The organism is Lysobacter enzymogenes (assembly GCF_017355525.1).
Classification (GTDB): Bacteria; Pseudomonadota; Gammaproteobacteria; order Xanthomonadales; family Xanthomonadaceae; genus Lysobacter; species Lysobacter enzymogenes_C.
The window spans coordinates 5,872,951-5,930,621 of record NZ_CP067395.1; the positions used below are offsets into that span (position 1 = coordinate 5,872,951).

Genomic DNA, 57,671 nt, shown 5'->3' on the forward strand with positions numbered 1-57,671 from the left:
GGGCGATGGCGACCGCGAACAGCAGCAGGAAGGCCTGATCGATCGCGCCGCTGCCGCCGCCGCTCGCGCTTTGGGCGAAGCCCTGGTCGATCATGGTCTTGAACGCGACCGGCAGGGTCAGGGTGACCGCGCTGGAGGCGGCCAGCGCGAACAGCCAGGCGACGAACAGGCCGCGGTACTTGTGCACGAACGGCCACAGGATGCGCAGGGCGCCGATCGGGGCCTTGTCGCGGTTGGGAGCGGCCTGGGAGCCGGCGCTGGCGTCGGTCATCGGGTCTTCATGCTTGGAAAGGCGGCGCTTAGAAAGGCGGCGCGGGGGAGGGCGGTGCGCCGGGTTCGTCCAGGCGTACGCGGTTACGAGTGGCGTCGCGCAACTGCGCTTTCAAGGCGGGCAGCTGCGCGGCCGGCAGGCGGATGCGCACCCGCGCGCCGGCGGCGTCGAAACGTTCGTCGGCCTTTTCCGCGCCGAAGGCGTTGAGTGTCGCATGGACCGCGCCGGTGTCGGCGAACGGATACGCCAGTTCCAGCTCGGCGTAGGTCACCAGTTCGCGCCGCGGCGCGCGCCGCAGGCACTCGGCCGCTGCGCCTCCGTAGGCGCGCACCAGGCCGCCGGCGCCGAGCTTGATGCCGCCGTACCAGCGCGTGACCACGACCACGACCTGATCGCAGCCCTGGCCGTCGATCGCCGCGAGGATCGGCCGGCCGGCGGTGCCGGAGGGCTCGCCGTCGTCGCTGGAGCGGTACTGCGCGCCGATCCGGTAGGCCCAGCAGTTGTGGGTCGCGGCGGGATCGGCGACTTCGGCCAGGAACGCCAGCGCCGCGTCCGGCGAGGCCGCGGGCGCGGCCAGGGCCAGGAAGCGGCTGTGCTTGACCTCGAGCGTGTGCTGGGCGCGTTCGCTCAGCGTGGCCGGGTTCATCGCCGGGCCCCGCGGACGCGCGCGGCGAGGGCGTTCGTGCGCGCGTGCGTGGCGGCAGCGCAGGGCCGCCGCGCGCTCATTCGAGCAACGGCCGCAGATCCTTGGGGATGCGGGCGTGCGGGTAGGCGCGGCGGAACTTGCGCAGGTCCTGGCGGGCCAGGTCGAGTTCGCCGTCGTCGCGGTATTGGCGGATCCGTTCCAGCCATTGCTCGGCCGGCAGGGCGTCGTCGTTCTGGGTCGCGCCGCGGATGCGCGAACCGGTGACCTGGACGCTTTCCAGCCGGACCTCGGCCGCGTTCTGCTGCGGCACCGGCGCGGCCGGCGGCGGCGCGGCGTCCTGGCGGACCTCGGCGGCCAGGCCGGAGGCCTTGGCGGCTTCGCCCGGCGGCGCCGCGGCCGGGCGCCGTTCGAGCTGGCGCGCGCCGTCGTAGAGGCCGGCGTTGCGGGACTTGGCGGCCGCCGGTTGCGGTTGCTGCGTGCGGCGCTCGGCGGCATCGGCCGGCGCCGCGCCGCTGTAGCCCAGCGACCCTGCCGCATCGGCTGCCGCGGCGGGCGGCGGCGGAGGCGGAGGCGGTGCGGGCGGGGCCGACGCGGGCGCGGGCGCGGGTGCGGCGTACGGCGCAGGCATCGGTTCGAGGATCGGTTCGACCGGCGGCGCCTCGTGCTTGGCCGCTTTCAATTCGCGTTCGGCGATGCGGGCCCGCGCCGGCGCGGCATCGGCGGCGCGGGCTGCGGCCGCCCGGTCGGCGCGCTCGTACAGCGGCTCGGACGGCAGGGGTTTGGCCAGTTCTTGCGGTGCGGGCGCCTGCGCGGCGTCGGCGGCGGCCGCGGCCCGGTTGGCCGACGCCGCCATCGGCGCGTCGGGCAGTTCGGGCGCCGAAACCGCGCCGCCGGACGGCGCTGCGCTGTCGGCGGCCGCAGCCGCATCGGCGGCGACCTCGGCCGACGGCATCGCGGCCACGGCCGGCGCCGCCTGATCTTCGCTGAGCGCTGGCGCGGCCTTGTCGAGCGGCCGCAACTGCCAGGCCACGCCGACGGCGAGGGTCACCGAAGCGGCCACGCCGATCCAGGCGGGCCAGCGGGATTTGCGCGGCCGCGCGCGCGCGCCCGTCGTCTGCGGCGCGGCGGCGCGCGGCGCTGCGGCCTGCGGTGCCGCCGCCTTGGCCGCAGCGGCTTGCGGCGCAGCGTCCGCCGCCGCCAGCGTCGCTGCGGCGGCCTGCGGCGCGTCCTCGGCCGTCGCCGCGCGCGCCATCGCCAGGATGCGCGCGTCCAGCGCCGGCGACGGACCGTCGTGCGGGCCCAGCCGCAGCAGGCGCTCGGCCAGGTCGCGTTCTTCCGGCGACAAGGGATCGGGGGCGTCGGGACGGCGGTTCATTCGGTCAACCTCGCGCGCAGCTTGTCCATCGCGTACCGCAGCCTGGACTTCACCGTTTCCCGACCCACCCCCGTAATGGCGCCGATCTCCTCCAGACTCAACTCCTGCTCCAGGCGCAGCAGCACCACCTCGCGCTGTTCCTCGGGCAATTCCTCGATCGCGCGCTGCAAGCGGCGGCGCTGTTCGAAGTCGGACAGTTCGCGTTCCGGCGTGGTCGGGTCGGGCACGCGCGCGGCGCGCTCGTCGCCGTCTTCCGGCGTCGCCGGGCGGTGCTTGAGCCCGCGCCAGTAATCGTTCAGCCGGTTGTGCGCGATCCGGAACAGCCAGGTGTTGAACTGCGCATCGGGTTTCCAGCCCTGGCGCGCGCCGATCACGCGCTGCCACACGTCCTGGAAGAATTCGTCGGCCAGGGCCGAATCGCGCAGCTGACGCAGCAGGAAGCGGTACAGCGGGCCGCGGTGGCGCGCGTACAGGACCTCGAACGCGCCGGCGTCGCCGGCCGCCCAGGCCAGCATCAACACGTCGTCGTTCGCGTCCGCACCGGAGTTCATCGGCGGCAGGTTACGGGCAGACGGCTCCGACGGGAAGCGCTTGCCGGTCGCAGCCGGGTCGTATAGCGGAATTTGCAGCGCCAGGATCATGACAGGAACAACGGCCCAGGCCGGCCGACGGGGTTCCGCGGCCCGGCGCGGAACGCCGAACCTCGACCCGCGGCGGGGTTTGCGGCGTCCCGCGGGCGGAACGCTCGCGTTATCCTTCAGGCTTGCTCGAAAACGGGCGGTTCAGGACAGGCGGTCCGGTGCAGGGCGATCCGGTGCGGAATGAAGCGATGCGGGCGGCCGCGGCCGAGGCTGCGCCGGACGGCGCGTGGCCGGGGCAAGCGCTGGCCGCCGCGTTGCTGGAGGCGCTGCCGTCGGGCACCCAGATCGCGGTGAGCTGGCGCACCGCGCAGGGCCGGGTCGCCGAATCCTTCACCCCGGGCGCCGACGGCGCGCTGCGCGCCAGCGCGCTGGACCGGCTGGAATGCGATCCGCCGGCGATCGGCGCCTCCGACGAACGCTACGCCGACCGCATCGAAGCGGCGTGGTGGCTGGAAGACCGCAGCCGCGCCAGCCTGGTCGCGCAGATGCCGCGCGCGCTGCCGGCGCCGCTGCGCGCGGCGTGGCTGGCGATGGCGCGGCGGGTGGTCGCCGCCGAACTGGCCGCGTTGCGCGCGCACGCCCGCGCCGAGGCGCTGGAGAAATCCGAGCGTCTGCAGCAGGCGCTGTTCGGCATCGCCGACCTGGCCGGCTCGGGCCTGGAGATGAACGACCTGCTCAGCCGCATCCACGGCGTGGTGTGCGGGCTGATGTACGCCGAGAATTTCTACATCGTGCTGTACGACGATCTCGCCGACACGATGCGCTTCCTGTATTTCGCCGACCGCAACGACCCGTACGTGGCCAACCCGCTGCAGGCGATCCGCGGCGAAGACATGCCGACCAGCCTGACCCTGGCCCTGCTGCGCCACGGCGAGCCGCTGCAAGGCAGCTCGGCGCAGCTGCGCGAACGCCTCAACGTCCCCAACGACGACTGCCACGGCCCCGACAGCGCCGACTGGCTCGGCGTGCCGATGCGCCGCGACGAGCGCGTATGCGGCGCGGTGGTGGTGCAGAACTACGACAGCGCCGACAGCTACGGCGAAGAGGACCGCGCGCTGCTGGCGTTCGTGGCCCAGCACATCCTGACCGCGCTGGACCGCTTCCGCGCGCGCGAGGAACTCGAGCGCCGGGTCGCCGAACGCACCTACGCGCTGCAACTGAGCAACCGCGACCTGCAGGCCGAGATCATCGAGCGCCAGCGCGCCGAACGGCTGCAACGCGCGCTGTTCCGCATCGCCGAGCTGACCATCACCTCCGACACGCTGGAGCGCTTCTACTCGCAGGTCCACGACGTGGTCAGCGAGCTGCTGTACGCGCGCAACTTCTACATCGCGCTGCTGTCCGACGACGGCGAACGCCTGCAGTTCCCGTATTCGATCGACGAACGCGACATGATCCGCGAGACCCGCCAGCTCGCCGGCGGCCTGACCGAATACGTGATCCGCCAGGGCCGGCCGCTGCTGGCCGACCGCCACCGCATCGCCGAGCTCAACAGCCGCGGCGAGGTCCGCAGCCACGGCTCGGCCGCGCACTGCTGGCTCGGCGTGCCGCTGTACCGCGACGACGCGGTGGTCGGGGTGATCGCGATCCAGAGCTATTCGCGCGCGATCAGCTTCAACGCGCGCGACCAGGAACTGCTGACCTTCGTCGCCCACCACATCAGCATCGGCCTGGCGCGCAAGCAGGCCCAGGACCGGCTGCTGAGCGCGCACGGCGAACTCGAACAGCGCGTGGCCAGCCGCACCCGCGAGCTGGCCCACACCAACGCCGAACTGGTCGCGCAGATCGGCGAGCGCGAGAACGCCGAGCGCAAGCTGACCCACCTGGCCCTGCACGACCCGCTGACCGAGCTGCCGAACCGCAGCCAGCTGCTGGAACGGCTCGACCACGCCATCGCCCGCGCGCGCCGCGAACAGCGCCCGTTCGCGGTGCTGTTCCTCGACCTGGACCGGTTCAAGCTGGTCAACGACAGCGTCGGCCACGCCGCCGGCGACGAGTTGCTGGTGGAAAGCAGCCGCCGCATCGTCGGCGCGGTGCGCGGCGACGACATGGTCGCGCGCCTGGGCGGCGACGAGTTCGCGATCCTGGTCGAGCACATCGACGGCCTCAACGTGGCCGAGGAACTCGCCCAGCGCGTGCTGCGCGCGCTCGGCGAGCCGTGCTGGGTGGCCGGGCGCGAGGTGTTCCCGTCCGCCAGCGTCGGCATCGCCCTGTGGCATCCGCGCTACCGCAGCGGCATCGAGCTGCTGCGCGACGCCGATGCGGCGATGTACCGGGCCAAGGCCGCCGGGCGCGGCCGCTTCGCGGTGTTCGACGAGGAAATGCGCGAGCAGGCGCTGCGCATCCTCGACCTGGAAGCGGACCTGCGCCGGGCGATCAACTCCGACGCCTTCATCGCCTATTACCAGCCGATCGTGCGCCTCGACGACGGCGTCGCGATCGGCCACGAAGCGCTGCTGCGCTGGCGCCACGAGAAGCGCGGGCTGCTGCTGCCGCGCGAGTTCATCGGCCTGGGCGAAGACAGCGGCCTGATCGAGGAAGCCGACTGGATCCTGTACGGCCGGGTCGTGCAGGAACTGGCGCGCGGCGGCGAGGGCTACATCTCGGTCAACGTCTCGCCCAAGCATTTCCGCGCCGGCGACTTCGCCGACCGCCTGCTGCGCATGCTCGAACGCGCCGGCGCCGACCCGCGCCGGCTGCGCATCGAAATCACCGAAGTGGCCCTGCTCGACGACGTGCCGCGCGCGCTGCGGATGCTGCGGACCTTGCGCAATCACGGGGTATTGGCGCAGCTGGACGATTTCGGCACGGGGTTTTCGGCGTTGTCGTACCTGCATCGGTTCCCGATCGAGTGTTTGAAGATCGATCAGAGTTTCGTCGCGGGGTTGGTCGGCGAATCGCGCCCCGAGAGCGTGGCCGTGGTGCGCGCGATCCAGGCCCTGGCCGGGACGCTGGGCATCCACACCATCGGCGAAGGCGTGGAAACCCAGGCGCAGCGTTCGGTGTTGCGCGAACTGGGCTGCGTCTACGGCCAGGGCTATCTGTTCGGCCGGCCGGCGGAGCGCCTGCACGACGTGCGATCGGCGGTCGGCGAATAAGGTTCGTACCAAAAAACGCCGCCGGTGCCGGCTGCGACGGGCCTGACTGCGTCGCAGAACGGTACCGACGGCGCTCGCAACGCCTGTACGCGGGAGTTACTGGCTCACCGCCACCTTCTCGGCCGGCTTGAGCTCGCCGATCTGCGCCTTGGCGCGTTCGACCAGCCGCACGAACTCCGCGCGCTGGCCCCAGGGATCGGCCAGCTTGACCCCGCGCGCCGCGCCGAGGATCTGCTCCCAGCCCCAGCCGTCGTACTGGCTGCCGCCGCGCAGCGCGTCGGCGAACGCGGCCACCGCGCTCGCCATGCGCAGCGAATCGCTGGCGGCGGCGCGTTCGCTCGAACGCAGGATCGGGGTTTCGATCAGCTGGCTGCGGTCTTCGCCCGGACGCTTGTAGCGCAGCTTGAGGTTGGCCATCTCGCCGCCGCCGGCCGCGGCCGGCGCGGCCTGGGCGTAGCGCAGCGGCGGCAGGCGGGTGGCCTTGGAGCCGACCGGGGTGATCTCGTACAAGGCAGTCACCTCATGGCCGGCGCCGATGTCGCCGGCGTCGACCTTGTCGTTGGCGAAGTCTTCGCGCTTGAGCACGCGGTTTTCGTAACCGATCAGGCGGTACTCGGCGACCTGGGCCGGATTGAACTCGATCTGGATCTTGACGTCGCGGGCGATGGTCAGCAGGGTCGAGCCCATTTCCTGCACCAGCACCTTGCGCGCTTCCTGCAAGGTGTCGATGTAGGCGTGGTTGCCGTCGCCGACGTCGGCCAGTTTCTCGGACAGTTCGTCGTTGTAGTTGCCCTGGCCGAAGCCGAGCGTGGTCAGCGCGATGCCGCTCTTGCGCTGGTCGGCGACCATGGTTTCCAGCGCGTCGGTGCCGACGGTGCCGACGTTGAAATCGCCGTCGGTGGCGAGGATCACCCGATTGACGCCGTCCTTGATGAAAGCCTGGCGCGCGGTCGCGTAGGCCAGGCGGATGCCGTCGCCGCCGTTGGTGCTGCCGCCGGCCTGCAGGCGTTCGAGCGCGTCGAGGATGTCCTGCTGACGGTCGCCCGGCGTCGGCGGCAGCACCAGCCCGGCGGAACCGGCGTAGACGACGATGGAAATGCGGTCCTGCGGCCGCAGCTGCTTGGTCAGCATCGAGAACGCGCTCTTGAGCAGCGGCAGCTTGTCGGGCGAGTTCATCGAGCCGGAGGTGTCGATCAGGAACACCAGGTTCGACGGCGGCAGGTTTTGCTTGGGCACCTCAAAGCCCTTAATGCCGATCATCAGCAGTTGCCGCTGCGCGTTCCACGGCGCCGGCGCGAGTTCGGTCGAGACTTTGAACGGCACCGCGCGCGAGACCGGCGCCGGATGGCCGTAGTCGAAGTAGTTGATGAACTCCTCCGCGCGCACCGCGTCGGCCGGCGGACGCACGCCGTCGTTGAGCATGCGCCGCACGTTGGCGTAGCTGCCGGTGTCGACGTCGATGGAGAACGTCGACAGCGGCTGTTCGCTGGCGCGCTGGACCGGATTGTCTTCGCGCTGGGCGTATTTTTCGGTGTTGGCCGGCTGGCTGTAGTAAGGCGGCGGAGGCGGCGCCGGCGGGGCGTACGCGATGCCCGGCGCCTGCGCGACCTTGGCCGACCGGCGCGCCTCGGCCACGCGCGAGCCGGTGACTTGCACGGCCTCCAGGCGACCGCGGACATCGGCGCGGGATTGCACCGGCGCCGGCGCAGCGGCGTTGGCGACGGCGCCGGCCGCGGCGGCGTCGGTGACTGCTTCGGTTTTGGCGGGTTTGGCGACGGCCGGCGCCGGCTGGCCGCGCTGGGCGCCGGCTTCGGCCTTGGCGTCGGCCGGGCTGCCGGTGGACTGGCAACCGGCGAGGGCGAGGGCGGCGAGCAGGGCCGCGCTGAGGCAATGGACGGTGGCGCGGCGGTGCGAAGGCTGGACGGCGGTCATGTCGGCTTCCCTGGTGTGTGGACCTGGGAAGGCGAACGGGCCGGGTCGGCGGGTGGGGTTAAACGATGTTTTGCGGGGGACGGTCAGGTCTTGCGGGTGCGGGCAGGGTGGGGCGGTTGCGTCGTGGTCGTGGTGGCGCGGTCGCGGCTTGCGCCGCTCCTACAGGCAGGAACTGCGCAAGCCGCGACCGCGGCACCGCGTTTGCGACGAAATCTGCGCCACGGGCGAACGCCATCGCGCTCGCCCGTGCTGTGCGCGCGCAGGTTCAGACCGGATCGCGGATCACCAGCAAGCGCTGCTCGCTCATGTCCTCGATCGCATAACGCACGCCTTCGCGGCCCTGGCCCGAATCCTTGACCCCGCCGTACGGCATGTTGTCGACGCGGAAGCTCGGCACGTCGCCGACGATCACGCCGCCGACGTCGAGGCGGTCCCAGGCGCGCATGGCGTGGTCGAGGCGGCCGGTGAACACGCCGGCCTGCAGGCCGAAATCGCTGTCGTTGACCCGCTCGAGCACGGCGTCGAAATCGTCGAAGGGTTCGATCAGCGCGATCGGGCCGAACGCTTCCTTGCGGTACAGCTCGGCGTCGCGCGCGACGTTCTCCAGCAGGGTCGCCGGAATCATCGTGCCCTGGCGCGCGCCGCCGGCGATGCGCTTGGCGCCGCCCTTGAGCGCGGCGTCGATCCACGACTGGATGCGTTGCGCCGCTTGCTCGTCGACGACCGGCCCGATGAAGGTGCTTTCCTCGCGCGGATCGCCCATGCGCAGCGCGCCGACCGCGGCCTTGAGCTTCTTGCGCAGCTTGTCGTAGATGTCGGCGTGGGCGTAGATGCGCTGCACGCTGATGCAGCTCTGGCCGCTCTGGTAATAGGCGCCGAACACCAGCCGCTCGACCACGTGGTCCAGGCTCGCGCCCGGGTCGGCGTCGACGATGCAGGCGGCGTTGCCGCCGAGTTCCAGGGTCACTTTCTTCTTGCCGGCGCGGGCCTTGAGGTCCCAGCCGATCAGGCCGCCGGTGAAGCTCAGCAGCTTGATCCGCTCGTCCTCGACCAGCAGCGAGGCGTCTTCGTTGGAGCAGCACAGCACCGAGAACGCGCCTTCCGGCAGATCGGTCTCGGCCAGGATTTCGCCGATGATCAGCGCGCCGACCGGGGTCTTGATCGCCGGCTTCAGCACGAACGGGCAGCCGGCGGCGATCGCTGGGGCGACCTTGTGCGCGACCAGGTTGAGCGGGAAATTGAACGGGGTGATGAAGCTGCACGGCCCGATCGGCACGCGCTTGACCATGCCGCGGTAGCCGCGGGTGCGCTGCGAGATCTGCAGTTCCAGCAGCGTGCCCGGATCGCGCGTGGCCTCGTTGGCGGCGATGCGGAAGGTGTCGATCAGGCGGGTGACTTCGCCGCGCGCGTCCTTGATCGGCTTGCCGGCCTCGATGCACAGCGCCAGCGCCAGTTCCTCGAAACGCTCGCCGAAGCGGCGCACGCAGTGTTCGAGCACGTCGCGGCGGCGGTCCGGGGTGAACTGGGCCATCGCCTCGCGCGCCTTGTGCGCGGCGACGATCGCCTTGCGCACCGCAACGGCGTCGGCCATCGCCACGCGGGTGGCGCGCTTGCCGCTGTACTTGTCCAGCACCTCCAGCTCGGTGTTGGCGGCGACCGCGCGGCCGGCGAGGTAGTAGGGATAGCTGCTCTTGAGGCCCTTGGCTGGCTTGGCGGCTTTGTTCTTCTTGTCGGACTTGGCCATGAAAATGTGCTCCGTGGATTGCGTTACGCTCAAACCACCGCGGCGGCGCGCTGGGGAATTTCTTGATTGAGGATGGTGTCGTCGTCGCTGTAGTCGATCGGCACTTCGATCAGATCGACGCCGGGCGTGTCCAGCGCCTTGCGCAGCAGCGGCGCGAACTCGTCGGCGCTGGCCGGGCGGTGGCCGCGCGCGCCGTAACTGCGCGCGTACTCGACGAAGTCGGGATTGCCCAGGTCCATGCCGAAGCTCGGATAGCGCTCGTGCGCCTGCTTCCACTTGATCATGCCGTAGGCGTCGTCGCGCAGCACCAGCACGACCAGGTCCAGGCCCAGCCGCACCGCGGTTTCGAGCTCCTGCGAATTCATCATGAAGCCGCCGTCGCCGCACACCGCGACCACCTTGCGGTCCGGGCAGACGATGCGCGCGGCGATCGCCGAAGGCAGGCCCGCGCCCATCGTCGCCAGCGCGTTGTCGAGCAGCAGGGTGTTGGGCTCGCGGCAACGGTAGCTGCGCGCGAACCACAGCTTGTACAGGCCGTTGTCGAGGCAGACCACGTCGCGCGGCGACAGTTCGCGGCGCACGTCGGCGACCAGCCGCTGCGGCACCATCGGGAAGCGGTCGTCGCCGGTGTGTTCGGCCAGTTGCTCCAACAGCGCGGTGCGGACCCGGTTGAAATAGCCGAAATCCCAGTGCGGCTGCGCTTGCAGCGCTTCGCTCAGCCGCCATACCGAGTGGGCGATGTCGCCGATGACTTCGATCTGCGGGAAGTACACCGCATCGACTTCGGCCGCGGCGTAGTTGACGTGGATCACCGTGCGCCGGCCTTCGCGCATGAAGAACGGCGGTTTCTCGATGACGTCGTGGCCGATGTTGACGATGCAGTCGGCCGCGTCGATCGCGCGGTGGACGAAGTCGTGGTCCGACAGCGCGGCGTTGCCGAGCCACAGCGGGCCTTCCTCGTCGAGCACGCCCTTGCCCATCTGGGTGGTGAAGTAGGGGATGCCGAGCTTGGCGACGAACTGGTCGAGGGTGTTCGAGGTGGTCTTGCGGTTGGCGCCGGCGCCGATCATCAGCAGCGGATGGCGCGCCTGGGCGATGGCTTCGGCGGCGCGTTCGATCGCCTTGTCCTCGGCGACCGGGCGGCGCGAGAACGAGGCCGGGATCAGGCGCGCTTGGGTCGGGTCGCCGGCGATGTCCTGCGGCAGTTCCAGGTGGGTCGCGCCGGGGCGTTCTTCCTCGGCGCGGCGGAAGGCTTCGCGCACCCGCGCCGGGATGCTGTCGGCGGCGACGATCTGGCGGGTGTACTTGGTCAGCGGGCGCATCGTGTCGACCACGTCGACGATCTGGAAATGGCCCTGCTTGCTGGTCTTGATCGGCTTCTGGCCGGTGATCATCAGCATCGGCATCGCGCCGAGCTGGGCGTAGGCCGCAGCGGTGACCAGGTTGGTCGCGCCGGGGCCCAGCGTGGACAGGCACACGCCGGCCTTGCCGGTCAGACGGCCGTAAGTCGCGGCCATGAAACCCGCGGCTTGTTCGTGGCGGGTGAGGACGAGCTTGATCGACGAAGTGCGCAGCGATTCGAGCAGGTCGAGATTCTCCTCGCCGGGGATGCCGAACACGTATTGCACGCCTTCGGCTTCGAGCGCGGCGACGAACAGGTCGGACGCCTTGGTCATGCGGGACTCCGGGGACGGAAACGCAGGGACGCAAGCATCGCGCAAACGGCGTGAGCGAGGGGAGACGGCAGTGGAACGGTGCGGGCCGGCAGGCGCTGTCGCCCGATCCGGAAAAGCGCGGTGCGGCCGCGCGGCGGCTTCACTCCCCGCGCGGCTCGACCTTGACCCGGATCTGCCCGTCCTGCACGCGCGCGGTCAGGCGGTCGCCCGGCGCGGCGTCGAGCACGCTGCGCACGACCCGTCCGTCTTCGTGCCGGACGATCGCGTAGCCGCGCGCCACCGTCGCCAGCGGGCTTACCGCTTCCAGCGAGCGCGCCAGTCCGCGCAGGCGCAGCGCGTCGCTGTGCAGGCGGCGCGCGACCGCCGCGCGCGGGCGCAGCGCCAGCGCGGCCAGACGCTCGCGCAGGCGGGCGATGCGCCGTTGCGGATGGTGCGCGCGCAGCACCGCGTCGTGATGGCGCAGGCGCGCGGTCTCGCGTTCCACGCGCAGGCGCCAGGCCTGTTCGAGCCGGCGCAGCGCGTCCTGCTGGCGGCTGCGCAGCGTCGCCAGCCGCGCTTGCGGGCGCAGCGCGTTCAAGCGCAGGCCGGCGCGGTCGGTGCGCTGCATGGCCTGACGCAGGCGCTGGCCGTGCAGGTTGCCCAGGCGCGCTTCCAGCACGCGCAGGCGGTGCAGCAGGTCGTCGCGTTGCGGCACCAGCAGTTCGGCCGCGACCGACGGCGTCGGCGCGCGCACGTCGGCGGCGAAGTCGGCGAGGGTGAAGTCGGTTTCGTGGCCGATCGCCGAGACCACCGGCACCGTCGATGCGGCGATAGCGCGGGCCAGGCGTTCGTCGTTGAACGCCCACAGGTCTTCCAGCGAACCGCCGCCGCGCGCCAGCACGATCACGTCGTAACGCTGCGCGGCCTGCGCGCGTTGCAGCATCGCCGCGATCTTCTCGGCCGCGCCGTCGCCTTGCACCGGCACCGGCAACACGTCGGCTTCGGCCAGCGGGAAGCGCCGGGCGAGCACGCTGAGCACGTCGCGCACCGCCGCGCCGCTGGGCGAGGTGATCACCGCGATGCGCGCGGGGAAGCGCGGCAGTTCGCGCTTGCGCTCGCGGTCGAACAGGCCTTCGGCGGCCAGCCGCGCCTTGAGTTCCTCGAACGCGCGGCGCAGCGCGCCTTCGCCGGCCTCCTCCATGTGGTCGAGCACCAGTTGGTAGTCGCCGCGCGCTTCGTACAGGGTCAGCCGGCCGCGCGCGAGCACGCGCAGGCCCTCGCGCGGGACGAACTTCAGCCAACTGCTCTTGGGCTTGAACATCGCGCAGCGGACCTGGGCGCGCGCGTCCTTGAGGGTCAGGTACAGATGGCCCGAGGACGGCCGCGACAGGTTGCCGAGTTCGCCTTCGACCCAGATCAGCGGGAAGGTGTCTTCCAGCAGGTTGCGCGCCAGGGTGTTGAGCTGGCTGGGGGTGAGGACTTCGTCGGGGGAACTGAGGTTCATAAACGAACGAGGACGACGCAAGCCGCCAGAAACGAAACAGTGACCCCAATGTTAACCCGCTCGCCTCGCCCCTTCCGGTCCCAGGTTTGCCGAGTCGGATCGGAAGATATCGGACATCCGATGCCCCTCCATTGAATTCAGGCGTTCCCTCCAGACCGTCATCCCCGCGAAGGCGGGGATCCAGAGACTTCAGAGCCATGTCGCGGTGAAGCCCTGGACCCCCGCGTTCGCGGGGATGACGGTCCGAGAGGGCGTCCGCTTCTCTGGAAGGGTTCTTCAGGCCCGATGCCTTCCGGCCATAACCGCGCCGAACCCAAGCGCCGCAAGCCCTCGCGCCGACCACCGCCCGACTCAGCCGCGCTTCACCCCCGCCGCACCTGCGCGCTTCGCCCCGGCGCTACAATGCCGCCCATGAATTCCGATGCCATCCTGCCCTGCGCCCACCCCGATTTCGGCCCCTCGCCGCGCCGCCTGACCCGCGGAGTCGCCGTCGGCGGCGTTCAGGTCGGCGGCGGCGCGCCGGTGGTGGTGCAGTCGATGACCAACACCGACACCACCGACGTCGCCGCCACCGCCAAGCAGATCGGCGAGCTGTGGCGGGCCGGTTCGGAACTGGTCCGCATCACCGTCAATACGGTCGAGGCCGCCGCCGCGGTGCCGCGCATTGTCGACAAGCTGGCGATGAAGGGCATCGTGGTGCCGATCATCGGCGACTTCCACTACAACGGCCATCAGCTGCTGACCGCCGAGCCGGCCTGCGCCGAGGCGCTGGCCAAGTACCGGATCAATCCCGGCAACGTCGGCTTCGGCAAGAAGAAGGACAGCCAGTTCGCCACCTTGATCGAGTTCGCGATCAAGTACGGCAAGCCGGTGCGCATCGGCGCCAACTGGGGTTCGCTCGATCAGGCCCTGGCCGCGCAGTTGATGGACGAGAACGCGTTGCGCGCCGAACCCTGGGACGCCGGGCGGGTGCTGCGCGAGGCCTTGATCCGTTCGGCGCTGGACTCGGCCGCGCGCGCGGTCGACCTGGGCCTGCCGGCCGACCGCATCGTGCTCAGCGCCAAGGTCAGCGGCGTGCAGGAACTGATCGCGGTGTATCGCGAACTGGCCACGCGCGGCGACTACGCCCTGCATCTGGGCCTGACCGAGGCCGGCATCGGCAGCAAGGGCATCGTCGCGTCCAGCGCCGCGCTCGGCGTGCTGCTGCAGGAAGGCATCGGCGACACCATCCGCATCTCGCTGACGCCAGAGCCGGGCCAGTCGCGCAACAACGAAGTCATCGTCGCCCAGGAACTGTTGCAGACCATGGGCCTGCGCGCGTTCACGCCGATGGTCACCGCCTGCCCGGGCTGCGGCCGCACCACCAGCACCTTCTTCCAGGAGCTGGCCAAGACCGTGCAGGAACACGTGCGCGACAAGATGCCGGAGTGGAAGATCACCCATCCCGGCGCGGAGAACCTGACCCTCGCGGTGATGGGCTGCATCGTCAACGGCCCGGGCGAATCGCGTCACGCCAACATCGGCATTTCGCTGCCGGGCACCGGCGAGTCGCCGTCGGCGCCGGTGTTCGAGGACGGCGAGAAGACCGTGACCCTGCGCGGCGAAAACATCGCCCAGGACTTCGTCGCGCTGATCGACACCTACGTCGAGCGCCGCTACGGCGCGCGCGCGGACGGCGCGGCGGCGTGAGCGAGGAGCCGCGCGCGGACGCCGCGTCCGCGCACAGCGACCCGGGCCTGGCCGCGCAAGCGCGCGGCGGCGACGACAACGCGCTCAAGCAGGAGGCGCGGTTCGGCCTGGCCCTGTTGCGCCGCCACGGCTGGAGCCTGCTGCTGGCGTTCGCCGGCCTGCTGCTGCCGCTGTGGGCGTTCGCCGAACTGGCCGACGAGATCCACGAGCAGGAAGCCATCGTCTTCGACGTGCCGGTGCTGCAGTACGCGCACGGGCTGTCGCGCGCCAGCCTGGATTTCGCGTTCGCGCTGATTTCCAAGCTCGGCTACCAGTGGGGCGTGGTCCCGTTCGACCTCGCCCTGGTGCTGGCGCTGACCGCGTTGCGCAGGTTCCGCGAGGCCAGCTTCGCCGCGCTCGCGCTCGGCGGTTCGGGCCTGCTCAACATCGCCGCCAAGCAGTTCTTCGCGCGCGAGCGGCCGTCGCTGTGGGAATCGATCGCGCCGGAACACAACTACAGTTTCCCCAGCGGCCATGCGATGGGGTCGATGACCCTGGCCGCGGTGCTGATCCTGCTGTGCTGGCCGACGCGCTGGCGTTGGGCGGTCATCGGGCTGATGGTGCCGTTCACGCTTCTGGTCGGCTTCTCGCGCCTGTACCTGGGCGTGCATTACCCGTCCGACATCCTCGCCGGCTGGGCGGTCGCCACCGCCTGGGTCGTGGCGGTCTATCTGCTGCTCTACGGCAGCCGTCTGCGCCCCTGGCGCGCGGGCGACAACTAAACCCGCCCCCTGTTTGTCAAGCGCCGCGCGGCGCGCGGGCGACCGTTCGTCCGAAAACTGCTTGATCCGTTCATCAGATTGTCTTGCCCGGCTGGTAGGGGGGTAAGCGCCTACCCGCGTTGGCACAAATAGGGGCGTATTTGTGCGCGCTTTGGCGCGTCGTTCAGATGGCATCCCGATCACGGTCCACCGGCCTTGCGCGCAGACGCGGGGCCGGCGGGTGTTTGCACACTGAAGTAGGGGACGTTTCAGATGCAGAAGATAGTGAAGAAGACTTCCATCGCGCTCGGCATCGCCGCAGTCGCGGCGATCGCCGGTGCGAGCGTACTGAGCCTGCGCTGGGGCGGCGCGGACGCGGTTTCGACCGGCGGCGCGCCGCCGCCGGCGCGCAAGTCCGCCAACGCGGTCAGCGAATACCAGCGTTACATCGTGGTCTACCGCGAAGCGCCGCTGAGCACCTACCAGGGCGACGTGAAGGGGCTGCCCGCGCCGCAGCGGCTGGCCGAAGCGGCCGGCCTGCGCGCCGCCGGCGAAGGCGGCGCGCGCATCGACGTGCACAGCGCCGCCGCGCGCGGCTACGTGGACTACCTCGGCCGCGTCCAGGCCAGCCACGAACGCAAGATCGACGGCCTGCTCGGCCGCAGCATGAAGGTCGAACACCGCCTGCGCCACGCGCTCAACGCAGTGGTGACCGAACTGACCCCGGCCGAAGCCGCGCGGATCTCGCGCCTGCCGGAAGTGCGCATGGTCAGTCCCGACGTGCTGCTGCCGCTGCACACCGACGTCGGCCCGCAGCTGATCGGCGCGCCCGCGCTGTGGAACGCGACGCCGACCAATTTCCGCGGCGAAGGCGTGGTCGTCGGCATCATCGACACCGGCATCAACTTCGGCAGCCCGTCGTTCGCCGCGGTCGACGACAGCGGCTACCACCACATCAACCCGCTCGGCGCCGGCACGTACCTGGGCACCTGCGCGCCCGGCGGCGTCGACGAGGGCCGCTGCAACGACAAGCTGATCGGCGGCTACGATTTCGTCTGCGAGGATCCGGGCAACGCCTGCGCGAACGCCAACTATCGCGAGGAGCCCGGCTTCGGCGACACCAACGGCCACGGCAGCCACACCGCCTCGACCGCGGCCGGCAACGCCCGCACCGCCAACTTCAAGGGCCGCGACATCCGCATTTCCGGCGTCGCGCCGCACGCCAACATCGTCGCCTTCGACGTGTGCTACACCAACCTCGCGACCGGCCAGGGCAGCTGCCCGGGGTCGTCGTCGGTGCGCGCGGTCGATCAGGCCATCGCCGACGGCGTGGTCGACGTGCTGAACTTCTCCATCGGCGGCGGCCAGGATCCGTGGGGCGACGCGGTCTCGCTGGCCTTCCTCAACGCCACCGACGCCGGCATCTACGTCGCCGCGTCGGCCGGCAACGACGGCCCCGGCCCGAACACGCTGAGCCACAACGAACCGTGGGTCTCCACCACCGCCGCGGCCCAGCACGGGCGCGGCGATTTCGTCCTGCTGATGCAGCTCACCGGCCCCGGCGCGGTGCCGCCGGCGCTGCAGGCGATCCAGCTGGTCGAAGGCAACAGCGGCACCGCCTTCGCCGCCGCGCTGCCCAACGACACCCCGCTGCGCATCAGCGCCGGCATCGACACCGCCGCCGACGGCTGCGCGGCGTTCCCGGCCAATGCGTTCCAGAACGCGATCGCGGTGATCCGCCGCGGCACCTGCAGCTTCACCATCAAGGTGCAGAACGCGACCGCCGCCGGCGCGCGCGCGGTGCTGATCGCCAACAACGCCGAAGCGGCGATCTCGCCGAGCGTGGCCGGCACCACCATCCCGACCTTCGGCGTGCCGCTGTCGATCGGCAACGCGATCCGCGACTTCGGCAACGGCAGCGGCAACACCGCCACCGCCGGCGTCGGTTATCCGCCGACGCCGCTGCCGAACACGCCCGACGTGCTGGCCGGTTTCAGCTCGCGCGGCCCGGCCGGCAATTTCGACCTGGTCAAGCCCGACGTGACCGCGCCGGGCGTCGCCATCCTCGCGGTGAAGTCCGGCACCACCCTCACCGGCAACGAGAACCTGGTCGACCTCGACAGCGGCACCTCGATGGCCTCGCCGCACCAGGCCGGCGCCGCCGCGCTGATCCGCCAGGCGCGCCCGAACTGGACCGTGGCCGAGATCAAGTCGGCGCTGATGATGACGGCCAAGCAGGAGATCTTCAAAGAAGACGAAGTCACTCCCGCCGATCCGCTGTCGATGGGCGCCGGCCGCATCCAGATCGATCAGGCGATCAAGGCCGGCCTGTTGCTCGACGAGACCAAGGCCAACTTCCTCGCCGCCGATCCGCTGGCCGGCGGCAGCCCGTCGTCGCTGAACCTGGCCAGCCTGGGCAAGTTCAACTGCACCGGCTCGTGCACCTTCACCCGCACCTTCCGCAATGCCTTGAGCACGCGCCAGAGCTGGACGCTCAAGGCGCAGGGCGTAACCGCGCTGGTCACCCCGTCGACGCTGGCGTTGAATCCGGGCGAGAGCAAGGCGGTCAAGATCACCGTCAGCGGCGGCTCGCTGCCGGCCACCGGCGCGTTCGCCTACGGCAAGCTGGTGGCGACGCCGTCCGGCGGCAACACCGCGCAGCCGATCCTCAACCTGCCGATCGCGGTCGCCCTGCAGCCGGCCAAGCTCGCTCTGGAGCCGGCGCAGATCGCGCTGAGCGTCCCGGCCGGCGGCACCGGCAGCGCCAACTTCCGCATCCGCAACCTCGGCGGCGGTTCGTTGGACTACCAGATCGACAACACCGGTTCCGGCGGCCGCACCCTGGTCGCGCAGGGGATCGATCCGGAGCGCAACGGCTACTACGGCAGCCGCTTCAGCAACGGCGGCACCGCTCCGCGCGCTTCGATGGTCGCCGACGACTTCGTGCTGAGCGATCCGACCACCATCAGCAACATCGTCGCCAACGGCTTCGTGCTCGGCGGCGGCGCGCTGGCGGCGCAGAACGTGGATTGGTCGATCTTCCGCGATGTCGGCGGCAACCCCGAAGGCAATCCGGAGACCACGCCGAACCTGGCCGTGTGGAACTACCGCGCTGCGCAGAACTCGGCCGGCGTGACCATCCAGGCCGGCACGATCCGTCTGAACCTGGCCGCGGCCGGGCAGAACGTGACCCTGCCGGCCGGCCGTTACTGGCTGGTGGTGTCCCCGCGCACGCCGATCGCCACGGCCTGGGCCTGGTTCGGTTCGCCCAGCGGCGACGGCCAGTACCGCTCGATCGCGGTCGCGGCCAACGGCACCGGCGCCTGGAGTGCGTTGGACCCCGCTGAGGAAGGCCACAACGGTCTGGCGTTCGGCATGCAGGTGTCCAACGCCTGCGGCGGGACCTGGGTCGGCGCGCCGAACCGCGCGTTCGGCCGTATCGCCGGCAACGGCGGCTACGACACCCAGGTGCAGATCAGCGCCGCCGGCCTCGCCCCGGGCAACTACTCCGGTTACGTCTGCGTCGCCAGCAACGATACGACCCAGCCGAAGGTCGCCATGCCGATCAAGCTGACCGTGACCCCGGCGCCGTAACCGCGCGGCGCGACCGCCGCTACGCCGGCCCCGCAACGCAACGGCCCCGCCGTTGCGTTGCGCGCGGCGCGGCCGCGGCGGCGCGCGCGCATCGCGCCATGCACTCGCAGGCACGGCCGCGCGACGCGTTCGCGCGGCACGCGCCCCGACACCCGAATTCTGGAGAACCACTTTGAATACTCTGCACAAGACGCTTCTCGCCGTGGCGCTGTCGCTGGCGACCGGTTACGCCTGGGCCGGCGATACCTGCCAGACCGACGACGGCACCGGCACGATCGGCAGCAACGGCGCCAACGCGGCCGGCGGCGACGCCATCGCCTGCGGCAGCGGCGCCGATGCGGCCGGCAACGGCAGCAGCGCGATCGGCGCCAACAGCAGCGCCGGCGGCGGCAGCGCCACGGCCGTCGGCAACGCCAGCGCGGCCGCCGGCGAACAGAGCACGGCCATCGGCGCCGGCGCGCAATCCAGCGGCGATTTCAGTTCCGCCCTCGGCGCCGGCGCCAGCGCCAGCGCGACCGGCGCGCTCGCCATCGGCCCCGCCAGCAGCGCGTCGGGCGAACAGAGCACGGCGATCGGCGTCGGCGCCAACGCGACCAACGCCAACAGCAGCGCGATCGGCGACGGCAGCAGCGCCACCGCCGATTTCGCCGCCGCGTTCGGCTCCAGCGCCAGCGCCAGCGGCCAGTCCGGCGTCGCCGCCGGCGTCGCCAGCAGCGCCGCCGGCGTCAACAGCGCGGCGTTCGGCGCGCAGAGCTCGGCCGGCGCCGACAACGCCAGCGCGATCGGCGCCAACAGCTCGGCCAGCGCGGCCAATTCGGTCGCGCTCGGCGCCGGTTCGCTCGCCGACCGCGCCAACGCGGTGTCGATCGGCGGCGCCGGCGCGGAGCGCCAGCTGATCAACCTCGCCGCCGGCACCGCCGACACCGACGCGGTCAACGTGTTGCAGCTCAACACCCTGGCCGGCGCGCTCGGCGGCGGCGCCAGCTACGCCGGCGGCACCTTCGTCGCGCCGACCTATTCGATCCAGGGCGGCAGCTATCGCGATGTCGGCGCGGCCTTCGCCGCGGTCGACGGGCGCCTGACCGATCTGTACGGCAAGGTCGCGGCGATTCCGGCCGGTCCGCAGGGCCCGGCCGGTCCGCAAGGCCCGCAAGGCCCGCAGGGTCCGGAAGGCCCGGGGTCGCCGCTGGCGGCCAGCTACGACGACGCCTCCAAGAGCACCATGACCCTGCAGGGCGCCGGCGGCACGCGCGTGGCCAACGTCGCCAACGGCACCGCGCCGACCGACGCGGCCAACGTCGGCCAGGTCCAGGCCGGCGATGCGGCCACGCTGCGCAGCGCGAACGCGTACACCGACCAGCGCGTCAACCAGATGCTGGCCGCGCCGACCGAAGCGATCAACCGCCTGCGCGAAGACATGGAATGGAAGCTGCGCAAGCAGGACCAGCGCATCGACCGGATGGGCGCGATGACCGCGGCGATGGTGCAGATGTCGGCCAGCGCCTCGGGCCTGCGCACCCAGAACCGGGTCGCGGTCGGCGCCGGTTTCCAGGGCGGCGAGCAGGCCTTGTCGATCGGCTACCAGCGCGCGATCAGCGACCGCGCGACCTTCACCGTCGGCGGTGCGTTCAGCGACAGCGAAAGCTCGGCCGGCGTCGGTCTGGGCTTCGGTTGGTGAGGACGGACGCAGTGCCTTGACGGCCTGCATGCTCGCGAAAACGGCGCCCTCGGGCGCCGTTTTTTTTGTGTTCGCAACGTCGGATCGCCGAGACGCCCATCGCGGCGCCCGCGCCGCCGCCTCGCGCGGCCGCGCGCGCGCCGCAACCGCGCATGCGCCGGATTTCGCCGGCGCTTGCGGAATCCTGGGCCGAGCGCCGACGGCCTGGCGATTCGCGTTCGAACGAAAGCGCAACCGCAAGACCGCTACGGACTCATGCGGCCGCGCCGTTGCGCGAAATCAAACCGCCGCCAGCTGCAACAGGCGCGCGAGTTCCTGCGCCTGCGTCTTGCTGAGCCTGTAAGGCACCATGCTGACGGCCAGCGGAGCCTTCGAAACGACCGAGAGCGCTACGAAGTGTTCGCCGTCGGCGGCCTCCATGCGGAAGACGTTCAAGATCTGCGACAGCACGGCCGATCGGTTCAATTCGACTTTTCCGAGCTCGCGCTTGATGGCGCCGCCGAGCATCGCGCCGGTCAGGCTGCCATGCCGGGCATAGCGCAGGATGAAGTAGGCCAGCACGCCGAGCACGATCAACGGAACCAGAACGTCCATGCAAAACTCCTCGGGGGTGGCGGTGTCGTAACGATGCCGGCGGCGCGTCGGACGTATCCGGGCTGCGCGAAAGAGTGCACGACGAGCCGGGCATTGTCATCGCCGTCGCCGGGTCCGCGCCGGCCGGATCGGGCAGCGCGACGGCGACGCGCGCGATGGATCGATGCGCTTGCGCTCGCGTTGCGCGAAGATCGCTGCCGCGCGCAGTCGAGCAATGCACGGCGAATCGTCGCGATTCGCGACGGCTGCGTCCAACGACTGCGCGATACGAAGCATCATCGATGCATGAAAGATGCAGTCTGTCGTCGTCGCCGTTTAGCCAAATGAAGTTTCATGTGCGCAACATGCTGCACTGCGTTATGTAACCAAATGCGATTTGTGCGCGCGGTCACGTCGAAATCTTCCCGCCTCTTGCAGTGTTCGGCGTGGGTAGGAAGGTTCGGCCCGGCACGGTCCAGTGTGCGGGCACGGTGGCAGGAGCGATCGGCCGATGCGTTAGCGCGCATCGGTTCACGGACGACGCCCGATCACGCGGTCCCTCCCTGGCCCGACCTCGAACCGCGACCTGCCTGTTGACAGGGGACAGGCGTGGGGCGGTTTCTTCGCGAACGATACGTGGAGGACCTCTCAATGCCCAACGCAAAGAATCGCTTGACCCTCGCCATCGCGCTCGGCCTGACCGGATTGACGGCGCTCGCCGCCGCTGCCGCGGTCGGCGGCTTGAACAACAACGCGAGCAGCCAAAGCACCGCAGTCGGCGGCGCGCCGGCACCGCAACGCGCCGCCGCCGACACCCGCGGCGAACGCTATCTGGTGCTGTACCAAGAAGCGCCGCTGAGCACCTACAACGGCGAAGTGGCCGGCTTGGCCGCGCCGCAACGCCTGGCCGGCGCGCAGAACGCCAACAGCGACGCCGCGCGCGCGGCCGGCGGCGGCAGCGCGCGCGTCGACGTACGCAGCGCGCAGGCCAGCAAGTACCTCGGCTATCTCGATAAAGCCCAGCGCACGCACGAAAGCGGCATCGCCGCCGCGCTCGGCCGCGGCCTCAAGGTCGAGCGGCGCATGCGCCACGCGGTCAACGGCGTGGTCACCCAGATGAGCGCCGCCGAAGCCGCGCGCGTGGCCAAGCTGCCCGGCGTGGCGCTGGTCGAGGCGTACCACGAGTATCCGGTCGCCACCGACGTCGGCCCCGCGCTGATCGGCGCGCCGGAACTGTGGAACGCCAAGCCGGGCAAGTGGCGCGGCGAGGGCGTCGTCGTCGGCATCCTCGACACCGGCATCAACTTCGGCAGCCCGGCGTTCGCCGCGATCGACGACACCGGCTATCGCCACCGCAATCCCAACGGCGCCGGCAACTACCTCGGCACCTGCGCGCCCGGCGGCGTCGACGAAGGCCGCTGCAACGACAAGCTGATCGGCGGCTGGGACTTCGTCTGCGGCGAGCCGGCCAACACCTGCGGCGTCGCCGGCATCCGCGAAGAGCCCGGCTTCGGCGACACCAACGGCCACGGCAGCCACACCGCCTCGACCACCGCCGGCAACGCCTGGACCGCGAACTTCAAGGGCCGCAACATCCGCATCTCCGGCGTCGCCCCGCACGCCAACATCGTCGCCTACGACATCTGCTACACCAACACCGTCACCGGCCAGGGCCTGTGTCCGAACGTGTCGGCGGTGGCGGCGATCGACCAGGCCATCGCCGACGGCGTCGACGTCATCAACTACTCCATCGGCGGCGGCCTCAACCCGTGGGGCGAAGCGGTGTCGCTGGCGTTCCTCAACGCGTCCGACGCGGGCATCTTCATCGCCACCTCGGCCGGCAACAGCGGCCCCGGCGCGAACACCACCGGCCATCGCCAGCCGTGGACCTCGACCACCGCCGCGACCACCCACGGCCGCGGCAATTTCGCCTCGCTGTTGCAGATCACCGGGCCGGGTTCGGTGCCGGCGGACCTGCAGGCGATCCAACTGACCGAAGGCAGCGGCGGGGTGGCGTTGTCGGCGTCGATCCCGAACAGCACGCCGGTGCGGATCAGCGCCGGCATCGACGCCGCCGACGACGGCTGCGCCGGTTTCGCCCCGGGCGCGTTCGCCGGCGCGATCGCGGTGGTGCGCCGCGGCACCTGCAACTTCTCGATCAAGGTCAACAACGCCGCGGCGGCCGGCGCGGTCGCGGTGGTGATCGCCAACAACCAGCCGGCCGCGACGACCCCGAGCGTGCCGGGCACGACGGTGCCGGCGTTCCTGGCCGGCCAGGACGACAGCAACGCGCTGCGCGATTTCGCCGCCGGCAACGGCAACGTCTCCACCGGCGGCATCGGCTATCCGCCGACGCCGATTCCGAACACGCCCGACGTGCTGGCCGCTTTCAGCTCGCGCGGCCCGGCGGTCGGCCTGAACCTGATCAAGCCCGACGTGGCCGCGCCCGGCGTCAGCATCCTCGCGGTGCTCGCCGGCACCACCGTCAGCGGCAGCGAGAATCTGGTCGGCCTGCTCAGCGGCACCTCGATGGCCTCGCCGCATCAGGCCGGTTCGGCGGCGCTGCTGCGCCAGGCGCGTCCGGACTGGACCGCGGCGGAGATCAAGTCGGCGCTGATGATGACCGCCAAGCAGGAAGTGTTCCGCGAGGACGGGGTGACCCAGGCCGATCCGTTCGACACCGGCTCCGGCCGCATCCAGGTCGATCAGGCGGTCAACGCGGGGCTGGTGCTCAACGAGACCACCGCGCGCTACCGCGCGGCCGATCCGGCCGCCGGCGGCGATCCGGCCACGCTGAACCTGGCCAGCATGGAGCAGAGCGCCTGCACCAACGCCTGCACCTTCAAGCGCAGCTTCCGCCACGCCCAGCGTCCGGCCGAGCTGTGGCTGGCGCAGGTGCAGGGCGTGGACGGCATCGCGTTCCCGCCGGTGTTCGCCTCGGTGCGCGGCAGCAACACGCCGGTCAACGTGCTCGTGCTCAGCCGCAAGTACGCGGCCGACGGCAGCTGGCACTTCGGCCAGTTGCAGCTCAAGCCGTTGCTGAGCCGCAAGTCGCCGACCCTGCACCTGCCGATCGCGGTGTCGGTGCCGGCGCCCGCGCCGGCGCCGGACGCGCCCAAGCCGACCGCCGTGGTGACCGGCAGCGCGATGCCGGTCGGCGACGGCGAGAGCGCGCGCTGAGTCGCGCCGCGGCCGGTCCGTGCGCGGGCCGGCTGCGGCGACGTGTATCGAGCGACAACCGAAGCCCCCGGAAACGGGGGCTTCGGCTTTTAGCGGGAACCGGCGGCGCTCGGCATCGCCGGGATCGATCAGCCCAGTTCTTGCGCGAGTCCGATCAGGATGCCTTCGGGGCCGCGGATATAGCAAAGGCGGTACGACCGCTCGTACTGCACGACTTCGCCGACCAGTTGCGCGCCGCGCGCCGTCAGCCGTCGCAGGGTTTCGTCGAGGTCGTCGACGGCGAACATGACGCGCAGGTAGCCCAGCGCATTGACCGGCGCATTGCGGTGGTCGGCGATCACCTGCGGCGCGAGGAAGCGCGACAGCTCGATCCGGCTGTGGCCGTCGGGCGTGCGCATCATCGCGATCTCCACGCGCTGGTCGCCCAGGCCGGTGATGCGCCCGGCCCATTCGCCCTCGACCAGGCCGCGGCCTTCGAGTTCGAGGCCGAGTTCGGCGAAGAAGTCGACCGCCGCCGAAAGGTCTTCGACGACGATGCCTACGTTGTCCATCCGCTTGAGCGTCATGCGCAGTCTCCTGGATCGGGCGGTCAGTCTAACCGCGGGCGTCGCGGATGCTGCGACGCCAGGATCGGCGCGGCGGCGATGCGTCCGCCGTCGGGGCGGGGACGGGCGCGTACGCACGGTTGCGCCGGCCGCGCCGCGCCGACGCCGGCGCGCCGGCTCACCACTCGCGCCAGGGCTCGGTCGGGTCGTCCTCGCCGCGCAGCGCGCCGATCTCGGCCAGCGCGCCGCGGATCAGTTCGCACAGGCCTTCGCGCTGGTCGGTCTCGATCAGGTTGTAGCGGCAGCGCGCGTTGAGCGCGTTGAGCGCGCGCACCGCCTGTTCCACCGCCGCGCGCGCGCTGCGGTCCAGCGCCGCGGGCGAGGGCACCCGCTCGCCGTCGCCGGCGACGTTGCGCAGGCTGGCCAGGAAGCGTTCGAGGATGCGCTCGCATTCGTCGATCTCGGCCGCGCCGTAGCCGGCGTCGGCGCCGTCCTGGGCGACGTCCTCCATGAAGCTGCGCATGCCGTCGAGAATCTCGTGCTTGAGCTCGACGTAATCGTTGGTCTCCACCTGCACCCGTTGCCTCCCTCGCCGTTGCGGCCCGCGCGATCGATCCTATCGGCGCGACATTGCAGGCGAAGGAAAGCCCACCGTGCCGCGGTCGCGGCCGCGGTGTGACCGCCGTCGCCGCGGCGTCGCCGCGCGCCGCCCGTCGCGCGGCCGCGCCACCCCCGCGCCGGCGCTTGCTAGACTGCCGGCGCCGGCCGCGCATCGCGGCGCGGCCGTTTGGAAGCCGACCGTCACCTCCACCGCGACCGTCACCGTCCCGACACCGCCGTGCAAAAACCCGCCACGCCCGCCAACGAAGCCCAGCGCCTGCAGGCGCTGCGCAGCTACGACATCCTCGACACCCCGCCGGAACGCGACTTCGACGACCTGGTCGCGATCGCCGCGGCGGTGTGCGACGTGCCGATCGCCTTGGTCAGCCTGATCGACGAGCAGCGCCAATGGTTCAAGGCGCGGCTGGGCCTGGGCGCCGCGCAGACGCCGCGCGAACTGGCGTTCTGCGCGCACGCGATCCTGAGCCCGGACCGCCCGCTGATCGTCCCCGACGCGCGCGACGACGCGCGCTTCGCCGACAACCCGCTGGTGCTCGACGATCCCAATATCCGCTTCTACGCCGGCGCGCCGCTGGTGACGCCGGGCGGCGAAGCGCTGGGTACCCTGTGCGTGATCGACACCCGCCCGCGCGAGTTGCCCGAGCGCCAGCAGCAGGCGCTGACCGCATTGTCGCGGCAGGCCTCGCGGGCGATGGAGCTGCGCCGGGTCAGCCGCGCGCTGGCGCGGCAGTTGCAGGAAAGCGATTGGTACGAGCGCCGCCTGCTCGACTACCAGGGCGAGCTCGAAGCCAGCCACGCCGCGTTGCAGGCCAGCAACGCCGACCTCACCGCGCTGACCCGCACCGACGCGCTGACCGGGCTGCCGAACCGGCGCGCGTTCGCGTTGGCGATGGAGCAGGCGGTGGCGCGCAGTGGGCAGGCCGCGCCGTTGCAGGTGGCGATGCTCGACATCGATCATTTCAAGACCATCAACGACGTGCACGGCCACGCCGAGGGCGACCGCGTGCTGCAGACCGTGGCCGACACGCTGCGGCTGTACTCGGCCGGGCCCAACAGCGTGGCGCGCTACGGCGGCGAGGAATTCCTGATGCTGTTCGAAGCGCCGCTGCACCAGGCGCTGGTGCAGTGCGAGTTCGTGCGCGAAGCGATCGCCAACCTGCCGCTGGGCCTGCCGCTGACGGTCAGCATCGGCCTGGCCGGCTACCGCGCCGGCGAGGACAGCGCGGCGACGTTCGCGCGCGCCGATGCGGCCTTGTATGCGGCCAAGCGCGGCGGGCGCAACCGGGTGGTGTTGGCCGAGCCGGAGTGAGCGCTGCGCGGCGGGCGGACTTGCGCAGTTGTGGGAGGGCCTTCAGGCCCGAGGCTGCGCGCCCGGATCGCCGCGACCTGAGCGAACAGCCTCGGGCCTGAAGGCCCCCCACAACGTCGGTTGAAGCTTCGCCGCACCGTTGGCGAAGCCCGCACCGCAAGCTTCAGCGATAGATCCGCTCGCGTTCGGCCTGCAAGCGCTGGCGCAGGTATTCGTCGCGGGTCAGTCCATCGGGAAACTGCCGCATCTTCATGGTGTCGGCGACGATCTGCGCTTCGCTGCGCTTGTACGCCTGGAACTTCGGATCGTGCGCCTGCTGCTCGGCCCAGGCCTGCTCGCGCTGCTGCGCCTGGGCTTTGTAGCGCTGGGCCAGGCGCTGCACCATCAGCGCCTGTTGCGCCTCGTCGGGCACGGTGGCCTGGATCAGGCCGACCCGCAGCAGCATGGTTTCGCCGGCCGACAATTCGTCGGCCTGCTCGTAACGTTCGACCTGCGCCTGCAAGGCCTGCGCGCGGCGTTCGCGCTCGGCCGGGCCGAGGGTCTTGGCCTCGCGGAAGAACCGCTTGGCTTCGTCCTGGAATTCGCGCCGCTGCTGGAACTGCCGCCCCTGCGGCGTGGCCAGCATCGCGTGCAGGGTGGCGCCGCCGCCGGCATCGCCGCCGGCCTGCGCCAGCGGCGCGGCCTTGGCGCCGCCTGCGGCGCCCGGTCGCCAGCCCAGGCTGACCGCCGCGGCGAAAGCCGCGACGGTCAGGGCCAGGCCGAGCATGACGGTGTTGCGCTTCATGCCGGCGCTCCGGTCACAGCAGCTGGTCGACCAGCCAGTACAAGAAGTTGAACGGTTTGGCCTTGTCGGCCGCATCGCTGCTCTCGCTGGCGTCGAGCACCTTGCCGTTGCCGTCCAGCACCGAGTCGATGAAGTTCTTCAACTGCAGGTTCTGCGCCTGCACGTCGCCGTTCTTGAAATCGACGATGGTGGTGCAGTGGCTCTCGTTGAGCGCGCGGTACTGCGGGAAATAGCCGCCGAAGTTGTCCAGCGTGTTGAGCCGCGCCGACAGGCGCTGGGTGTCGGTGCCCCATTTGGCGTGGATCAGCGCTTCCTTCGCGGCCTGGTTCGGCGCCTGCTGGATGTCGTCGTGGAAACGCTCGTAGGAGTACGAGGAGTAGTTGAGGTCCTGCCAGAAATGGGTGTGGCCGAGGCGGTCGCCGCCGTACTTGGCCGACAGCGCCGGATAGATCGAGCCCAGTTCGTTGAGATCCATTTGCGGCAGGCCGGCGGCGAGGAACTGCAGCGGGCCGTTCGGCGCGTCCAGGCCCCACACGTCGCGGATCTTGGTCATCAGCGGCTGCGAGGGGTACTCGGCCGGGTTGCCGTTCTTCGGGGTCGGGAAGATCGGGCCGGAGTCGTCGATCAGGAAGCCGTTGGTCGGCGCGATGTTGCTGCGGAAAGTGTCGTAGGAAATCAGGCTGCCGGCGCCGCCGGCGCTGCAACCGGTGTTGAGCATCTGCCCCGGCCGCGGCAGGTTGTCCTTGAGCCAGGAAATCACCGCGCGGCTGTTGCGCAGGCCGTTGTGGTGCCACACCAGCGGCGGCTTCTGCCCGCTGGGATCGTCGTACACCGCGACCTTGTCGCCGCTGTAGATGTCGCCGGTGCAGTAGGGCACGTAGACCATGTTCCAGCCCTGGGTCTTGACCGCGTCGAACGGGCTGACCCGGGTCACGAATGGGCTGACCAGGCTGGCGCCCGGGTTGAGCAGCTTCATGTAGTCGTCGGGCACGCCGTTGGGATTGCGCGCGCCGCGCACGCCGGTGGCGCCGGTGCAGCTGGCGTAATCCCAGCACGCGCCGCCGCCTTCCATGTAGATGATGGTGTTGGTGGTGTTGGGCACGCGGTTGACGAAGATCTTGTACGGCGAACCGTTGCCGCAGATCGCGCCGGTTTCGGCCGGCAGCTGCACCGTCTGCCATTGGTAGTACGCGCCCGGGTCGAAGCCGTCGGCGCGCGCGGCGTCGCGGCTCAGCAGCGGGTAGTGGCCGGTGCGTTGTTGCGGCTGCACCTTGTTGTCCGCCTTGGGCGGGGAAAACAGGTTGCGCAGCGTCTGGAAAAATCCGTAATCGCCCTGTTCGGCCTGCGAGGGCAGGCTGGATAACGCGACGGCGCCGCCCACCAGGGCGACGGCGACGTAACGGCTCAATGCGGCCATGAGTCCTCTCCTGTGATCGTCATGAAGGCAGAGCGAAACGCGCTTCCGGCGCGTGCTAGGGCGTGCGCGCGGCCGGTTCCTCTCCGTACTGCAGCGTCTGGATAACGGCGCGGAGCGGGCGGGGTCAATCGGCGGCGCGGGAGTTTGCCCGCGCGCGGGAAGATTGGCCGCGAATGGGGCCGCGGCTGGCCGTTATTGCCCCGCTGGCGGGGGTGCGGGAGCGCGTTGTGCGGCGCGGGTTCGTGCGCTGCACCATGTGACCGCTATCGATGAATTCGGCGGTGGAGGCTGCGTTGCGGTGCGGAGGTTTCGTCGCAGGTGCGTTGCCGCGGCTCGCGCCGCAGGGGCTCCGGCGGACACGTATCCCGACTGTAGGAGCGGCGCGAGCCGCGACCGCGCCAATCCAACTACGACGAAGCGAACGCCGCTACTCGCCCGGCACCGCTCCCGCCGTCGCCGCCGACGACGCGCGCTGGCGCGCCAGCAACGCCTCGCGCCGGGCGATATACGCGTTCGACCCGAGAATGATCGCCGCGCCGATCACCGTGTAGCGGTCCAGGCCTTCGCCGAACCACAGCCAGCCGGCGATCGACACCAGCGGCAATTGCACGAAGCTGATCGGCGTCAGCGCCGAGACTTCGCCGAGCTTGAGCGCATGCGTCCACAGCACCTGCCCGCCGGTGCCGAACACGCCGGCGGCGACGATCCAGACCCAGGCCGTGCCCTGCGGCCACTGCCACACGAACAGGGCCGGGATCAGCGACATCGGCACCCAGAACGAATAGGTGTACAGGACGATGGTGTTGGCCGAATCGACCTTCGACAGCTGCTTGATCTGGATCGCGATGACCCCGCCGAGCACCGCCGCGGCCAGCGCGGCGAGGCTGTCGACGGAGAACTCGGTCGAGCCCGGCCGCACGATCACCAGCACGCCGACGAAGCCGGCGGCGACCGCGGCCCAGCGCCGCGCGCGCACCTGTTCGTGCAGGAACAGCGCCGCGGCGATGGTGACGAAGATCGGCGTCGAATAGGTCAGCGAGATCGCCTGCGCCAACGGCAGATGGCCGATCGCCCAGAACCCGCACAGCATCGAGACGATGCCGATCGCGCAGCGCACGAAGTACTTGGGCAGCTGGCGCGTGCGCAGTTCGGCGCGGCGCGCGCTGAGCAGCAGCGGCAGCACCGCCAGCAGGCCGAACAGGTTGCGGAAGAACGCGACTTCGAAGGTGTGCAGCGACTGCGAGGCCAGGCGGATGGCGATCGCCATGACCCCGAAGCTCAGCGTGCTCGCCAGCATCAGGCCGGCGGCGCGCATCGGTTGCGTCGGTGGGGGCGTCGCGGCGGGCGCGGCCGCGCTCACCAGCGCGCGCCGACGATGCGCGGTTCGGGTTCGATCGCCACGCCGAAGCGCGCGCGTACCGATTCGGCGATGCGCCGGGCCAGATCGAGCAACTGCGCGCCGCTGGCGCCGCCGTGGTTGACCAGCACCAGCGCATGCGCGGCGGACACGCCGGCGTCGCCGTCGCGATGGCCCTTCCAGCCGCAGGCGTCGATCAGCCACGCGGCCGAGAGCTTGCGCGTGGCCTCGCCGTCGCCGCGGAACGCCGGCATCGACGGATGCTGCGCCAGCAAGGCCTCGGCCTGCGCCGCCGGCACGATCGGGTTCTTGAAGAAGCTGCCGGCGTTGCCGAGCACGGCCGGGTCGGGCAGTTTGCGCTGGCGGATCGCGATCACCGCCTCGGCGACCTGCGAAGGCGTCGGCGCGTGGATGCCGCGCGCGGCCAGTTCCTCGCCGATGCCGGCGTAGTCGAGCTTCGGCGCGGCACGGCGCGGCAGCGCGAACTCGACCGCGGTGATCAGGAAACGGTCGGCTTCGCGCTTGAACAGGCTGTCGCGGTAGGCGAACGCGCAGGCGGCGTTGTCGAAGCGGTGCCATTGCCCGGTCGCCGGCTCGTAGGCCTCGACCGCGTGCACGAACTCGCGCACTTCCACGCCGTAGGCGCCGATGTTCTGGATCGGCGAGGCGCCGACGGTGCCCGGGATCAGGGCCAGGTTCTCGAGCCCGGCGTAGCCCTCGGCCAGGGTCTGCATGACGAAGCCGTGCCAGACCGTGCCGGCGTCGGCGCGCACGATCGCGCGTTCGCCGTCGCCGTCCAGCGCGCGCACCGCGCGGCCGCTGAGTTCGAGCACGGCGCCGTCGGGATCGCCGGCGAACAGCAGGTTGCTGCCGCCGCCGATCGCCAGCGCCAGCCCGTCGCGCAACGGCGGCGCGGCCAGCGCTTCGGGCAGGGCGTCGGCGCTGTCGACCGAGACCAGCCACGGCGCGCGCGCGGCGACGCCGAAGGTGTTGCGCGATTGCAGCGGCGCATCGCGCACGATGCGGACATTCGGGCTCATGCGCGCTGGGACCGGGCGTTGGCGTGGGAAAGCGGAATGGCGGCGGCTCGGGGCGTTCGGCTAGGGCGACGGCTCAGATCTGCGGCGGCACGTGGCCGCGGCTCGGGGCTTCCTTGCGCCGGCGGATCGCGTCGACGCATTCGCCGATCAGCGCCGGGCCGCGGTAGACCAGGCCCGAATAGACCTGCACCAGGCTCGCGCCGGCGGCCATCTTGGCGGCCGCGTCGGCGCCTTCGAGGATGCCGCCGACGCCGATCATGGGAATGGTTTCCGGCAGCCGCGTGCGCATCTTGCGCAGCACCGCGGTGGCCTGGGCCAGCAGCGGCCGGCCCGACAGGCCGCCGGCCTCGCCCGCGTGCGGGCTGCCGTCGACGCCGTCGCGCGCGACCGTGGTGTTGGTGGCGATGACGCCGTCGACCTGCAGCTCGCTGAGCACGCGGCTGGCGGCTTCGATGTCGTCGTCGCTGAGGTCGGGCGCGATCTTGACCAGCATCGGCACGCGCCGGCGCTCGCGCGCGGCGAACTTCTCCTGCGCCTCGCGCAGGCTGCCGATCAGGCGGCGCAGCGACTGCTCCTCCTGCAATTCGCGCAGGCCGGCGGTGTTGGGCGAGGAGATGTTGACGGTGATGTAGTCGGCGAGCGGATAGACCCGTTCCAGGCAGTGCAGGTAATCGCGCTCGGCCTGTTCGTTCGGGGTGTCCTTGTTCTTGCCGATGTTGATGCCGAGCAGGCCGCCGCCGCGGCGGCGCGCCTTGGACACGTTGCGCACCAGCGCGTCGACGCCTTCGTTGTTGAAGCCCAGGCGGTTGATGACGGCCTGCTGCTCGGGCAGGCGGAACATGCGCGGGCGCGGATTGCCTTGCTGCGGGCGCGGAGTGACCGTGCCGACTTCGACGAAGCCGAAGCCCAGCGCCAGCAGCGCGTCGATGTGGGCGCCGTTCTTGTCCAGGCCGGCGGCGAGGCCGACCGGGTTGGGGAAGGTCAGGCCCAGGGTCTTGGTCGGCAGCGGCTTGGGCGCGCGCGCCACCAGCGGGTTGAGACCGCTGCGATAAGCGGTTTCCAGCGCCGTCAGGCCAAGGCCGTGGGCTCGTTCTGCGTCCAGTCCGAAAAGGAAGGGTCGGGCGAGGCTATACACGAGTTCGGCGGGGACGGCTCGGGCGGGGGACGCCGATTATCGCCCAATCGGCGCCGCTCGGGCGAGCGCGATGTGCGGGGAGGCCGCCAAATCGTTCATGCCGCGATGGGATCGAAGCCGGGGTAGAAGTTTTCGCCGGCTTGCGCGGTGTCGACGCCCGGACGCGATGTCCTGAAGCCCTCTCCCGCTTGCGGGGTGAGGGGCTGCGCTTGCGAGCCATTGGCTCGCGCAGCACCGAACGCCCGAACGCTATGCGTTCGGGCCGGGGCGGGTTTGGGGTGAGGGCCGGGCTTCAGCGCGCCTCCGGCGCCGGACAATCCAGTGGCCGCATGCAGCTGCTGTAGCGATTGTCGCAGCCCTGCGCCTGCGTCGGCGACTCGGCATGCAGCAGGCAGCTCTCCCATTCGATGCGGCAACGCTCGCACTGCTCGACCTGGGCGGTCGCGGTCAGCGCGGCGGCGAAGCCGAACACGCCGAGGGCGACGGCGCCCAGGCGCAAGCGGCGGCGCGAGCGCGCTTGCGCGGCATGCGGATCGGCGGCGGGCGAAGTATTCGACAACGGGCGAAGATTCATTCGATGCGTCCTGTGCGTGGCGCCAGTCCTTCTGGCCGGGCCACGCTAGAGGCCGCCGGCCGCGCCCGGCAAGCCGCATCGCAGCATGCCGCGCTCAGTAGTGCTGCTGGCCGAGAAACGCCAGGATCGCGGCGAGTCCGCCGAAGAAAACCACGATCGCGATCACGCTGAGCACGGCGATGATGACCGAGGCCCAGCCGAGCACCAGGCCGGCGATGGCCAGGCCGTCGCCGTCGAGGCGGTCGGGCGCGCGGCGGATCTGCGAACGGGCCATGTGGCCGCTGACGATCGCCGCGAGGCTGCCGAGGAACGGCAGCAGGGTCCAGCCGAGCACGCCGGCGACGAGGCTGAAGATGGCGGTGCCGCTGGTCTGGCGAACGGGGCTTTGCATGGGGCGTTCCTGCGCGAAGTGATAGCTGTCACAGCATACGACGCGTCGGTACGCGGCGGCCAATGCGGGTTGGCGTCTGGAATGCGGTTGCGCGTGCGTCCGCTTGCGTCGGGACGAGCCTGCGTCGGCGCACGCATTCGTCGGCGCGCGGTTGCGCCGGCGCATGGCTGGGTCCGCGCGAGGTCGCGCCCAAGCGCGCTGACCGGCGCACGCGTCGCCTGCACTTGCGCCTGCATGCGCTGCGCCTGCATGTGCGCACGGGCCCGCGGATGCGCGTCCGCGGGCCCGTGCCGGCATCGCGCCGGGCGATCAGATGTCCGGCGGGAAGCTCAGCGGGCAGCCGTTGGCCCGTTCGCAATCCCAGAACGGATTGGCGCAGCTGTCGAAATCGCCGCCGGCGTTGCGGCAGGCGTAGTAGTCGTTCAAGCACTGGCCGCAGTTCGGGAAACCGGCGCTGGCGGTCAGCGCGGTGGCGAAGCCGAACACGGCCAGGGCCAGCGTGCCCAGGCGCAGGCCCAGGCGCGGAGTGCGGGTACGGACGTTCATGAGACCTCCTATGTCGTGACGAGGCAGATCGCGACGGCGACTGCCGGGATGCAACGGCGGGTACAGCGCGGTGCGCGCGGCCGGCGGCGGACGCGTCGCCGGCCGCGGATGCTTACGGATCGATCTGCGGCGGTTCCTCGCGCGCGCAGCGATAGACCTGCTGGCAGAAATACAGGTCGTTGACGCAGGAGTCGTGGTCGAAGCCGCTGGCGCGGCAGGCGTAATAGCCGTCCATGCAGCGCTGGCAGTCCTGCCCTGCAGCGGTGGCGGTAAGCGCGGCAGCGAAGGCGAACGCGGCGAAGGCGAGCGCGCTCAGGCGCGAGCGGGTGAACGAGGGACGCAGAGGCATGACTTCTTCCTGAGGTCGTATGTGGCGAGGGTGTGGGGCGTCGCTGCCGCATGCGCCGCCGTCGCGCGCATTGCGATGGCGAGCCGTCCGCGAATGCGGCGACCGCGGTCGCGCGCGGGGAGTTACGGCGGCGGCAGGCCGACCGGGCAGCCGCCGTCCATCTGGCAGTTCATGAAATTGTTCGAGCAGGTGCCGTAATCGTTGCCGCTGTAGTCGCGGCAGTAGTAATAGTCCTGCACGCAATGCAGGCACTGCGGCGGTTCGGCGCCGGCCGACAGCGCGGCGCCGAGGCCGAACGCGGCCACGGCGAAGGCGATCAGGCGCGCGCGGTTGCTACGGTTCCTTGTGTCCACAAGCGTCCCTCCTGTGTCGCCAGTCCGTCTGGCCCGGCCATCCTAGGCGCGCGCACGCGGCGGTATCGATATCGGCGTCGCGGTCCGCGCACGGCGGCGACGCGAACGGCCCGCGGATTCGCATCCGCGGGCCGCGGCGTCGACGTTCGCGCGCGGATTCAGTCCGGCGGGAAGGTCGGCTCGCAGCGATTGTCGATCTGGCACTGGAACAACTGGTCCATGCAACTGGGCTGCGCGTCGGGGGTGTTGTCCCGGCACTGGTAATAGCCCTGCAGGCAGTAGTCGCAGTTCGGCAGGCCGGCCGACGCGGTCAGCGCGGCGGAAAAACCGAATACGCCCAGGGCCACTGCGGTCAAACGGAACATGCGGCGTGACATCGCGAACGCTCCTTTTCCTGTCGCCAGTCCATCTGGCCCGTCGATGCTAGGCGCGCGCGGGCGTCCGGGTCATGTGCGGCCGCGGCGGAATTCACGCGGAGGATCACAGAACGCGGAGCCCGCTGCGGAGCGGCAGGCGTCGCGGCGGATGGGCCGTCCCCTCCTGAGGCGATGCCGCACGTACGGTCGGTAAATCGCGCGGCGAATTCGGCGGTTTCGCGTGCGCGAATTTCGGGCCGACCTGGCAACGCCGCAACCGCGCGAGCCGTTCGCCGCGCCAAACGCAACGAGGCGGCCGTCGCCGGCCGCCTCGCAGGTGTTTCGCACGAACCGCGCCGCAGCGCGACGCGATTACAGATCGAACTTGATGCCCTGGGCCAGCGGCAGCGCGTCGGAGTAGTTGATCGTGTTGGTCTGGCGGCGCATGTAGGCGCGCCATGCGTCCGAACCCGACTCGCGGCCGCCGCCGGTTTCCTTCTCGCCGCCGAACGCGCCGCCGATCTCGGCGCCGGAGGTGCCGATGTTGACGTTGGCGATGCCGCAGTCCGAACCGGCCGCCGACAGGAACGCTTCGGCCGCCTTGAGATTCGCGGTGAAGATCGACGAGGACAGGCCCTGCGGCACGTCGTTCTGCAACTCGATGGCGTCTTCGAGCTTGCTGAACTTCATCACGTACAGGATCGGCGCGAAGGTTTCGGTCTGCACGACTTCGGCGTCGTTGCTCAGGCCGGTGACGATCGCCGGCAGCACGAAGTTGCCCTTGCGGTCGATGCGCTCGCCGCCGGTCTCGACCTTGCCGCCGCTGGCCTTGGCCTTGGCGATCGCGTCCAGATACGCCTGCACGCCGTCCTGGCTGTTGAGCGGGCCCATCAGGTTGGCCGGGTCGGTCGGGTCGCCGATCTTCTTCTCGACCTGCTTGTACGCGGCGATCAGCTTGGCCAGCACGTCGTCAAAGATCGACTCGTGCACGAACAGGCGGCGGGTGGTGGTGCAGCGCTGGCCGGCGGTGCCGACCGCGCCGAACGCGATCGCCGGAATCGCCAGCTTCAGGTCGGCGCTGGCGTCGACGATGATCGCGTTGTTGCCGCCGAGTTCCAGCAGCGAACGGCCCATGCGGCGGGCGACGCGCTCGCCGACCTGGCGGCCGACCTTGGTCGAACCGGTGAAGCTGACCAGGCCGATGCGCTTGTCGTCGACGAAGTTCGAGGCCAGCTCGGTGCCGGCGTCGTTGAACAGGAAGAACAGATCGGGGAAGCCGCCGGCGCGCAGCGCCTCGTTGCAGATCTTCATCGACGCGATCGCCGACAGCGGGGTCTTCGGCGAGGGCTTCCAGATGGTGATGTCGCCGCAGATCGCCGCGATGAAGCTGTTCCAGGCCCACACCGCGACCGGGAAGTTGAACGCCGAGATCACGCCGACGAGGCCGAGCGGATGCCACTGCTCGTACATGCGGTGGCCGGGACGCTCGGAGTGCATGGTCAGGCCGTACAGCTGGCGCGACAGACCGACGGCGAAATCGCCGATGTCGATCATCTCCTGCACTTCGCCGTCGCCCTCGGGCTTGGACTTGCCCATCTCCAGCGCGACCAGCGAACCCAGCGCGTCCTTGTGCTTGCGCAGCGCGTCGCTGCACAGGCGGATCGCTTCGCCGCGGCGCGGCGCCGGGGTGGTGCGCCAAACCGCGAACGCGGCCTGGGCGCGGGCGACGATGGTGTCGTAGTCGGCCTGCGACGAGGCCTGCACGCGCGCCAGCACTTCGCCGTCGGTGGGATTGACGGGTTCCAGCACGCCGGCGTCGGCGGTCTTGGACCATTCGCCGTGGCCGAGGTAGGTGCCGGACTCGTTGTCTTTGAGTCCCAGGGCGGCGAGAACGGGGTGGGTCATACCGAAAGCTCCAGGTGGTGGCACGCCGGGGGGCGTGGCGCTTGGGTGAGGCGGGAAGGGAAAGGCGGGATAGGAGAGCGGGGTTGGGGAACTGCGGCGCGCGCGGAAGCGGCGCGACTCGCGCGCCATCGGGCGCGCTGCGGTGATGGGTGGCGACCCCGACACGATTCGAACGTGTGACCTTCCCCTTAGGAGGGGGATGCTCTATCCAGCTGAGCTACGGGGCCGGCTTTTTGAATCAATGGCTTATGCGGGTTCTCCGGGAGCCGGGCGGTTCCGGAGCCGGTCCGGTCCGTGCCGGGATGCGGCGCGGCGCCATCCGCCTATTGTAGCCACGAGCGGCGATCCGAGGTCAGGGGCCGCGCCGCCGGCCTGGGCGCAAGCCGCTGGGCCGAGCCAGACCGCTGGTGCGATCGCAAGAAGAAGCAGGAGCGGACGTTTTGTCCACGCGGCCGGGGAACGGCCCGGCGCCGGATGCCGGCGTCGCGGCGCCACTGCAATCCAGCGCCGCGCTGCCGCGGCGGCCGCGGCGCGTGGCGACGGTTCGACCCGGAGGTGATGCCGTTGGCCGGTCGATGACCGCCGCAGGTCAGGCCAATGGCGCTTTTACGTACGAAGAATGCGTACAAATTGCGCAAATCGGTGACCGGAATCGCATTTGTTCCGCGTTACACGGGAGATACATCTGGGATTTCCAGACAGCAAGGCGTCCGGACGGCCGATCCAGAGGGGGACGGTCGTGGACGTGGCGCGGGGTCGGGCGTTGCGCCCGTCCGCGCATTCGGGGCGCGCGTCGTGGGCAGGCGTCGCCAGAGGCAATGGGATGACCGGAACGCCGAGCGGCGATCCGTCAGGGGACAACATGATCGGTTCGATGGATGGGGCGGGGCGCGCGGGCGCGTCGGTGCGCGCGAGCGCGGGGTCGCGCGCGGGCGAGGGACGTCGCCGCGCGGCGTGGTGGGCGGCGTGGTTGCTGTTGCCGGGCCTCGGCCTGGCCGGCGCGGCGCAGGCGCAAAGCTGCGCGGTCGGCGAAACGCCGGCGGCGTTCGGCTTCACCGGCGGCGAGCAGACCATCAGCGTCCCGGCCGGCGTGCACTCGCTCACCGTGTACCTCAGCGGCGCCCAGGGCGGGGCCGGGCGCAGCGGCGCCGGCACCATCGGCGGCAGTCCCAATTCTCCCGGCGGCATCGGCGGCCTCGGCGGCCGCGTGCGCGGCACCCTGGCGGTGACGCCCGGCCAGGCCCTGTCGGTCTGGGTCGGCGGGCAAGCCTCGCAGGCGGTCAATCCCGGCGGCATCGGCCAGGGCGTCGACGGCATCGGCGGCGGCGCCACCGATCTGCGCGCCGGCGGCAACGGCATCGGCAACCGCGTCGCCATCGCCGGCGGCGGCGGTGGCGGCGGCAACGCCGGCTGGAGCACCACCAACGTGATCGCCGGCGGCACCGGCGGCGTCGGCGGCGGCGGTACCGGCGGCACCGGCGCGACCGTGCCCGGCGGCCCCGGCCCGTTCGGCGGCGGCGGCGGTACGGTCGGTACCGGCGGCGCCGGCGGTGCCGGTTGCAGCAACTTCCCGGCCACGGCCGGCAACGCCGCCAACGGCGACGGCGGCGATTCGTTCAATTTCTCCGGTTCCTTCAGCGGCGCCGGCTTCGGCGGCGGCGGCGGTGGCGGCGCCACGGTCGGCGCGGGCGGCGGCGGCGCGGGCGTGGGCACCACGGCCTGCCAGCAGAACTGGAACGGCGGCGGCGGCGGCGGCGCGGGCGGCAGCTCGGCCGCGACCGGACTGACCGGCGTGGTCTTCAACAACGGCGTGCAGACCGGCAACGGCGCGGCGCTGATCTGTTTCGCGTCGCCGACCTTCTCGGTCGGCGGCACCGCGGCCGGCCAGACCGGCCCGGTCACCCTGCAACTGGCCGCGACCAACCCGGCCGGCAGCCAGCAAGTCGTCGTGGCCCAGGCCGCGACCAGCTTCGTCTTCCCGACCCGCTTGCCGCAGGGCGCCAACTGGAACGTCAGCGTGCTCGGCGCGCCGGCCGGACAGATATGCACGGCGACCCCGGCCAGCGGCGCGGCGATCGCCGCGAACGTCACCAACATCGCGCTCGCGTGCACCACCGTGACCGTCACGGTGGCGCCGCCGACCTTGCCGAACGCCGCGCTCAACACGGCGTATTCGCAAACCCTCACGGCCAGCAGCGGCAACGGCGGCGCCGCGCCGTACACGTTCGCGGTCAGCGCCGGCGCCTTGCCGCCCGGGCTGGCCTTGTCGAACGCGGGCGTGCTGTCGGGTACACCGACCGCGGCCGGCTCGTTCAACTTCACCGTGCAGGCGACCTCCAGCAACAGCTTCAGCGGCACCCGCGCCTACACCTTGACGGTCGCCCAGGGCGCCCAGGCGATCACCGCCTTCGCCGCCAACCCGGCCGCGCCGACGTATGCGCCGGGCGGCACGTTCAGCGTCTCCGCGACCGGCGGCGCGTCCGGCAATCCGGTCGTGTTCGCCAGCGCCAGCCCGGCGGTCTGCGGCGTCGCCGGCAGCACCGTCACCACCGTCGCCGCGGGCGCGTGTGCGCTGACCGCCGACCAGGCCGGCAACGCCAACTACAGCGCTGCGCCGCAAGCCGCGCTGACCGTCAACATCGGCCAGGCTGCGCAGGCCATCGGCGGCTTCGCTTCGAACCCGGCTGCGCCGGTGTACGCCCCGGGCGGCACCTTCACCGTGTCTGCGAGCGGCGGCGCGTCCGGCAATCCGGTCACCTTCGCGAGCACCAGCGCCGGCGTGTGCACGATCAGCGGCAACACCGCGACGATCGTGTCGGCCGGCACCTGTGCGCTGACCGCCGACCAGGCCGGCAACGCCAACTACGCCGCGGCGCCGCAGGCGAGCTTCACCGTGAGCATCGGCGCGGCGACCCAGTCGATCAGCAACTTTGCGGCCAATCCGGCCACCCCGGTGTACGCGCCGGGCGGCAACTTCGCCGTCTCGGCCACGCCGGGCCTGTCGACCAGCCCGGTGGTGTTCGCCAGCGCCAGCCCGGCGGTGTGTACGGTCGCCGGCAGCACGGTGACCACGCTCGCCGCGGGCACGTGTTCGTTGACCGCGAACCAGGCCGGCGACGCCAACTACAGCGCTTCGCCGCAGGTGACGCTGGACGTGACCATCGCCCTGGCCGCGCAGTCCATCAGCAATTTCGCCGCGAATCCGGCCGCGCCGGTGTTCGCCGCCGGCGGCACCTTCAGCGTGTCGGCCACGCCCGGCGCCTCGACCAGCCCGGTCGTGTTCGCCAGCGCCAGCGCGGCGGTGTGTACGGTCAGCGGCAGCACCGTGACCATGCTCAGCGCGGGCCAGTGTTCGCTGACCGCGAACCAGGCCGCCGACGCCAACTACAGCGCGGCGCCGCAAGCGACGCTGGACGTGACCATCGGCGCCGCGGCGCAGACGATCAGCAACTTCGCCGCCAACCCGGCCGCGCCGGTGTACACGCCGGGCGGCAGCTTCAGCGTGTCGGCGACCGGCGGCCCGTCGGGCAATCCGGTGGTGTTCGCCAGCGCTTCGCCGGCGGTGTGTACGGTCAGCGGCAGCACGGTGAGCATGCTCGCCGCGGGCAATTGCGCCCTAACCGCCGACCAGGCCGGCAACGCCAACTACACCGCCGCGCCGCAAGTCGCGCTGCAGGTGCTGATCGGCGGCGCCACGCCGCAGCTGAGCTGGATCGGCGACATCGCCAAGACCTACGGCGAAGCCGCGTTCGACCTGCCGAACCCGAGCAGCAACAGCGCCGGCGCCTTCACCTTCGCCAGCGACAACACCGCGGTGGCCACCGTCAGCGGCCGCCGCGTGACCATCGTCGGCGCCGGCGTGGCCACGCTGACCGCGACCCAGGCGGCTACGCCCAATTACCTGCAAGGCAGCGTCAGCCTGGTGTTGACCGTGTCCGGCCGGCCCGACCCGACCCGCGACCCCAGCGTGGTCGGCGGCCTGCAGGCGCAGACCGACGCCGCGGTGCGCTTCGCCACGGCGCAGCAGTCCAACATCAACGACCGCCTGCGCCAGCAGCGCTACGCCGGCGCCAGCCGCACCAGCAACGGCATCGCGCTGAGCTACAACACCCGCGCCGGCGGCGGCATGTCGCTGAGCGGCCAGCAGATCGCGCAGATCGACGGCTCGCGCCTGCCGCAGGGCTGGGGCCTGTGGACGGCCGGCACCATCAGCAACGGCCAGCGCGACCGCAATGCGCGCAGCGACGGCTTCGACTTCCAGAGCGACGGCCTCACCGTCGGCGCCGACTGGCGCATCGGCGAGCGCTTCCTGCTCGGCGTGGCCGGCGGTTACGGCTGGAACGACAGCGACCTCGACGACGGCCGCTCCAAGCTCGAAGCGCGCCAGCGCGCGCTGTCGCTGTACGGCCTGTGGCGCCCGAGCGAACGCTGGTTCGTCGACGGCATCCTCGGCTGGGGCCGCCTGGACTACGACATCCGTCGTTTCAGCGCCACCGCCGGCGCGGTCGCCCGCGCCGACCGCGAAGGCGACCAGGTGTTCGGTTCGCTGACCGCCGGTTACGAGCACACCAGCGACGGCGGCGTGCTGCTGACCGGCTACGCGCGCCTGGACGGCAGCCGCACCAAGCTCGACGGCTACCGCGAAACCGGGCTGGGCATCTACGACCTGAGCTACGGCTCGCAGACCGTGGAAAACAGCGGCGCCGCGCTCGGCCTGGAAGGCAGCTTCCCGATCCTGACCACGCGCGGCAACCTGTTCCGCCCGTACTGGATGGTCGAGTACCGCGATGCATTGGAAGACCGCAGCGACGTGCGCCTGAACTACGTGGTGCTGCCGAACGCCAGCGACTACCTGCTGCGCCTGCGCAGCTACGGCGACAACGCGCTGAGCTATGGCGCAGGCATCGACATGGAACTGGCGCGGCGCTGGCGCCTGTCGTTGCTGCTGCGCCGCCAGCACGCCAGCGGGCTGGATTCGGACACCAGCTTCGGCGTGTTGCTGTCGTACTCGCCGGGCAGCGCCGGCAACGGCCTGTCGGCCGCTGCGGCGTCGGTCGACGGCGTGGCCGCGAACCAGACCGGCGCGCAGGCGACCGGCAGCGCCGACGGCGGTCGCTGAGGCGATCGCGCACCGCCCGGAGCGAAGTTCCGGGCGGTGCAGGGCCTTCGCGATCGGCTCGCGAGCAGTCGCGGCTTGAAGCGCGAGCGGCGAAACCCGTCGCCGTCGCGCTCACCGAATCCTTACATCTGCGCCGCGCGGCTTGGCTATGCTGCGCCCGGCCCGTTTTCGCCAGCGGCGCGGAACGGATCCGCGCACGGGCCGCTACCGCGGACGCCCCCGCTGTCCGCGCAGATGCCGAACAAGGAGCTTTCGCCATGCCGCATCCCGCTTCCTCCGCCCGCCTCGCGCTCGCCGTTTTCGCCCTGCTTGCCGCCGGCGCCGCCCAGGCGCAGAGCGACGCCGAAGTCTATGAATCGGCCATCGCCCAATCCGCCAGCGTGTGCCCCGGCCATTCGAAGGAACGCACCACGCCCGGCGTGCGCGCGGTCCCGGTCGGCGCGCTGCGCGTACTGGCGCAGCATCGCTATACGATGTGCCCCGACCGCCGCCTCGACAAAGCCACGCCGGCGGTGTGGTACGGCAAGGCCGGCGTGTTCGCCTGGAATCCCGAGGTCGAAGGCGCGGCGAAGCTGATCGCCCGCCAAGTCGACGCGATGACGCGCAAGCAGGAATTCCCGGTCGAAACCGTGGTGTGGAAGGCCGACGGCAGCGCGGCCACGGGCGCGGTGGTGCCGATGTTCGAAGCGCGCCCGCGGCCGGCGGGTTCGTAACGCGCGGTTGCGCGCGGGCGCGGCCCAGGCCGCGTCCGCGTCGCGGGCCGAGGATGTTGCGTATCCGGGCCGTTGCGCACTGGAGTGGCTGACAACGACGCCGGGCCTGGCCTATCGTCGCGGCTCACGCACCGCCGCGCGCCGCGCCCCGAGCATGCTGGAACAAGCCGACCTGCTGATCGCCCTGCTGACCCGCGTCCGCCTGGAAGCGCGGTTCGTGTGCGACACCGATTCGCAGCAGCGCTGGCAGTCGGCGCCCGCCGCGACGGCCAACGGCATGTTCGTGTACGCCGTGCGCGGCGCGGTCGAGCTCGACCACGACGGCCGTTCGCTGAGGTTGCAGCAAGGCGATCTGGCGCTGTTTCCGCATAGCGTGGCCGAGTGGCTGGCGAAGCTCGATGCCTCGGCTTCGTTGCCGGCGGCGTTGCTGCGCCGCTCCTGCGCGGCAACTGAGCAGGGCGCCATTGCGCCGCGCGTGCTCTGCGCCGGCCTGCATTACGACGCCGCCAGCGCGATGCCGCTGTGCCGGCTGTTTCCGCCGGCGATGGTGGTCGAGGCCGCGGCCGTCGCCGCCGAGCCGATGCTCAGCCACGCGTTGCGCGGCTTGAGCCAGGAACTCGAACGCGCGAGCGCGCTGCGCAATCCGGTGCTGCTGCGCGCCTTGGAGCTGATCTACAGCCTCGGCCTGGAGCGCGCCGTCGCCGGCCGCGAACGCGACGGCGACGACGATGGCGCCAGCGCGCTGCGCGATCCGCGCATCGCCCGTTGCCTGTACTACATGTACACCCACTTCGCCGAAAAATGCTCGCTGGAAGAACTGGCGGCGCACGCCGGCCTGTCGAAATCGGCGTTGTCGGCGCGCTTCGCCGCCTTGGTCGGCGAGCCGCCGGCGCGGCATCTGGCGCGCATCCGCGTGGCCGAGGCGCGGCGCCTGTTGCGCGGCACCGAGCTGTCGCAGGAAACGGTGGCGCAGCAGGTCGGCTACGCCTCGGTGGTCGGGATGCATCTGGCGTTCCGGACCATCGCCGGCGAAACCCCGGGCGCGGCGCGCCGAAGCGCCGGCTGATCGGTTCGTTGCGCCGGTCGCGGCCGTGGACGATCGTTTAAGCGGCCAGCACTCGGCTTAATTGTGGCGACATCGCGTCGCGTCTAAATTTTTCCGGGCCCGAAGCCCGCGCCGAAATCGCCGGCCTTCGGCCCATCGCCATCGCGCGCCTCCAGCACAAGCCCAGTCGCAGGCCCGAACGCCGGCGAACGGACGCGTGTTCCTTTTCGATTCCCCGACGGATCCGCCCATGAACCATCCCACGCTTCGCACCCTCGGCGGCGCCGCCGCTCCGCGCTCGCTCGCTGCCGGCCGCACCGCGCTGTTGGTCATCGATTTCCAGAACGAATACTTCAGCGGACGCCTGCCGATTCCCGACGGCGCCGCGGCGTTGAGCAACGCGCAGAAGCTGATCGCGCACGCCGACGCCCACGGCCTGCCGGTCTTCCACATCCAGCACGTGACGCCGCCGCAGGCGCCGGTGTTCGCCGAACACAGCGACGGCGTGCACTTCCACGAACGGCTGCAACCGGCCGCGAACCATCGCGTGGTGCGCAAGACCTCGGTCAGCGTGTTCGCCAGCACCGACATCGAGCATCAGCTCAAGCAGGCCGGCGTCGACACGCTGGTGATCGCCGGCCTGATGACCCACGCCTGCGTCGCCGGCGCCGCGCGCGACGCGGTGCCGCTGGGTTTCGAAGCCATCGTCGCCGGCGATGCGTGCGCGACGCGCGACCTCGACACCGCCGACGGCAGCGTGCTGCCGCATGCGGACTTGCACCGCGCCGCGTTGGCGTCGATCGCCGACACTTTCGGCGAGATCCTGCGCACCGATCAGGTGTTGGCGTTGCCTGTGGACTGAGCGCGCGGATTCGCGGCGCCGCTGCGGCCGGACCGGCGGCGCGGCGCCTGCGCGCCGCCGCTCGCGCATCGTGCTAGCCTGCGGGCGCATCGGGCCCGCGCCCGCATGGACGCCCGGCCGCGCCGGGCCGCGAACGGACTTCGAGGCGCCCGCATGAACTACCCGACCTTCACCGCCGATATCGCCAAGGGCAAAGTCCTGCTGGCGAGCGCGTTCCTGCTCGCGCTGGGCATCGGATGCGCGTATCTGCTGCTGCGCGGCCCCGACCCCGACAGCCTGCGCTCGTTCCTGCGCGATCCGCGCATCTTCTATCCGATGACCGCGCTGGGCTGCGTGCTGGGCTTGGGCCTGGCCGCGCTCGGCGCGATCAAGGTCCGCGGCGGCAGTCCGCTCAAGGCCGGTCCTGAAGGGCTGGACTTGAACGGTACGATCCGGATCAAGTGGAGCGACATCGCGGGTGTGCAAGCCCATGCCGACATCACCGGTTCCGGCTTGCGCGGCTACAAGATCCTGCTCAAGGATCCCGAGCGGTTCCTGGCCGCGCATCGCGATCATCGCTACTACAAGCGTATGGCGTCCACGCATTCCACTGTCGGTACGCCGGTGCTCGTTTACACCAACGGCCTGCGCTTCGACGAGCGCAAGTTCGAGCAAGTAGTGGCGCATTACCTCGGCGTCGGCAACTCCCTGTAGGAGCGGCGCAAGCCGCGACCGCGCCGCCGCAGTCGCGACGCAACCTTGCAACTCCGCGGTCGCGACTCGCGTCGCTCCTACAGGGGTTGCGGGTTGCGCCGCGGATTTCCCGTCAACCGTCGGCCGAGCGCGTGACCACCAACTTGTCGACGATCGCGTTGTACAACGACGCGACGAACTCGGCATCGCCGCCGGTATCCTCGCTCATGGCGTACTGCCCGCTGGCGAGCATCCCCGCGGCGAGATGCGCCGCGATCTGTTCGGCTTTTTCGCGATTCATATCAATCTCCACTCAGTCAGTGCGCGGGATCGCCGCGCCGCGCCGACGGCGCGTGCAGGCAGCCTACGCCCGCACCGGCCCGCACGGGTTTGCGCAAATGGAATGGTTCGGGCCAGCGGTGTCGTTCGGGCAGGGTGGGCAAGGCGGCCTCGCCAGAGTCGGCAAGGTGGACGGTTGGATGAGCCCGCGGCGGTGGACCTGCAGGCTTCTGCCTGCGGCATGCGAGGCTTTCTTTTGGAGATCGATGCCCGGCACGAGATTGGGTACGGCCGAAAGCGCCGGTGGATCCTTCCAGCGGCCAACGCGGCGCAAGTACGATAGCGTTCAGAGCGAATCGAGCCGTTCGCACAGCATGCGATAGCGCGTTTCGCCGACTCCCAGCGCCCGCAACCAGTTGGCGAAATACTGCGCCAACACGTCCGAACGCGGATGAGCGCCCAGGTGATAGCGCTCGAAGTCCTTGCGGTTCTGGACTTTGTCGGCGATCAGCATTTGGTTGACTTCAGCCAGCGGGCTGAGCGCTATGACGTCGTCGGGGCCGGTGCAGTGCTGGGACAGATAGGCATTGGCGACGCGGCGGTACTCCATCGCCAGGGCGACCGCGCCTGGGTCGGGAGCGTGGCGGTACAGCGTCGAATCGGGCAGCAAGGAGAGGCGCAGCGAATCGTCGTCCTGCAGCAACGGATGCAGGCAATAGCCCTGCATCGCCCGCAGCGGCGCGCCGATGGCCAGCAGCACCGCAAGTCCTTCGTCGATATGCCGGAGCAGCTTCACGCCGCTGCGTGCGGCGGTGCGCTCGCCGTAATGAGCGGCGATGGCGAGGTAATGAGGATCCTGCGGGTCGATCGCGCCGCGATGCAGAGGCGTGGGCTGATAAGTCAGCAGCCGGTCGGCGATCTGTTCGGGCGTCAGTTCGGGATCGTGATGGAAGATCAGGTCGCTGGCGCCCGACATCGGCGACAGCCGATCCAGTTGTTCCAGCGCCTCGTCGATGTCCGCTTCGCTGCCGTCGCAGTCGGCGATTTTTCTGATCAGGGCGATCAAGCGCTCGCGTTCGAGCATGACGCGTGTCTCTCGGAAGCTCCGTGCCCGGCGAGTCCAGGCACGGTTCGCAACGGCGGCCTTACTCGACCGCCAACCCTTCCACCTTCTGCCACCCACGCGGCAACAACCCGCCGCGAGTCGCGCGCGCACCCAGGTACGCATCCAGATCCTTGAACGACAGACTCATCGTCCGCGCCCCCGACTTGACGCTCAGCGTCTGCCCCGGTGCCACCACCGCGACCGCGACTACGCGCTCGGTGCCGAGCTTGGCCTTCGGAATGTCGATGATCTTGTTGCCTTTGCCCTTGTCGAGTTCCGGCAACTCGGCGACCGGGAACGCAAGCAGATGGCCGACGTTGGTCACCGCGACCACGCGGTCCTGATCGACGTCGCCGATCTGCGCCGGTTGCAGCACCTTGGCGTTCGGGGTCAGCGACAGCATCGCCTTGCCGGCCTTGTTGCGGCCGGTGAGGTTTTCGAAGCGGGTGACGAAACCATAGCCGTGCGAACTGGACAGCACGAAGCGGTGTTCGTTGTCGCCAGCCGCCAGTGCCTGGAACGATGCGCCCGCGGCAGGCGAGAACCGCCCGGTCAGGGGTTCGCCATTGCCGCGCGCCGACGGCAGGCTGTGGATCAGCGTCGAGTAAGCGCGCCCGGTCGAATCCAGGAACGCGACCTGCTGGGTGCTGCGTCCGCGCACGTACGCCAGCACGCTGTCGCCGTCGCGGTAGCTCAGCGCCGCGGCATCCACGTCGTGGCCCTTGGCCGCGCGCACCCAGCCCTTTTCGCTGACCACCACGGTCATCGGCTCGCTGGCGACCAGTTCGGTTTCCGACAGCGCCTGCGCGGCCACGCGCGAGACCAGCGGCGAGCGGCGCGCGTCGCCGAACTTCTTGGCATCGGCCAGCAGTTCGTCCTTGATCAGCTTCTTGAGCTTGGTCTTGCTGGCGAGGGTCGCGATCAGCTGTTCGCGCTCCTTCTCCAGTTCGGCCTGCTCGCCGCGGATCTTCATCTCTTCCAGCCGCGCCAACTGGCGCAGGCGGGTTTCCAGGATGTAGTCGGTCTGCTCTTCGGTGAGGTCGAAGCGCTTCATCAGCACCGGACGCGGTTCGTCCTCGGTGCGGATGATGCGGATGACTTCGTCGAGGTTGAGGAACGCGACCAGCAAACCCTGCAACAGGTGCAGGCGGCGCTCGACCTTCTCCAGCCGGTGGTTCAGACGGCGGGTGACGGTGTCGGCGCGGAAGCTCAGCCATTCGCTGAGGAACGCCTTCAGGCCCTTGACCTGCGGGCGGCCGTCCAGGCCGATGACGTTGAAGTTGACGCGGAAGCTGCGTTCCAGGTCGGTGGTGGCGAACAGATGCCCCATCAGCTGGTCGGCGTCGACGCGGTTGGAGCGCGGCACCAGCACGATCCGGGTCGGATTGGCGTGGTCGGACTCGTCGCGGATGTCTTCCAGCCACGGCAGCTTCTTGGCCCGCATCTGGGTGGCGATCTGTTCGATCACCTTGCCCGGCGAGGTCTGGTAGGGCAGGGCGGTGACGACCAGGTTGCCGCCGTCCTTCTCGAACACGGCGCGCGCGCGCACGCTGCCGAGGCCGGTTTCGTACATCTGCAGCAGGTCGGCGCGCGGGGTGATGATTTCGGCCGTGGTCGGGTAGTCCGGGCCGAGCACGTGCTCGCACAGGTCGCGGGTGGTCGCGTCCGGGTCGTCGAGCAGGCGCACGCAGGCGCTGACCACTTCGTTCAAGTTGTGCGGCGGCACGTCGGTGGCCATGCCCACGGCGATTCCGGTGGTGCCGTTGAGCAGCAGGTGCGGCAGCCGCGCCGGCATCCAGGTGGGTTCTTCCAGGGTGCCGTCGAAGTTCGGGTCCCAGTCCACCGTGCCCTGGCCGAGCTCGCCGAGCAGCACTTCGGCCAGCGGGGTCAGCTTGGACTCGGTGTAGCGCATCGCCGCGAACGACTTGGGATCGTCGGTCGAGCCGAAGTTGCCCTGGCCCTCGACCAACGGATAGCGGTAGGAGAACGGCTGCGCCATCAACACCATCGCCTCGTAGCAGGCGCTGTCGCCGTGCGGATGGTATTTGCCGATCACATCGCCCACGGTGCGCGCGGACTTCTTCGGCTTGGACTGGGCGTTCAGGCCCAGCTCGCTCATGGCGTAGATGATGCGGCGCTGGACCGGCTTGAGGCCGTCGCCGAGGAACGGCAGGGCGCGGTCCAGGACCACGTACATCGAGTAGTCCAGGTAGGCGCGTTCGGCGTATTCGCGCAGCGGGATCTGTTCGAAGCCGTGGAACGCCATACGTACGGAATCTGTCATTTGAAACTGGCGACCGGGTGGGGCAGAGGGCCGGATTCTACCCGGGGTGAGGTCGCAGGAGGTGCGACCGGGGTGAAGGGCGCGCGGCGCCGGACCGAGCCGGGCGCAGCCCGGGACCCGTCCGCAAGCGGAGGCGACTCAGGGCGTCTGATGATCGGCCTGCCGCCTTGCCTTGCGCTCAGCCCGGAGTCGCTCATTGAGGCCACCTTCGTTGCGCTTCTCGGCCTCGGCGATGACCTCCGCCGGATTACTCCGCGGCTCAGCCGGCGGGATGTCCAGTACGGACACAGAGCCGGCCTTCGGTGTGGCCTCAGGGGCGCTTTGCGAGCAGGCGGTCAGGAGCGGGAGCGGGAGGACAACAGCGCGGAGCATCAAGAGAACCTCTGGCGAACTTTCAGGAGGAACTTAGGTGTTACATAGGTGTATCTCCTGCTGTTAGAAACCGAGAAACCCAAGGTAAAACATAGGGTTTCATACTATGATGCCAGCGTTGTAAACCCCCCCCTTCTCTGCGTGGGTGGTTCACAGCGAATCTGCGCATAAGTCTCACAAAATACGCATTGGTATTTTTGTTACAAGAAGAGCTTGCTAACAAATCGCTCATTGGTGGGTAGGGAGGGGGGTGCCATACGTCGTTATAGCCCTCAAGCTGGCATGAAGTGGACTTTTTTATCTATGACGGCCCCTGGTCGGACTATCGAGTAACGCTGCCCTCAGTTGGCTGATCTTTGGAGAAACAAATGGTGGCTAGTGGGAGGACCGATGAATGTAAGTGAACGAAAAGAAGTCACACGGAATAGGCGCGCGTTGTGGCTTTCTGTTCTGGCACTGCTGGCTGCCGCGTGCGGAGCCTATCTGTTCTTGAAGAGAGAGTCGCAGCTTGGAGAAGCGAATGCGGCGGCGGACGTGACGGCAATGCGGTCGGCCAGGAACAATGAGTTGACCGCAGATGCTAAAGACCATCAAGACAGCAAAAAGCGCGGCGCGGCTGGACGTAGAGTTGCTCGTTCCTCGAGCGAATCCGTTGTTCCGCCCCCTGGGAATGCGCAAGAGGTGATCGCGCAGCTTCGCGCCCAGGCTGAAGCGGGTGATGCCCGAGCGGCTTTGCTGATTCATCTGAAGCTTTACGAGTGCGCAAATCAGCAGGATGTCTCGACGATAGAGCAAGCCGCAGAGGCAATTGAGCGCGTGGGCGCATCGGGCAGTCAGTATATCGCCGATCAACAACGCATTCGGAAGGATTGCGAGAACTCCGCCAGTCTTCTGTCAGAGCAGGGAAAGTGGCTGGAGCGGGCCGCAGATGGGGGCGACACAGTCGCACAGAGGCTATACGCCCTTAACTCGCGTGCTTTCTTCAAGAGCGCGGCGGAGATGCTCGCCGATCCTGCTGCTGTGGATCGCTATAAGCGAAAGGCCCAGGGGTATATGAGTGCGCTGGTCGAAAAGGGAGATATCGACGCGATGATGTGGTATGTGGGGGCGTATGAGGGCGGTGTGATGGTGCCAAAGGATGCAGTGCGCTCCTACGCATACTATCGTCTTATTGAAATGTCGGCGCCGGGAACGACCTCCAAAGAACTGATGGATAATAAAACTAAAAGCCTTAGTGCCGAAAAAATTGCTGAGGGCGATGCTCTTGCTGCGAAGTTGTATTCCACTTGTTGCAAGAACTAGGGGCAAAAGGATGCGTAGATTGAAATGGATTGTGGCGTGTGTGTCGGTCGTGTTGGTTGCGTCGGCAGGGGTCTACTCCTATGCGGGAAGCGTGACGACAGGGAAGCCGGGCATGTACGGGGGGTATCGATGCATGACCTCTTGTCAATTAAACACTCCTTCGCCAGACAGGCCGACGTTGGAGTATATAACGGTCATAGATAATAATTTGCACGAAGACTCCGCGTATCGGCAGATGGCCGGAGATGTCTTTGTGGTATGCAATGCGTCAATCTGTGTGAATTACAGCCGCAGCGACGATCCAAACAACTATATAGGCGGGCCGCGCTACAACGCCAATCAGTCGTCAGGAGGAGGCAGTGGTGGCCCTGACGGTAGCGGCGGGGGAAGCGGTGGGGGCGGTGGCGGCGTACCCAATCCGGGGGGGTGTGCGCCCAAATGCACGGGTGGAACCGTAATCGTACGAGAGCCGGGTAAAGCGTGATCTCGCGGTAACGTCTCGAATCATCCAGGTTTCTCTGTGGGGTGGCCGTCATACACGCGGAAGGATTCGACGGCAAGCGTTTGAGCGAACGCCCGGCCAAGGCCGGGCGTTTTGTTAACTCAACCGAAACGCGAACCAATATGGTTGGATGCGTAAGCGGATCGCTATGACATGGCTCGAATAGCTTGGGAGATGCCGAAGACCGCAAGCGTGCAGGCCACGGCCTCCGCGAGAAGCGCAGGGGCGTAGGTTCTGAAACGTGCAAACTCCGCAGGCATTAGGTAGACCACAGGCGTACCTCAGCGTAACGGCGGGTGGTCAGGCCATCCAGCACAACCCTCTTGCCGGCGACGGTCGCCTTGTTCCACCGGAGGAGTTGTCCCGGGACCGCGGCGTAGTCGCCCGCGTTGAGGCGCGCCAGTAGCGTCGAGCTGGCGAAGTTGGCCTCGCCCAGGTTGAACACGAAGTCGATCAGAGCGGCCCTCTGCGGAGCGCTGAGGCGCAGTATTCTGGCGCCCTGGCTCCCGAGACCCGCCCATGCCCCAGCGTCGCCCCTGCCTGCGCCCGCTCGCCCTCGCCGCGCTCAGCGCCGCCCTCGCCAGCGCCTGCGCGCCGACCCCGGCGGCGCCGCATGCGGCCGCGCCGGTGTATTCCTACAAAGTGATCGCGCGCCATCCGCACGACCCGCAGGCCTTCACCCAGGGCCTGATCTGGAAGGACGGCCACCTGTACGAGAGCACCGGCCTCAACGGCCGCTCCTCGGTGCGCAAGGTCGAGCTCGACAGCGGCAAGGTGCTGCAACGCACGGCGCTGCCGGAGGAGGTGTTCGGCGAAGGGCTCACCGACCGCGGCGAGCAGTTGTTGGTGCTGAGCTGGACCAACGGCGCCGGCTATGTGCTCAACCGCGCCGATTTCTCGTTCGCCGGCATCTTCAAGTACGAAGGCGAAGGCTGGGGCCTGACCCGTTCGGCCGACACGATCTACATGAGCGACGGCACCGCGCAGATCCGCCTGATCGACCCGGCCACCTTGCGCGAGCGTTCGCGCATCCGGGTCAGCGACCACGGCCGCGCGATCGATCAGCTCAACGAACTGGAGTGGGTCAAGGGCGAGATCTACGCCAACGTCTGGCAGACCGACAAGATCGCCCGCATCGATCCCAAGACCGGCAACGTGCGCGCCTGGATCGACCTGAGCGGCCTGCTGCGCGAGCACGGCACCAGCACCCGCGGCGCCGACGTGCTCAACGGCATCGCCTACGATGCGGCCGGCGACCGTTTGTTCGTGACCGGCAAACTGTGGCCGGACCTGTTCCAGATCGAACTGGTGCCGCCGGCCAAGCCCGGCAAGCGCTGAGCGTCGCGGCGGCTCACACGCCGCGCAGGCGTCCGTTCTCGCTGACGTAGACCGCGCCGGCGAAGCGCGGATGCGCGGCTTCGATCTCCTGCAGGAAGCGGTGTTCGACCGCGAACAGGCGCAGCATCGAATTCCACGGCTGCGCCAGCAGCTCGACCCGGCCGTCGCGGAAGAAGCACAGCTCGTCGGCGCACAGTTCGGCGTCGTTGCTGTTCCAGTGGTTGAAGCCGGTGCGGCCGAGCAGGTACGCGGTGTAGGCGCTGAACTCGCAGACTTGCAGGTCGAAGGACTCGCCGTCGACGGCGACGCCGGGCATCGCCTGCGCCGTTTCCAGTTCCAGGGTGCGGGCGATGCCGCTGCGCAGAAAATCCTCGCTGCCCGCGCCGACGCGCAGGCCGAAACCGAAGCCGAAACCGATGCGGTCGTAGCGCCCGGCCAGCACCGGCGCGAGCGCGCGCCAGCTGGCGTCGGGCAGGCGCGCCCAGGCGCTGACCCGGCCGTCGGATTCGAACACCGCATCGACGATCAGCGCGGCGTCGACCTGCCAGGCTCGGGCGCGCGAGGGCGGAGGGTTCGCGGTCATGCGCGGCGTGGGTTCCCGGTGCGGCGGCGGATGCGCCGATGCTAGCGCAGACCGCGGCGCGCACGCGGCCGCCGCCGCGTTCTTGCAACGGCGGTCGCAGCCGCGCTTTGGGTCCGTTGCGCGAGCGCCCGGCCGCAGCCGCTAGCCCGAAAGTCATAGCCCGCGAAATGACAGCAACTGACGAATTTGTCAGCGCGACGACAGCGTGGCGTGGGCGCCGCGCTCCTACAGTTCCGGCGTGGTCCGCGTCACTCCCCTGCGCCGGCCGCGGGCGGCGTTTTTCTCCAAGGACGCCGCCTTTCTCATTCCGCCCCGCCGCCAAGGATGCCGTCATGCCGGACCCCGCCGTCTCCGCAACTTCCTCGCGCCTGCGCAAACGCGCGTTCGCCGCCGGCGGCCTCGTCGCCGTAGTCGGCGCCGGCCTGGCCCTGGGCGAGTTCGGCAACAGCCGCGGCGCCGCGCCGCCGGCCGCGCCGGCGCCGGTGCCGGTGGTGACCGCCCAGGTCGAACGCCGCGACGTGCCGCATTGGCAGGACACCATCGGCACGGTGACCGCGCTCAATCGCGCGACCCTGCGCACTCAGGTCGACGGCGTGCTGACCGACGTGCTGTTCCACGAAGGCCAGAGCGTGCAGCGCGGGCAACTGCTGGCGCGCATCGACGACCGCGCGATCCGCGCCGGCCTCGACGGCGCGCAGGCGCGGCGCGCGCGCGACGCCGCCCAGCTCAGCGCGGCGCAATCGGACCTGACCCGGTTCCGGCAACTCTCCGGCGGCCAGCTGATCGCGCGGCAGATGCTCGACCAGCAGGCGTCCTCGGTGCAGCAACTGCAAGCGACCGCACAGGACAATCAGGCGACCATCGACGCCGCGCGCGTGCAGTTGTCCTACACCCGCATCGTGTCGCCGATCGCCGGCCGGGTCGGCCTGCGCCGGGTCGATCCGGGCAATGTGGTGCGCACCGGCGACGCCGACGGGCTCGTCACGGTCGAACAGGTCGATCCGATCTCGGTGGTGTTCGCGCTGACCCAGGACCAGTTGCCCGGCCTGCGCCGCGCCCAGGCCGGCGGCGCGGTGCAGGTGCAGGCGCTGGACCGCGACGCCGGCCGCCTGCTGGCCGAAGGCGAATTGCGGGTGATCGACAACCGCATCGACGAAACCACCGGCACGGTGCGCCTGCGCGCGGTGTTCGCCAACGCCGGCGATACGCTGTGGCCGGGCCAGCTGGTCAGCGTGCGCGTGCGCACCGGCGCCGACGAGGACGCGCTGACGGTCGCCAGCGAGGCCTTGCAGCGCGGCGTCGACGGCAGCTTCGTGTACAAGGTCGGCGCCGACGCGACAGTCGCGGCGGTGCCGGTGAAAGTGGGCTATCAGGATTCGACGCTGGCGGTGATCGTGGCCGCGGCCAACGCGCTCAAGCCCGGCGACACCGTGGTCCGCGACGGCCAGTCGCGGCTCAAGCCCGGCACCGTGGTCGCCGCGGCGCGGCCGGCGACCGCAGCGACGTCGACGGCAGCGACGGCAGCGACGGCGACGGTGATGCGATGAGCGGCCGCGAGCCCGGCGACGCCGCGCCGCGCAGCCCGGCGACGCGCATTTCGGTGTCCGCGTGGTTCGTGCGCCATCCGGTGGCGACGACGCTGCTGACCGCCGCGGTGCTGCTGCTCGGCGTATTCGCGCAACCGCGGTTGCCGGTGGCGCCGCTGCCGCAAGCCGATTTCCCGACCCTGCGCATCAACGCCGAACTGCCCGGCGCGAGCCCGGAAACGATGGCCTCGGCGGTCGCCACGCCGCTGGAGACCCGGCTCACCACCGTGCCCGGCGTGGCCGAGATGACTTCGTCCAGCGCGCTCGGCCAGACCAACATCACCCTGCAGTTCGTGCTCGACAAGAACATCGACACCGCGGTGCAGGAAGTGCAGGCCGCGATCAACGCCGCGCAAAGCCAGCTGCCGGCCGACATGCCGTCGCCGCCGCGCTGGTTCAAGGTCAACCCGGCCGACAGCCCGATCCTGGTGCTCGGCGTGACCGGGCCGCAGTTGCCGCTGACCGAACTGAGCGACATCGCCGAAACCGCGCTGTCGCGCAACCTGACCCAGATCGACGGCGTCGGCGAGGTCTACGTGGTCGGCCAGCAGCGCCCGGCGATCCGCATCCAGGCCGCGCCCGAGCGTCTGGCCGCGCTCGGCCTGACCCTGGCCGACCTGCGCGAAACCGCGCGCAACGCCAGCGTCAACCAGGCCAAGGGCGCGCTGGTCGGGCAGCGGCGCATGAGCACGCTCGACGCCAACGACCAATTGTTCGAGGCGCGCGACTACGAAAAACTGGTGGTGGCCTACCGCGACGGCGCGCCGGTGCGGCTCGGCGAGGTCGCCAAGATCGGCTTCGGCGCCGAGAACGATTACGTCGCGTCGTGGCCGAACGGCCAGCCCGGCGTGTCGCTGATCGTGTTCCGCCAGCCCGGCGCCAACATCGTCAAGACCACCGACAACGTGCTGGCCGCGTTGCCGGGTTTGCAGCAGGCGCTGCCGGCGACGGTCAAGGTGGACGTGCTCAACGACCGCACTCGCACCATCCGCGCCTCGCTGCACGAAGTGGAGCTGACCCTGGGCCTGACCATCGTGCTGGTGGTGCTGGTGATGGGGCTGTTCCTGCGCCAGCTGTCGGCGACGATGATCGTCGGCGCGGTGCTGGTGGTGTCGCTGACGGCGACGTTCGCGGCGATGTACGTACTCGGCTACAGCCTCAACAACCTGACCCTGGTCGCGCTGGTGATCGCGGTCGGCTTCGTGGTCGACGACGCCATCGTCGTGGTCGAGAACATCCACCGCCATCGCGAGGCCGGCCTGGGCCCGGTCGAGGCCGCGCTCAAGGGCGCCGGCGAGATCGGCTTCACCGTGGTCTCGATCAGCCTGTCGCTGATCGCCGCGTTCATCCCGCTGCTGTTCATGGGCGGCATCGTCGGCCGCTTGTTCGCCGAGTTCGCGATGACCGTGACCGTGGCGATCCTGATCTCCATCGTCGCCTCGCTGACCCTGGCGCCGATGATGGCCGCGCAGCTGATGCGCAAGCCGCCCGCGCACGCGCGCGGCGGCGACACGTTCGCGGACCGTCTGCTGCGCGGCTACGACCGCAGCCTGCAATGGGCCTTGAACCATCAGCGCACCGTGCTGGCCGGTTTCGCCGCCACCGTCGCCGTCGCGGTCGCCGGCTACGCCTGGATTCCGAAAGGATTTTTCCCCTCGCAGGACGCCGCGTTCGTGTTCGCCACCACCGAGGCGGCGCAGGACATTTCCTTCGACGAAATGGTGGCCAAGCACCAGCAACTGGCCAAGATCGCCGCCGAAGACCCGGCGCTGCTGGCCTACAACCATTCCGTCGGCGCCACCGGCGGCAGCCCGAGCATGAGCAACGGCCGCATGTGGTTCACGCTCAAGGACCGCGGCGACCGCGACGTGTCCGCCGACCAGTTCATCGAGCGCATGCGCGGCAAGCTCGCCGCGGTGCCGGGCATCGCGATCTACATGCGCTCGGCCCAGGACATCAACCTCGGCGTCGGCCCGGCGCGCACCCAGTACCAATACGCGCTGCGCAGCCAGGACAGCCGCGAACTGGCGGCGTGGGCCGATCGATTGACCGCGAAGCTGCGCGAATCGGCGCTGCTGCGCGACGTGTCCAACGACCAGCAGATCGGCGCCAGCGTCACCCGCCTGAGCATCGACCGCACCGCCGCGGCGCGCTTCGGCCTGAGCGCGGTGGATATCGACCAAGCCTTGTACGACGCGTTCGGCCAGCGCCAGATCAACCAGTTCCAGACCCAGACCAACCAGTACAAGGTGATCCTGGAGATCGACCCGCGCCTGCGCGGCAAGGCCGAATCGCTGGCGTATTTCCACCTGCGCTCGCCGACCACCGGGCAGATGGTGCCGCTGTCGGCGGTGGCGCGGCTGGAGCCGCCGGGCAACGGTTCGCTGGCGATCAACCACAACGGGCTGCAACCGGCGGTCACGATCTCGTTCAACCTCGCGCCCGGGGTCGCGCTCGGGCAGGCGGTCGACGCGGTCGCCCAGGCCGGGCGCGAGATCGGCCTGCCGTCGGGCGTCAGCGGCAATTTCCAGGGCACCGCGCAGGCGTTCCGCGATTCGCTGGCGACCCAGCCGCTGCTGATCCTGGCCGCGCTGCTGGCGGTCTACATCATCCTCGGCGTGCTCTACGAGAGCTTCGTGCACCCGCTGACGATCCTGTCGACGCTGCCGTCGGCCGGTATCGGCGCGGTCGCGATGCTGTGGCTGTGGAAGCTGGATTTCTCGATCATGGCCTTGATCGGCATCGTGCTGCTGATCGGCATCGTCAAGAAGAACGGCATCCTGCTGGTCGACTTCGCTCTCGACGCGCAGCGCCAGCGCGGGCTGTCGCCGCGCGATGCGATCCACGAGGCCTGCCTGACCCGGTTCCGCCCGATCGCGATGACCACGCTGGCGGCGCTGCTCGGCG

The 57,671-nt window shown here is 70.2% G+C and carries 44 protein-coding genes, 1 tRNA gene and 1 pseudogene (2 of these 46 only partly in view); 16 read left to right on the forward strand and 30 right to left on the reverse strand.

From position 1 onward, the window contains the following. The 4 genes from JHW38_RS24975 to JHW38_RS24990 all read right to left on the reverse strand — a co-directional run. Positions 1–271: the start of an ABC transporter transmembrane domain-containing protein gene (locus JHW38_RS24975; RefSeq protein ID WP_207523956.1), read on the reverse strand. Its footprint begins 1,526 nt before the window's first position; only the first 271 of its 1,797 coding nucleotides appear in the window; the start codon lies at positions 269–271; its stop codon lies off the left edge, out of view. 28 nt (positions 272–299) lie between these two features. Then, positions 300–917 carry an IMPACT family protein gene (locus tag JHW38_RS24980; protein ID WP_207523957.1) on the reverse strand — a complete coding sequence of 206 codons (618 nt, stop codon included), beginning with the start codon at positions 915–917 and terminating at the stop codon, positions 300–302. A 76-nt stretch (positions 918–993) separates the two neighbouring features. Then, the gene (locus JHW38_RS24985) at positions 994–2,292 is read right to left on the reverse strand and encodes a hypothetical protein (protein ID WP_207523958.1); all 1,299 of its coding nucleotides are present in this window, start codon (positions 2,290–2,292) and stop codon (positions 994–996) included. Next, a complete protein-coding gene (locus JHW38_RS24990) occupies positions 2,289–2,843 on the reverse strand; it encodes an RNA polymerase sigma factor (protein WP_207523959.1) in 555 nt (184 codons plus the stop codon). Before JHW38_RS24990 ends, JHW38_RS24985 begins: the two co-directional genes overlap by 4 nt. Before the next feature lie 278 nt (positions 2,844–3,121). Between JHW38_RS24990 and JHW38_RS24995 the strand changes: the two genes are divergently transcribed. Beyond that, positions 3,122–6,031, forward strand: coding sequence for an EAL domain-containing protein (locus tag JHW38_RS24995; protein ID WP_207523960.1), 2,910 nt, complete (start codon positions 3,122–3,124; stop codon positions 6,029–6,031). Positions 6,032–6,127: 96 nt separating this feature from the next. Here JHW38_RS24995 and JHW38_RS25000 read toward each other — a convergent pair whose 3' ends face one another. The 4 genes from JHW38_RS25000 to xseA form a co-directional block, all read right to left on the reverse strand. After that, entirely contained in the window at positions 6,128–7,963 is a 1,836-nt protein-coding gene (locus tag JHW38_RS25000; RefSeq protein ID WP_207523961.1) for a vWA domain-containing protein, read from the reverse strand. 265 nt (positions 7,964–8,228) lie between these two features. After that, positions 8,229–9,707 (reverse strand): aldehyde dehydrogenase family protein, encoded by a 1,479-nt coding sequence (locus JHW38_RS25005; RefSeq protein ID WP_207523962.1) that lies wholly within the window; start codon positions 9,705–9,707, stop codon positions 8,229–8,231. A gap of 29 nt (positions 9,708–9,736) precedes the next feature. Continuing rightward, positions 9,737–11,383, reverse strand: coding sequence for an acetolactate synthase large subunit (locus JHW38_RS25010; protein ID WP_207523963.1), 1,647 nt, complete (start codon positions 11,381–11,383; stop codon positions 9,737–9,739). Positions 11,384–11,522: 139 nt separating this feature from the next. After that, positions 11,523–12,866, reverse strand: a complete 1,344-nt coding sequence (gene xseA, locus JHW38_RS25015; protein ID WP_207523964.1) for an exodeoxyribonuclease VII large subunit — start codon at positions 12,864–12,866, stop codon at positions 11,523–11,525. A 411-nt stretch (positions 12,867–13,277) separates the two neighbouring features. On the opposite strand from xseA, the gene ispG reads away from it, so the two are divergent. The 4 genes from ispG (at position 13,278) to JHW38_RS25035 (ending at position 20,567) form a co-directional block, all read left to right on the forward strand. Next, positions 13,278–14,555 (forward strand): flavodoxin-dependent (E)-4-hydroxy-3-methylbut-2-enyl-diphosphate synthase, encoded by a 1,278-nt coding sequence (ispG, locus tag JHW38_RS25020; protein WP_207523965.1) that lies wholly within the window; start codon positions 13,278–13,280, stop codon positions 14,553–14,555. Positions 14,556–14,662: 107 nt separating this feature from the next. Next, entirely contained in the window at positions 14,663–15,316 is a 654-nt protein-coding gene (locus JHW38_RS25025; RefSeq protein ID WP_207526504.1) for a phosphatase PAP2 family protein, read from the forward strand. 252 nt (positions 15,317–15,568) lie between these two features. Further along, positions 15,569–18,889 carry a S8 family serine peptidase gene (locus tag JHW38_RS25030; RefSeq protein ID WP_207523966.1) on the forward strand — a complete coding sequence of 1,107 codons (3,321 nt, stop codon included), beginning with the start codon at positions 15,569–15,571 and terminating at the stop codon, positions 18,887–18,889. A 172-nt stretch (positions 18,890–19,061) separates the two neighbouring features. Further along, entirely contained in the window at positions 19,062–20,567 is a 1,506-nt protein-coding gene (locus tag JHW38_RS25035; protein ID WP_207523967.1) for a YadA-like family protein, read from the forward strand. Between the two features lie 279 nt (positions 20,568–20,846). Here JHW38_RS25035 and JHW38_RS25040 read toward each other — a convergent pair whose 3' ends face one another. Beyond that, complete coding sequence (locus JHW38_RS25040) at positions 20,847–21,161, reverse strand: hypothetical protein (protein WP_207523968.1); 315 nt, start codon at positions 21,159–21,161, stop codon at positions 20,847–20,849. A gap of 630 nt (positions 21,162–21,791) precedes the next feature. Between JHW38_RS25040 and JHW38_RS25045 the strand changes: the two are divergent. Further along, positions 21,792–24,245, forward strand: a pseudogene (locus JHW38_RS25045) (S8 family serine peptidase); the annotation flags it as partial. Positions 24,246–24,448: 203 nt separating this feature from the next. On the opposite strand, the gene JHW38_RS25050 reads toward JHW38_RS25045, so the two are convergent. Together JHW38_RS25050 and JHW38_RS25055 are read right to left on the reverse strand one after the other, a co-directional pair. Further along, the gene (locus JHW38_RS25050; protein ID WP_207523970.1) at positions 24,449–24,886 is read right to left on the reverse strand and encodes a VOC family protein; all 438 of its coding nucleotides are present in this window, start codon (positions 24,884–24,886) and stop codon (positions 24,449–24,451) included. A 157-nt stretch (positions 24,887–25,043) separates the two neighbouring features. Then, a complete protein-coding gene (locus tag JHW38_RS25055) occupies positions 25,044–25,442 on the reverse strand; it encodes a hypothetical protein (RefSeq protein ID WP_207523971.1) in 399 nt (132 codons plus the stop codon). Between the two features lie 261 nt (positions 25,443–25,703). Between JHW38_RS25055 and JHW38_RS25060 the strand changes: the two genes are divergently transcribed. Further along, entirely contained in the window at positions 25,704–26,795 is a 1,092-nt protein-coding gene (locus JHW38_RS25060) for a GGDEF domain-containing protein (RefSeq protein WP_207523972.1), read from the forward strand. Here JHW38_RS25060 and JHW38_RS26130 read toward each other — a convergent pair. From JHW38_RS26130 to JHW38_RS25125, 14 genes are all read right to left on the reverse strand, one after another. Next, the gene (locus JHW38_RS26130; RefSeq protein WP_428995277.1) at positions 26,687–26,950 is read right to left on the reverse strand and encodes a DUF6053 domain-containing protein; all 264 of its coding nucleotides are present in this window, start codon (positions 26,948–26,950) and stop codon (positions 26,687–26,689) included. The two genes, JHW38_RS25060 and JHW38_RS26130, sit on opposite strands and share 109 nt — an antisense overlap. A gap of 8 nt (positions 26,951–26,958) precedes the next feature. After that, positions 26,959–27,579 (reverse strand): hypothetical protein, encoded by a 621-nt coding sequence (locus tag JHW38_RS25065; protein WP_207523973.1) that lies wholly within the window; start codon positions 27,577–27,579, stop codon positions 26,959–26,961. Between the two features lie 13 nt (positions 27,580–27,592). Next, positions 27,593–28,996 carry a pectin acetylesterase-family hydrolase gene (locus JHW38_RS25070; protein WP_207523974.1) on the reverse strand — a complete coding sequence of 468 codons (1,404 nt, stop codon included), beginning with the start codon at positions 28,994–28,996 and terminating at the stop codon, positions 27,593–27,595. A gap of 427 nt (positions 28,997–29,423) precedes the next feature. Further along, positions 29,424–30,311: a DMT family transporter gene (locus tag JHW38_RS25075; RefSeq protein ID WP_207523975.1), complete on the reverse strand. Its 888-nt coding sequence runs from the start codon at positions 30,309–30,311 to the stop codon at positions 29,424–29,426. 41 nt (positions 30,312–30,352) lie between these two features. After that, on the reverse strand, positions 30,353–31,393 hold the full coding sequence (murB, locus tag JHW38_RS25080) for a UDP-N-acetylmuramate dehydrogenase (protein ID WP_207523976.1): 1,041 nt from the start codon (positions 31,391–31,393) through the stop codon (positions 30,353–30,355). A 73-nt stretch (positions 31,394–31,466) separates the two neighbouring features. Beyond that, positions 31,467–32,528, reverse strand: a complete 1,062-nt coding sequence (locus JHW38_RS25085; protein WP_207523977.1) for a quinone-dependent dihydroorotate dehydrogenase — start codon at positions 32,526–32,528, stop codon at positions 31,467–31,469. A 292-nt stretch (positions 32,529–32,820) separates the two neighbouring features. After that, positions 32,821–33,102, reverse strand: coding sequence for a hypothetical protein (locus tag JHW38_RS25090; RefSeq protein WP_207523978.1), 282 nt, complete (start codon positions 33,100–33,102; stop codon positions 32,821–32,823). Positions 33,103–33,196: 94 nt separating this feature from the next. Next, on the reverse strand, positions 33,197–33,493 hold the full coding sequence (locus JHW38_RS25095) for a DUF4190 domain-containing protein (protein WP_207523979.1): 297 nt from the start codon (positions 33,491–33,493) through the stop codon (positions 33,197–33,199). Between the two features lie 309 nt (positions 33,494–33,802). Beyond that, on the reverse strand, positions 33,803–34,039 hold the full coding sequence (locus tag JHW38_RS25100; protein WP_207523980.1) for a hypothetical protein: 237 nt from the start codon (positions 34,037–34,039) through the stop codon (positions 33,803–33,805). Positions 34,040–34,151: 112 nt separating this feature from the next. After that, entirely contained in the window at positions 34,152–34,388 is a 237-nt protein-coding gene (locus JHW38_RS25105; RefSeq protein ID WP_207523981.1) for a hypothetical protein, read from the reverse strand. Between the two features lie 122 nt (positions 34,389–34,510). Further along, positions 34,511–34,741 (reverse strand): hypothetical protein, encoded by a 231-nt coding sequence (locus tag JHW38_RS25110; protein ID WP_207523982.1) that lies wholly within the window; start codon positions 34,739–34,741, stop codon positions 34,511–34,513. Between the two features lie 158 nt (positions 34,742–34,899). Beyond that, on the reverse strand, positions 34,900–35,118 hold the full coding sequence (locus tag JHW38_RS25115; RefSeq protein WP_139174976.1) for a hypothetical protein: 219 nt from the start codon (positions 35,116–35,118) through the stop codon (positions 34,900–34,902). Positions 35,119–35,469: 351 nt separating this feature from the next. Further along, positions 35,470–37,002 (reverse strand): L-piperidine-6-carboxylate dehydrogenase, encoded by a 1,533-nt coding sequence (amaB, locus tag JHW38_RS25120; RefSeq protein WP_207523983.1) that lies wholly within the window; start codon positions 37,000–37,002, stop codon positions 35,470–35,472. Positions 37,003–37,152: 150 nt separating this feature from the next. Continuing rightward, positions 37,153–37,229: transfer RNA gene (locus JHW38_RS25125), tRNA-Arg, on the reverse strand. Positions 37,230–37,864: 635 nt separating this feature from the next. Between JHW38_RS25125 and JHW38_RS25130 the strand changes: the two genes are divergently transcribed. From JHW38_RS25130 to JHW38_RS25150, 5 genes are all read left to right on the forward strand, one after another. After that, complete coding sequence (locus tag JHW38_RS25130; protein ID WP_207523984.1) at positions 37,865–42,121, forward strand: autotransporter domain-containing protein; 4,257 nt, start codon at positions 37,865–37,867, stop codon at positions 42,119–42,121. Between the two features lie 257 nt (positions 42,122–42,378). Next, positions 42,379–42,834 (forward strand): hypothetical protein, encoded by a 456-nt coding sequence (locus tag JHW38_RS25135; RefSeq protein ID WP_242691095.1) that lies wholly within the window; start codon positions 42,379–42,381, stop codon positions 42,832–42,834. Positions 42,835–42,988: 154 nt separating this feature from the next. Continuing rightward, entirely contained in the window at positions 42,989–43,900 is a 912-nt protein-coding gene (locus tag JHW38_RS25140; protein ID WP_207523985.1) for a cupin domain-containing protein, read from the forward strand. 229 nt (positions 43,901–44,129) lie between these two features. Then, positions 44,130–44,741, forward strand: a complete 612-nt coding sequence (locus tag JHW38_RS25145; RefSeq protein WP_207523986.1) for a cysteine hydrolase family protein — start codon at positions 44,130–44,132, stop codon at positions 44,739–44,741. Between the two features lie 153 nt (positions 44,742–44,894). Next, positions 44,895–45,434: a hypothetical protein gene (locus JHW38_RS25150; protein WP_207523987.1), complete on the forward strand. Its 540-nt coding sequence runs from the start codon at positions 44,895–44,897 to the stop codon at positions 45,432–45,434. A gap of 112 nt (positions 45,435–45,546) precedes the next feature. Here the strand turns inward: JHW38_RS25150 and JHW38_RS25155 are convergent, their stop codons facing one another. The 3 genes from JHW38_RS25155 to parC all read right to left on the reverse strand — a co-directional run bounded on the left by JHW38_RS25155 (position 45,547) and on the right by parC (position 49,081). Then, complete coding sequence (locus tag JHW38_RS25155; protein ID WP_207523988.1) at positions 45,547–45,714, reverse strand: hypothetical protein; 168 nt, start codon at positions 45,712–45,714, stop codon at positions 45,547–45,549. Between the two features lie 324 nt (positions 45,715–46,038). Beyond that, a complete protein-coding gene (locus JHW38_RS25160) occupies positions 46,039–46,776 on the reverse strand; it encodes a hypothetical protein (RefSeq protein WP_207523989.1) in 738 nt (245 codons plus the stop codon). Positions 46,777–46,837: 61 nt separating this feature from the next. Next, positions 46,838–49,081 carry a DNA topoisomerase IV subunit A gene (gene parC, locus JHW38_RS25165; protein ID WP_207523990.1) on the reverse strand — a complete coding sequence of 748 codons (2,244 nt, stop codon included), beginning with the start codon at positions 49,079–49,081 and terminating at the stop codon, positions 46,838–46,840. A 762-nt stretch (positions 49,082–49,843) separates the two neighbouring features. On the opposite strand from parC, the gene JHW38_RS25170 reads away from it, so the two are divergent. After that, entirely contained in the window at positions 49,844–50,755 is a 912-nt protein-coding gene (locus JHW38_RS25170; RefSeq protein ID WP_207523991.1) for a hypothetical protein, read from the forward strand. A gap of 761 nt (positions 50,756–51,516) precedes the next feature. On the opposite strand, the gene JHW38_RS25175 is transcribed toward JHW38_RS25170, so the two are convergent. Beyond that, positions 51,517–51,747, reverse strand: coding sequence for a lysozyme (locus tag JHW38_RS25175; protein WP_343225459.1), 231 nt, complete (start codon positions 51,745–51,747; stop codon positions 51,517–51,519). A 29-nt stretch (positions 51,748–51,776) separates the two neighbouring features. On the opposite strand from JHW38_RS25175, the gene JHW38_RS25180 reads away from it, so the two are divergent. Continuing rightward, positions 51,777–52,595 (forward strand): glutaminyl-peptide cyclotransferase, encoded by an 819-nt coding sequence (locus tag JHW38_RS25180; protein ID WP_207523993.1) that lies wholly within the window; start codon positions 51,777–51,779, stop codon positions 52,593–52,595. 13 nt (positions 52,596–52,608) lie between these two features. On the opposite strand, the gene JHW38_RS25185 is transcribed toward JHW38_RS25180, so the two are convergent. Beyond that, the gene (locus JHW38_RS25185) at positions 52,609–53,178 is read right to left on the reverse strand and encodes a hypothetical protein (RefSeq protein ID WP_207523994.1); all 570 of its coding nucleotides are present in this window, start codon (positions 53,176–53,178) and stop codon (positions 52,609–52,611) included. A 332-nt stretch (positions 53,179–53,510) separates the two neighbouring features. Here JHW38_RS25185 and JHW38_RS25190 point away from each other — a divergent pair, with 332 nt between their 5' ends. Both JHW38_RS25190 and JHW38_RS25195 read left to right on the forward strand, forming a co-directional pair. Next, complete coding sequence (locus tag JHW38_RS25190) at positions 53,511–54,725, forward strand: efflux RND transporter periplasmic adaptor subunit (RefSeq protein ID WP_207523995.1); 1,215 nt, start codon at positions 53,511–53,513, stop codon at positions 54,723–54,725. Continuing rightward, positions 54,722–57,671 carry the 5' portion of a multidrug efflux RND transporter permease subunit gene (locus JHW38_RS25195; protein ID WP_207523996.1) on the forward strand. 209 nt of this gene lie beyond the right edge of the window, so only the first 2,950 of its 3,159 coding nucleotides appear in the window; its start codon is at positions 54,722–54,724; the stop codon falls past the right edge of the window. The genes JHW38_RS25190 and JHW38_RS25195 overlap by 4 nt, the downstream gene beginning before the upstream one ends.

Bases quoted from the DNA above. Each gene is read 5' to 3' on its own strand.
- JHW38_RS24980 (WP_207523957.1), bottom strand. From the start codon at position 917: ATGAACCCGGCCACGCTGAGCGAACGCGCCCAGCACACGCTCGAGGTC.
- JHW38_RS24985 (WP_207523958.1), bottom strand. From the start codon at position 2,292: ATGAACCGCCGTCCCGACGCCCCCGATCCCTTGTCGCCGGAAGAACGC.
- JHW38_RS24990 (WP_207523959.1), bottom strand. From the start codon at position 2,843: ATGAACTCCGGTGCGGACGCGAACGACGACGTGTTGATGCTGGCCTGG.
- JHW38_RS24995 (WP_207523960.1), top strand. From the start codon at position 3,122: ATGCGGGCGGCCGCGGCCGAGGCTGCGCCGGACGGCGCGTGGCCGGGG.
- JHW38_RS25000 (WP_207523961.1), bottom strand. From the start codon at position 7,963: ATGACCGCCGTCCAGCCTTCGCACCGCCGCGCCACCGTCCATTGCCTC.
- JHW38_RS25005 (WP_207523962.1), bottom strand. From the start codon at position 9,707: ATGGCCAAGTCCGACAAGAAGAACAAAGCCGCCAAGCCAGCCAAGGGC.
- JHW38_RS25010 (WP_207523963.1), bottom strand. From the start codon at position 11,383: ATGACCAAGGCGTCCGACCTGTTCGTCGCCGCGCTCGAAGCCGAAGGC.
- xseA (WP_207523964.1), bottom strand. From the start codon at position 12,866: ATGAACCTCAGTTCCCCCGACGAAGTCCTCACCCCCAGCCAGCTCAAC.
- ispG (WP_207523965.1), top strand. From the start codon at position 13,278: ATGAATTCCGATGCCATCCTGCCCTGCGCCCACCCCGATTTCGGCCCC.
- JHW38_RS25030 (WP_207523966.1), top strand. From the start codon at position 15,569: ATGCAGAAGATAGTGAAGAAGACTTCCATCGCGCTCGGCATCGCCGCA.
- JHW38_RS25040 (WP_207523968.1), bottom strand. From the start codon at position 21,161: ATGGACGTTCTGGTTCCGTTGATCGTGCTCGGCGTGCTGGCCTACTTC.
- JHW38_RS25050 (WP_207523970.1), bottom strand. From the start codon at position 24,886: ATGACGCTCAAGCGGATGGACAACGTAGGCATCGTCGTCGAAGACCTT.
- JHW38_RS25065 (WP_207523973.1), bottom strand. From the start codon at position 27,579: ATGAAGCGCAACACCGTCATGCTCGGCCTGGCCCTGACCGTCGCGGCT.
- JHW38_RS25070 (WP_207523974.1), bottom strand. From the start codon at position 28,996: ATGGCCGCATTGAGCCGTTACGTCGCCGTCGCCCTGGTGGGCGGCGCC.
- JHW38_RS25075 (WP_207523975.1), bottom strand. From the start codon at position 30,311: ATGCGCGCCGCCGGCCTGATGCTGGCGAGCACGCTGAGCTTCGGGGTC.
- murB (WP_207523976.1), bottom strand. From the start codon at position 31,393: ATGAGCCCGAATGTCCGCATCGTGCGCGATGCGCCGCTGCAATCGCGC.
- JHW38_RS25090 (WP_207523978.1), bottom strand. From the start codon at position 33,102: ATGAATCTTCGCCCGTTGTCGAATACTTCGCCCGCCGCCGATCCGCAT.
- JHW38_RS25095 (WP_207523979.1), bottom strand. From the start codon at position 33,493: ATGCAAAGCCCCGTTCGCCAGACCAGCGGCACCGCCATCTTCAGCCTC.
- JHW38_RS25100 (WP_207523980.1), bottom strand. From the start codon at position 34,039: ATGAACGTCCGTACCCGCACTCCGCGCCTGGGCCTGCGCCTGGGCACG.
- JHW38_RS25105 (WP_207523981.1), bottom strand. From the start codon at position 34,388: ATGCCTCTGCGTCCCTCGTTCACCCGCTCGCGCCTGAGCGCGCTCGCC.
- JHW38_RS25115 (WP_139174976.1), bottom strand. From the start codon at position 35,118: ATGTCACGCCGCATGTTCCGTTTGACCGCAGTGGCCCTGGGCGTATTC.
- amaB (WP_207523983.1), bottom strand. From the start codon at position 37,002: ATGACCCACCCCGTTCTCGCCGCCCTGGGACTCAAAGACAACGAGTCC.
- JHW38_RS25130 (WP_207523984.1), top strand. From the start codon at position 37,865: ATGATCGGTTCGATGGATGGGGCGGGGCGCGCGGGCGCGTCGGTGCGC.
- JHW38_RS25135 (WP_242691095.1), top strand. From the start codon at position 42,379: ATGCCGCATCCCGCTTCCTCCGCCCGCCTCGCGCTCGCCGTTTTCGCC.
- JHW38_RS25140 (WP_207523985.1), top strand. From the start codon at position 42,989: ATGCTGGAACAAGCCGACCTGCTGATCGCCCTGCTGACCCGCGTCCGC.
- JHW38_RS25145 (WP_207523986.1), top strand. From the start codon at position 44,130: ATGAACCATCCCACGCTTCGCACCCTCGGCGGCGCCGCCGCTCCGCGC.
- JHW38_RS25150 (WP_207523987.1), top strand. From the start codon at position 44,895: ATGAACTACCCGACCTTCACCGCCGATATCGCCAAGGGCAAAGTCCTG.
- JHW38_RS25155 (WP_207523988.1), bottom strand. From the start codon at position 45,714: ATGAATCGCGAAAAAGCCGAACAGATCGCGGCGCATCTCGCCGCGGGG.
- JHW38_RS25160 (WP_207523989.1), bottom strand. From the start codon at position 46,776: ATGCTCGAACGCGAGCGCTTGATCGCCCTGATCAGAAAAATCGCCGAC.
- parC (WP_207523990.1), bottom strand. From the start codon at position 49,081: ATGACAGATTCCGTACGTATGGCGTTCCACGGCTTCGAACAGATCCCG.
- JHW38_RS25170 (WP_207523991.1), top strand. From the start codon at position 49,844: ATGAATGTAAGTGAACGAAAAGAAGTCACACGGAATAGGCGCGCGTTG.
- JHW38_RS25180 (WP_207523993.1), top strand. From the start codon at position 51,777: ATGCCCCAGCGTCGCCCCTGCCTGCGCCCGCTCGCCCTCGCCGCGCTC.
- JHW38_RS25185 (WP_207523994.1), bottom strand. From the start codon at position 53,178: ATGACCGCGAACCCTCCGCCCTCGCGCGCCCGAGCCTGGCAGGTCGAC.
- JHW38_RS25190 (WP_207523995.1), top strand. From the start codon at position 53,511: ATGCCGGACCCCGCCGTCTCCGCAACTTCCTCGCGCCTGCGCAAACGC.